This is a genomic window from Xylophilus sp. GW821-FHT01B05, assembly GCA_038961845.1.
Classification (GTDB): domain Bacteria; phylum Pseudomonadota; class Gammaproteobacteria; order Burkholderiales; family Burkholderiaceae_C; genus Xylophilus.
Genome location: CP152408.1, coordinates 5,675,859 through 5,732,143, shown reverse-complemented (window position 1 = coordinate 5,732,143; position 56,285 = coordinate 5,675,859). Strand labels below are relative to the sequence as shown.

The 56,285-nt window shown below is 68.9% G+C and carries 48 protein-coding genes (1 of these 48 only partly in view); 23 read left to right on the top strand and 25 right to left on the bottom strand.

The annotated features are described in order from the left end of the window. Window positions 1-16: 16 nt before the first annotated feature. Entirely contained in the window at window positions 17-406 is a 390-nt protein-coding gene (locus AAFF27_26705) for an S-adenosylmethionine decarboxylase (GenBank protein ID XAH23519.1), read from the bottom strand. 99 nt (window positions 407-505) lie between these two features. Here AAFF27_26705 and tkt point away from each other — a divergent pair, with 99 nt between their 5' ends. Together tkt and gap are read left to right on the top strand one after the other, a co-directional pair. Further along, window positions 506-2,593, top strand: a complete 2,088-nt coding sequence (tkt, locus tag AAFF27_26700) for a transketolase (protein XAH23518.1) — start codon at window positions 506-508, stop codon at window positions 2,591-2,593. A 66-nt stretch (window positions 2,594-2,659) separates the two neighbouring features. After that, window positions 2,660-3,661: a type I glyceraldehyde-3-phosphate dehydrogenase gene (gene gap / locus AAFF27_26695; protein ID XAH23517.1), complete on the top strand. Its 1,002-nt coding sequence runs from the start codon at window positions 2,660-2,662 to the stop codon at window positions 3,659-3,661. A 67-nt stretch (window positions 3,662-3,728) separates the two neighbouring features. Here gap and AAFF27_26690 read toward each other — a convergent pair whose 3' ends face one another. The 5 genes from AAFF27_26690 to AAFF27_26670 all read right to left on the bottom strand — a co-directional run bounded on the left by AAFF27_26690 (window position 3,729) and on the right by AAFF27_26670 (window position 7,828). After that, window positions 3,729-4,037 carry a putative quinol monooxygenase gene (locus AAFF27_26690; GenBank protein XAH23516.1) on the bottom strand — a complete coding sequence of 103 codons (309 nt, stop codon included), beginning with the start codon at window positions 4,035-4,037 and terminating at the stop codon, window positions 3,729-3,731. Window positions 4,038-4,117: 80 nt separating this feature from the next. Further along, window positions 4,118-4,435 (bottom strand): hypothetical protein, encoded by a 318-nt coding sequence (locus AAFF27_26685; protein ID XAH23515.1) that lies wholly within the window; start codon window positions 4,433-4,435, stop codon window positions 4,118-4,120. A 433-nt stretch (window positions 4,436-4,868) separates the two neighbouring features. Continuing rightward, window positions 4,869-5,585 (bottom strand): DUF2076 family protein, encoded by a 717-nt coding sequence (locus tag AAFF27_26680; GenBank protein ID XAH23514.1) that lies wholly within the window; start codon window positions 5,583-5,585, stop codon window positions 4,869-4,871. Window positions 5,586-5,723: 138 nt separating this feature from the next. Beyond that, complete coding sequence (locus AAFF27_26675; GenBank protein ID XAH23513.1) at window positions 5,724-6,953, bottom strand: MFS transporter; 1,230 nt, start codon at window positions 6,951-6,953, stop codon at window positions 5,724-5,726. A gap of 125 nt (window positions 6,954-7,078) precedes the next feature. After that, window positions 7,079-7,828, bottom strand: coding sequence for a sulfite exporter TauE/SafE family protein (locus AAFF27_26670; GenBank protein ID XAH23512.1), 750 nt, complete (start codon window positions 7,826-7,828; stop codon window positions 7,079-7,081). A gap of 301 nt (window positions 7,829-8,129) precedes the next feature. On the opposite strand from AAFF27_26670, the gene AAFF27_26665 reads away from it, so the two are divergent. Beyond that, window positions 8,130-9,020, top strand: a complete 891-nt coding sequence (locus tag AAFF27_26665; protein XAH23511.1) for a LysR family transcriptional regulator — start codon at window positions 8,130-8,132, stop codon at window positions 9,018-9,020. A gap of 10 nt (window positions 9,021-9,030) precedes the next feature. Here the strand turns inward: AAFF27_26665 and AAFF27_26660 are convergent, their stop codons facing one another. Continuing rightward, the gene (locus AAFF27_26660; GenBank protein ID XAH23510.1) at window positions 9,031-9,939 is read right to left on the bottom strand and encodes a LysR family transcriptional regulator; all 909 of its coding nucleotides are present in this window, start codon (window positions 9,937-9,939) and stop codon (window positions 9,031-9,033) included. 111 nt (window positions 9,940-10,050) lie between these two features. Here AAFF27_26660 and AAFF27_26655 point away from each other — a divergent pair, with 111 nt between their 5' ends. Beyond that, window positions 10,051-11,232 carry an MFS transporter gene (locus tag AAFF27_26655; GenBank protein ID XAH23509.1) on the top strand — a complete coding sequence of 394 codons (1,182 nt, stop codon included), beginning with the start codon at window positions 10,051-10,053 and terminating at the stop codon, window positions 11,230-11,232. A gap of 9 nt (window positions 11,233-11,241) precedes the next feature. Here the strand turns inward: AAFF27_26655 and AAFF27_26650 are convergent, their stop codons facing one another. From AAFF27_26650 to AAFF27_26640, 3 genes are read right to left on the bottom strand one after another with little or no spacing between them, the layout of a single operon-like run. After that, on the bottom strand, window positions 11,242-11,688 hold the full coding sequence (locus AAFF27_26650) for a GNAT family N-acetyltransferase (GenBank protein ID XAH23508.1): 447 nt from the start codon (window positions 11,686-11,688) through the stop codon (window positions 11,242-11,244). Beyond that, the gene (locus tag AAFF27_26645) at window positions 11,685-12,248 is read right to left on the bottom strand and encodes a GrpB family protein (GenBank protein ID XAH23507.1); all 564 of its coding nucleotides are present in this window, start codon (window positions 12,246-12,248) and stop codon (window positions 11,685-11,687) included. Before AAFF27_26645 ends, AAFF27_26650 begins: the two co-directional genes overlap by 4 nt. A gap of 13 nt (window positions 12,249-12,261) precedes the next feature. Continuing rightward, complete coding sequence (locus AAFF27_26640) at window positions 12,262-13,050, bottom strand: DUF6683 family protein (protein XAH23506.1); 789 nt, start codon at window positions 13,048-13,050, stop codon at window positions 12,262-12,264. Between the two features lie 564 nt (window positions 13,051-13,614). Here AAFF27_26640 and AAFF27_26635 point away from each other — a divergent pair. After that, window positions 13,615-15,270 carry an AAA family ATPase gene (locus AAFF27_26635; GenBank protein XAH23505.1) on the top strand — a complete coding sequence of 552 codons (1,656 nt, stop codon included), beginning with the start codon at window positions 13,615-13,617 and terminating at the stop codon, window positions 15,268-15,270. 5 nt (window positions 15,271-15,275) lie between these two features. Next, window positions 15,276-15,965, top strand: coding sequence for a general secretion pathway protein GspB (locus tag AAFF27_26630; protein XAH23504.1), 690 nt, complete (start codon window positions 15,276-15,278; stop codon window positions 15,963-15,965). Here the strand turns inward: AAFF27_26630 and AAFF27_26625 are convergent. Further along, window positions 15,947-16,873 (bottom strand): LysR substrate-binding domain-containing protein, encoded by a 927-nt coding sequence (locus AAFF27_26625; protein XAH23503.1) that lies wholly within the window; start codon window positions 16,871-16,873, stop codon window positions 15,947-15,949. The genes AAFF27_26630 and AAFF27_26625 overlap by 19 nt on opposite strands. A 113-nt stretch (window positions 16,874-16,986) precedes the next feature. On the opposite strand from AAFF27_26625, the gene AAFF27_26620 reads away from it, so the two are divergent. Further along, on the top strand, window positions 16,987-18,075 hold the full coding sequence (locus AAFF27_26620) for a tartrate dehydrogenase (GenBank protein ID XAH23502.1): 1,089 nt from the start codon (window positions 16,987-16,989) through the stop codon (window positions 18,073-18,075). A 64-nt stretch (window positions 18,076-18,139) separates the two neighbouring features. After that, complete coding sequence (locus AAFF27_26615; protein XAH23501.1) at window positions 18,140-19,141, top strand: tripartite tricarboxylate transporter substrate binding protein; 1,002 nt, start codon at window positions 18,140-18,142, stop codon at window positions 19,139-19,141. A gap of 110 nt (window positions 19,142-19,251) precedes the next feature. Here AAFF27_26615 and AAFF27_26610 read toward each other — a convergent pair whose 3' ends face one another. Further along, window positions 19,252-20,127, bottom strand: a complete 876-nt coding sequence (locus AAFF27_26610) for a LysR family transcriptional regulator (protein ID XAH23500.1) — start codon at window positions 20,125-20,127, stop codon at window positions 19,252-19,254. A 117-nt stretch (window positions 20,128-20,244) separates the two neighbouring features. Here AAFF27_26610 and AAFF27_26605 point away from each other — a divergent pair, with 117 nt between their 5' ends. Both AAFF27_26605 and AAFF27_26600 read left to right on the top strand, forming a co-directional pair. Beyond that, complete coding sequence (locus AAFF27_26605) at window positions 20,245-21,315, top strand: threonine/serine dehydratase (protein ID XAH23499.1); 1,071 nt, start codon at window positions 20,245-20,247, stop codon at window positions 21,313-21,315. Window positions 21,316-21,393: 78 nt separating this feature from the next. Beyond that, entirely contained in the window at window positions 21,394-21,807 is a 414-nt protein-coding gene (locus tag AAFF27_26600) for a VOC family protein (GenBank protein XAH23498.1), read from the top strand. Window positions 21,808-22,487: 680 nt separating this feature from the next. Here AAFF27_26600 and AAFF27_26595 read toward each other — a convergent pair. The 3 genes from AAFF27_26595 to AAFF27_26585 all read right to left on the bottom strand — a co-directional run bounded on the left by AAFF27_26595 (window position 22,488) and on the right by AAFF27_26585 (window position 23,755). Further along, complete coding sequence (locus AAFF27_26595; protein ID XAH23497.1) at window positions 22,488-22,718, bottom strand: DUF3820 family protein; 231 nt, start codon at window positions 22,716-22,718, stop codon at window positions 22,488-22,490. A gap of 11 nt (window positions 22,719-22,729) precedes the next feature. Next, window positions 22,730-23,092, bottom strand: a complete 363-nt coding sequence (locus AAFF27_26590; protein ID XAH23496.1) for a translation initiation factor Sui1 — start codon at window positions 23,090-23,092, stop codon at window positions 22,730-22,732. Between the two features lie 186 nt (window positions 23,093-23,278). Next, window positions 23,279-23,755 (bottom strand): peptidylprolyl isomerase, encoded by a 477-nt coding sequence (locus AAFF27_26585; GenBank protein XAH23495.1) that lies wholly within the window; start codon window positions 23,753-23,755, stop codon window positions 23,279-23,281. A 126-nt stretch (window positions 23,756-23,881) separates the two neighbouring features. On the opposite strand from AAFF27_26585, the gene AAFF27_26580 reads away from it, so the two are divergent. From AAFF27_26580 to yjjJ, 3 genes are all read left to right on the top strand, one after another. After that, entirely contained in the window at window positions 23,882-24,349 is a 468-nt protein-coding gene (locus AAFF27_26580; protein ID XAH23494.1) for an Rrf2 family transcriptional regulator, read from the top strand. Next, window positions 24,339-25,253, top strand: coding sequence for an NAD(P)/FAD-dependent oxidoreductase (locus tag AAFF27_26575; protein ID XAH23493.1), 915 nt, complete (start codon window positions 24,339-24,341; stop codon window positions 25,251-25,253). Before AAFF27_26580 ends, AAFF27_26575 begins: the two co-directional genes overlap by 11 nt. Window positions 25,254-25,338: 85 nt before the next feature. Further along, a complete protein-coding gene (gene yjjJ / locus AAFF27_26570) occupies window positions 25,339-26,643 on the top strand; it encodes a type II toxin-antitoxin system HipA family toxin YjjJ (GenBank protein XAH23492.1) in 1,305 nt (434 codons plus the stop codon). 58 nt (window positions 26,644-26,701) lie between these two features. On the opposite strand, the gene uvrA is transcribed toward yjjJ, so the two are convergent. Further along, window positions 26,702-29,734, bottom strand: coding sequence for an excinuclease ABC subunit UvrA (uvrA, locus tag AAFF27_26565; GenBank protein ID XAH26338.1), 3,033 nt, complete (start codon window positions 29,732-29,734; stop codon window positions 26,702-26,704). A gap of 244 nt (window positions 29,735-29,978) precedes the next feature. Here uvrA and AAFF27_26560 point away from each other — a divergent pair, with 244 nt between their 5' ends. Both AAFF27_26560 and AAFF27_26555 read left to right on the top strand, forming a co-directional pair. After that, a complete protein-coding gene (locus AAFF27_26560; protein ID XAH23491.1) occupies window positions 29,979-33,296 on the top strand; it encodes an IPTL-CTERM sorting domain-containing protein in 3,318 nt (1,105 codons plus the stop codon). A 62-nt stretch (window positions 33,297-33,358) separates the two neighbouring features. Beyond that, complete coding sequence (locus AAFF27_26555; protein ID XAH23490.1) at window positions 33,359-35,362, top strand: IPTL-CTERM sorting domain-containing protein; 2,004 nt, start codon at window positions 33,359-33,361, stop codon at window positions 35,360-35,362. A 108-nt stretch (window positions 35,363-35,470) separates the two neighbouring features. Here the strand turns inward: AAFF27_26555 and AAFF27_26550 are convergent, their stop codons facing one another. After that, the gene (locus tag AAFF27_26550) at window positions 35,471-37,444 is read right to left on the bottom strand and encodes an ATP-binding protein (GenBank protein XAH23489.1); all 1,974 of its coding nucleotides are present in this window, start codon (window positions 37,442-37,444) and stop codon (window positions 35,471-35,473) included. Between the two features lie 8 nt (window positions 37,445-37,452). Continuing rightward, window positions 37,453-39,033 carry a diguanylate cyclase gene (locus AAFF27_26545; GenBank protein ID XAH23488.1) on the bottom strand — a complete coding sequence of 527 codons (1,581 nt, stop codon included), beginning with the start codon at window positions 39,031-39,033 and terminating at the stop codon, window positions 37,453-37,455. A gap of 228 nt (window positions 39,034-39,261) precedes the next feature. On the opposite strand from AAFF27_26545, the gene AAFF27_26540 reads away from it, so the two are divergent. Further along, window positions 39,262-40,446 carry an MFS transporter gene (locus tag AAFF27_26540; GenBank protein ID XAH26337.1) on the top strand — a complete coding sequence of 395 codons (1,185 nt, stop codon included), beginning with the start codon at window positions 39,262-39,264 and terminating at the stop codon, window positions 40,444-40,446. Here the strand turns inward: AAFF27_26540 and AAFF27_26535 are convergent. Further along, window positions 40,429-41,766: a chloride channel protein gene (locus AAFF27_26535; protein XAH23487.1), complete on the bottom strand. Its 1,338-nt coding sequence runs from the start codon at window positions 41,764-41,766 to the stop codon at window positions 40,429-40,431. The genes AAFF27_26540 and AAFF27_26535 overlap by 18 nt on opposite strands. Before the next feature lie 115 nt (window positions 41,767-41,881). On the opposite strand from AAFF27_26535, the gene ssb reads away from it, so the two are divergent. After that, a complete protein-coding gene (ssb, locus tag AAFF27_26530; GenBank protein ID XAH23486.1) occupies window positions 41,882-42,430 on the top strand; it encodes a single-stranded DNA-binding protein in 549 nt (182 codons plus the stop codon). Window positions 42,431-42,501: 71 nt separating this feature from the next. Here ssb and AAFF27_26525 read toward each other — a convergent pair whose 3' ends face one another. Further along, window positions 42,502-43,911: a PLP-dependent aminotransferase family protein gene (locus tag AAFF27_26525; protein ID XAH23485.1), complete on the bottom strand. Its 1,410-nt coding sequence runs from the start codon at window positions 43,909-43,911 to the stop codon at window positions 42,502-42,504. 162 nt (window positions 43,912-44,073) lie between these two features. Between AAFF27_26525 and gabT the strand changes: the two genes are divergently transcribed. From gabT to AAFF27_26500, 5 genes are all read left to right on the top strand, one after another. Next, window positions 44,074-45,366 (top strand): 4-aminobutyrate--2-oxoglutarate transaminase, encoded by a 1,293-nt coding sequence (gabT, locus tag AAFF27_26520; protein ID XAH23484.1) that lies wholly within the window; start codon window positions 44,074-44,076, stop codon window positions 45,364-45,366. A 23-nt stretch (window positions 45,367-45,389) separates the two neighbouring features. Further along, window positions 45,390-46,484, top strand: coding sequence for an ABC transporter ATP-binding protein (locus tag AAFF27_26515; GenBank protein ID XAH23483.1), 1,095 nt, complete (start codon window positions 45,390-45,392; stop codon window positions 46,482-46,484). Between the two features lie 49 nt (window positions 46,485-46,533). Beyond that, the gene (locus tag AAFF27_26510) at window positions 46,534-47,562 is read left to right on the top strand and encodes an ABC transporter substrate-binding protein (GenBank protein XAH23482.1); all 1,029 of its coding nucleotides are present in this window, start codon (window positions 46,534-46,536) and stop codon (window positions 47,560-47,562) included. 23 nt (window positions 47,563-47,585) lie between these two features. Continuing rightward, on the top strand, window positions 47,586-48,842 hold the full coding sequence (locus AAFF27_26505; protein ID XAH23481.1) for an ABC transporter permease: 1,257 nt from the start codon (window positions 47,586-47,588) through the stop codon (window positions 48,840-48,842). Between the two features lie 167 nt (window positions 48,843-49,009). Next, window positions 49,010-49,831, top strand: coding sequence for an ABC transporter permease (locus AAFF27_26500; protein XAH23480.1), 822 nt, complete (start codon window positions 49,010-49,012; stop codon window positions 49,829-49,831). An 83-nt stretch (window positions 49,832-49,914) separates the two neighbouring features. On the opposite strand, the gene mnmA is transcribed toward AAFF27_26500, so the two are convergent. From mnmA to AAFF27_26475, 5 genes are all read right to left on the bottom strand, one after another. Beyond that, window positions 49,915-51,042 (bottom strand): tRNA 2-thiouridine(34) synthase MnmA, encoded by a 1,128-nt coding sequence (mnmA, locus tag AAFF27_26495; GenBank protein XAH23479.1) that lies wholly within the window; start codon window positions 51,040-51,042, stop codon window positions 49,915-49,917. A 509-nt stretch (window positions 51,043-51,551) separates the two neighbouring features. After that, the gene (locus tag AAFF27_26490; protein XAH23478.1) at window positions 51,552-52,373 is read right to left on the bottom strand and encodes an SDR family NAD(P)-dependent oxidoreductase; all 822 of its coding nucleotides are present in this window, start codon (window positions 52,371-52,373) and stop codon (window positions 51,552-51,554) included. Beyond that, complete coding sequence (locus tag AAFF27_26485) at window positions 52,370-53,143, bottom strand: citryl-CoA lyase (GenBank protein ID XAH23477.1); 774 nt, start codon at window positions 53,141-53,143, stop codon at window positions 52,370-52,372. Before AAFF27_26485 ends, AAFF27_26490 begins: the two co-directional genes overlap by 4 nt. A gap of 14 nt (window positions 53,144-53,157) precedes the next feature. Further along, entirely contained in the window at window positions 53,158-54,666 is a 1,509-nt protein-coding gene (locus tag AAFF27_26480; GenBank protein ID XAH23476.1) for an AMP-binding protein, read from the bottom strand. 16 nt (window positions 54,667-54,682) lie between these two features. Further along, window positions 54,683-55,675 carry a tripartite tricarboxylate transporter substrate binding protein gene (locus AAFF27_26475; protein ID XAH23475.1) on the bottom strand — a complete coding sequence of 331 codons (993 nt, stop codon included), beginning with the start codon at window positions 55,673-55,675 and terminating at the stop codon, window positions 54,683-54,685. Window positions 55,676-55,761: 86 nt separating this feature from the next. On the opposite strand from AAFF27_26475, the gene AAFF27_26470 reads away from it, so the two are divergent. After that, window positions 55,762-56,285, top strand: partial view of an IclR family transcriptional regulator C-terminal domain-containing protein gene (locus tag AAFF27_26470; protein ID XAH23474.1) — the 5' portion only. It continues 316 nt past the right edge of the window; the window shows 524 of its 840 coding nt (coding positions 1-524); it begins with the start codon at window positions 55,762-55,764; the stop codon falls past the right edge of the window.

Below are 56,285 nucleotides of genomic sequence, written 5' to 3'. Positions count from 1 at the left end.
CCGCCTGGGCTTGTAGCTATAAATTTAATACCGGTGCTGCCCCGCGCTGCAACGCATGCCGCTGTACCTGCGCCGCGTCAAACAGCGCCAGCAGCGCGGCTTCCAGCGCGTGGGCCTTGGCCGCGTGGTCGCCGCTGAAATTGCAGACGTAGACATCCAGCGTCACCGCGCGCCGCTCGGGCCAGGTGTGCACGCACAGGTGCGATTCGGCCAGCAGCACGGTGGCGGTGACGCCGCCCGGGCCTTCTGCCGTGGCCGGGAAGGCGTGGGCCAATTGGGCCACTGGCTGCAGGCCGGCGGCACGCACCCGCTGCTCGCAGGCGGCCAGCAAGGCGTCGGCGTTGGTCAGCCAGTGCGGGGCGCAGCGGCAGTCGTGAAGGTCAGCGGTGAGGTGCAGGCCGTGCATGGCGGCGACTGTAGTGGAAGCGGCCGGCGCAGGCCGCCCGGTAAAATGCCGGGTTCCCCCGCACCTCCCACCCTCTTTCCCCTTCCGGAGCCGCCGCAGATGGCCACCACCGACACCCTGGCGCACGCCGCATCCCCCACCGAGCCGACCGCCGCCATGGCCAACGCCATTCGCGCGCTGGCGATGGACGCCGTCCAGCAGGCCAATTCCGGCCATCCCGGCGCGCCCATGGGCATGGCCGACATGGCGGTTGCGCTGTGGGGCAGCCACCTCAAGCACAACCCGACCAACCCGCAATGGGCCGACCGCGACCGCTTTGTGCTGTCCAACGGCCACGGCTCCATGCTGCTGTACGCGGTGCTGCACCTGACCGGCTACGACCTGCCGATTGGCGAGCTGAAGAACTTCCGCCAGCTGCACAGCAAGACCCCGGGCCACCCGGAAGTCGGCTACACCGCAGGCGTGGAAACCACCACCGGCCCGCTGGGCCAGGGCATCACCAATGCCGTGGGCTTTGCGCTGGCCGAGAAGCTGCTGGCCAAGGAATTCAACCGCGCCGATCACGCCATCGTCGACCACCACACCTACGTGTTCCTGGGCGACGGCTGCCTGATGGAAGGCATCAGCCACGAGGCCGTGGCCCTGGCCGGCGCCTGGAAGCTGGGCAAGCTGATCGCGCTGTACGACGACAACGGCATCTCCATCGACGGCCAGGTAGCGCCCTGGTTCGTGGACGACACGCCGGCCCGCTTCCGCGCCTGCGGCTGGAACGTGATCGGCCCGGTCGACGGCCATGACGCCGCCGCCGTGGCCGCTGCGCTGACCAGCGCCAAGACCTCGCATGACAAGCCCACGCTGGTCGTCTGCAAGACGGCCATCGGCAAGGGTTCGCCCAACCGCGCCGGCACCTCGAAGGCGCACGGCGAGCCGCTGGGCGCAGAAGAAATCGCGCTGACCCGCAACGTGCTCGACTGGCCGCATGCGCCGTTTGAAGTCCCGGCCGATGTCTACGCCGCCTGGGACGCCAAGGACGCCGGTGCCAAGGCCGAAGCCGCCTGGAACGAGCGCTTTGCCGCCTACACCAGCGCCTTCCCAGAACTGGCCGCCGAGTTCACCCGCCGCATGCGTGGCGAGCTGCCCAAGCACTTTGCGCAGACCGCCGTCGACGCCGTGATCGCCGCCCACACCAAGGCCGAAACCGTGGCCAGCCGCAAGGCCAGCCAGATCGCGCTCGAAGCCTTCACCGCCGCGCTGCCCGAGCTGCTCGGCGGCAGCGCCGACCTGACCGGCTCCAACCTCACCAACACCAAGAGCACGCCCGCGCTGCGCTTTGATGCGCAAGGCGACGTGGTGCAGACGGAATCGGCCGTGGGCACCCTGGTGGGCGGCCGCCACATCAACTACGGCGTGCGCGAGTTCGGCATGGCCGCCATCATGAATGGCGTGGCCCTGCACGGCGGCTTCATCCCCTACGGCGGCACCTTCCTGACCTTCAGCGACTACAGCCGCAACGCCATCCGCATGGCCGCGCTGATGAAGCTGCGCGTGGTGCATGTGTTCACCCACGACTCCATCGGCCTGGGCGAAGACGGCCCGACGCACCAGTCGATCGAGCACGCCGCCAGCCTGCGCCTGATCCCCAACCTCGATGTCTGGCGCCCCGCCGACACGGCCGAAACCGCCGTGGCCTGGGCCGTTGCGCTGGAGAACAAGAACCGCCCAAGCGCCCTGCTGTTGTCGCGCCAGAACCTGCCCTACGCCGCCAAGAGCGACCTGGGCGAGATCAGCCGCGGTGCCTACGTGCTGAGCGAGCCGACCGCCGTCGGCTTCAAGACCAAGAAGGCCAAGGCTGTGATTCTGGCCACCGGCTCGGAAGTGCAGTTGGCGTTGAAGGCGCAAGAGCTGCTGGCGCGCGACAAGATCGCCGTGCGCGTGGTCTCGGTGCCCAGCACTACCGTTTTCGACCGCCAGGACGTGGCCTACAAGAAGTCCGTGCTGCCCGCCGGCACGCCGCGCGTGGCGGTGGAAATGGGCGTCACCGACGGCTGGTGGAAGTACGGCGTGGATGCCGTGGTTGGCATCGACCACTACGGCGAATCGGCACCGGCCAACGTGCTGTTCAAGGAGTTTGGCTTCACGCCCGAGAACGTGGCCGACACCGTGCGCAAGGTACTCGGCAAGAAATAAGCAGAGGCGCTGCCGCAGCCGCGGCAGGGTTCCCGACAGGTTTCACATCATCCAGGAGCAAATGACATGACGATCAAGATCGGTATCAACGGCTTCGGCCGTATTGGGCGCAATGTGCTGCGTTCGGCTGTGCAGAACTTCAGCGACATCGAAGTCGTGGGCATCAACGACCTGCTGGAGCCCGACTACCTTGCCTACATGCTGCAGTACGACAGCGTGCACGGCCGCTTCAAGGGCGAAATCGCGGTCGAGGGCAACACCCTGATCGTCAACGGCAAGAAGATCCGCCTGACGCAAGAGCGCGACCCGGCCAACCTGAAGTGGAACGAGGTCGGTGCCGACGTCGTCATCGAATCCACCGGCCTGTTCCTCGACAAGGCCACGGCCGCCAAGCACATTGCCGCCGGCGCCAAGAAGGTCATCATCTCTGCGCCGTCCAAGGACGACACGCCGATGTTCGTCTTTGGCGTCAACGACAAGACCTACGCCGGCCAGGAAGTGATCTCCAACGCCAGCTGCACCACCAACTGCCTGGCGCCGCTGGCCAAGGTGCTGAACGACAAGTGGGGCATCAAGCGCGGCCTGATGACCACCGTGCACGCTGCCACCGCCACGCAAAAAACCGTGGACGGCCCGAGCAACAAGGACTGGCGCGGCGGCCGCGGCATTCTGGAAAACATCATTCCCAGCAGCACTGGCGCGGCCAAGGCCGTGGGCGTGGTGATCCCCGAGCTGAACAAGAAGCTCACGGGCATGAGCTTTCGCGTGCCGACCTCTGACGTGTCGGTGGTCGATCTGACGGTGGAGCTCAACAGCGAAGCCAGCTTCGACGAGATCAAGGCCGAGCTCAAGGCCCAGTCCGAAGGCGCGCTGAAGGGCGTGCTGGGCTACACGGAAGACAAGGTGGTGGCCACCGACTTCCGCGGTGACACCCGCACCTCGATCTTCGACGCCGACGCCAGCATTGCCTTGGACAAGACCTTCGTCAAACTGGTGTCCTGGTACGACAACGAATGGGGCTACTCCAACAAGTGCCTGGAGATGGTGCGCGTGGTGGCCGCGAAGTAATTCGCGACTGCGCCCAGCAAGAAAAAACGCGCCTGAGGGCGCGTTTTTTGTTGGGCGTGCGATGAGCTCAGATGGGTGATAGCACGTGGATCACACGGTTCTCTGTCAGCTCGCGCGTCTTGGCGCCGTAGGCCGCCATGTGCGGCGCCACTGCATGGGCCTTGAGCGCGTCCAGCGTCTCCCACTTCTCGATCACCACGAAGGTGTCGCCACCAAAGGTGCCTTTGGAGGCCGGCATGCCCTCGGCGTCCACCGTGGCGGTGTATTCGATGCAGCCGGCTTCGGCCAGCACGGCGGCACGGTTGGCGTGGAAGGCTTCGAGGATTTGGGCGCGCTGGCCGGGCTTGGCGGTGATGACGGCGACGACGTGAATCATGGGGCTGTGTCTCCAGGGGCATGAGGAAGCCTGCATTCTCGCGGCGCAGCACCCCAGGTGCATGGCGCATGGGCGACGGCTTAGGCCGCGTTGGCCGCCTCGTCCGGCCAGCCCAGCAGCTCGGCCAGGCGGCGCACGACCCAGTGCGGCTCGGCCTGCGTCAGTCCGGCCTCGGGTGCGGCCAGGGCCTGCTGGTAGCGCTGCAGGATCTCGCGCTGCTCGCGCAGGCTGTCCTGGTGCAGGCCCTGGGTTTGCTCCACCAGGTGCTGGGCCAGGTCTTCGCACAGCTCGTAGCGCGCCTGCACCTGCAATAGCGGCGCGGTCAGGCGCTGGCGCGCGTCGGTGTACAGGGCGTGGAAGGAGGGCGGCAGCGGCAGCTGGTTTTCGTCGTAGGACATGCGGGCGGGGCTTTCGTGGGCCCCACGATGGTAGGCCGCTCTGGTCTTGGCGCCATCCCTTTCAAGGTTTTGTGATCTGTTCGGTCGTTCGTGTGTCTTGCTGACGGCGGGCGCCGGGCCGAGCGCAGCGATGGCCCGTGTGGCTGTCCCGGGTCCCCTCGGGATGCGCCGAGGAGCGCAGTGGCAGGCGGATAAGAGATCGCTCCTGTCTGAGCGAAGCGAGTTTGAGCGAGACCCCGCCTGCCGCGAGCACCACAGGTTGCCCCGCAGCGAAGCGAAGGGGACGCAGCACGTGGGGTCGCCTTCTCTTTGGTGACTTTCTCTTGGCGACCACAAGAGAAAGTTACTCGCCCGCCGGGGCGAACTCCCGGCACCCGCCGCCCGCAAGGCACACAGCGCAGGGGTATCTCAAAGACCTTGAAAGAGATGGTTCTTAGATGAAATCGTCGCTGTCGTCGTCCGGCAGGTCGCTGGCGTCGCCGTCGGCTTCGCGCCTCTCGTCGCGGCCGTTGCTGCCGTCGTCGTCCAGGAAGAAGCTGTCGTTGGTGGTGATGTTCTGCACCACCGTCTCTTGCGGCAGCAAGGCACCGCCAAACATGTTGGCGTTGCTGTCGCCGAGCAAGCCGCTGCTGCTGCTGTTGCCGTGGCGGCCCAGCAGGTTCTCCAGCCCGTTGAACAGGAACATGCCGCCGGCCACGCCAGCGGCGGTGCTGGCGGCCTGGCCGAGGAAGCTTGGGGCTGCGGCAGGTGCCGCTGCCGCCGGTGGCGCCCCAAACAGCCGGTCACGCCAACTGGCGGGTGCCGGCGGCGCGGCGGGCACGGCGGCCTCGGGCGGGTAGCTGGAGGGCGGCGGCGTATAGGCCTGCGAAGGCGCGCGGCCAAAGCCTGGCGCTGCGCCCGGGCTCAGGAAGCTCGGGCTGCCGGCGTCGGCGTGCGGTGGGTTCTGCTGCAACTGGGCGATCTGCCGCTGTGCGGCCTCCAGCGCCTGCTCCAGCAGCAGGGTGCGCTGCACCAGCAGATAGGGGGCGTCGGGCAGCGGGGCCAGGCGTTGGTAGATCAGGGCATCGGCTTCCGGGTCTTTGGCGGTCTTGTCGACGGCGGCCAGGCGACCCAGGAAGTCGCTGAGCAGCTGGTGTTCTTGGGGAGTCATGGCGGATGCTTTTTCAGGGAGGGTGTGCGTGTCGGATTCGACAGCCTATCCCTGTGTTCCCCCGCTGCGCGGCTTCTTAAGCCCCGGCTAAGAATGTGTTGCGCACTCTTACCTGCAGATATGAACGCGCAGCGAACCTCAGCGCGGCGGCGCCGGCAGCCAGGCAAAGGCTGCCGCGCCCGCCGCCAGCAGCGCGCCTATCAGCCCCAGCACCACGGTAAACGGCTCCCAGCCCTGCGCCTGCGCGGCCGAGGCCACCGCGCCGGTGAACCACTGCATCAATGCCACGCCCAGGAACATGGCCATGGTGAACACCGCCATGGCGCGGCCGGTGAGGGCGGCCGGGTAGGCGGCGCGTACCTCGGCGTACTGCAGCACGATGTAGCCCGACAGCAGTGCGATCAGCAGCGGCGCGGCCACGTCCAGCCAGGCGCTGTGCACCAGCGCCATGGCCGCGAACACCAGCGCCAGCAAGAGCGAGAAGCCGACGATCCAGCGGCGCCGCCTGGCCGGCCCCGGGTCGAGCCGGCCGAACAGCGGCGCGCCGAAGATGCCGGCCAGCGACACCGCCAGTGCCACGTTGCCGCTGTCCACCAGCGAGAAGCCGTGCCGCTCGATCAGCAGCGGCCCCAGCCACAGCCCGCGCAGCGTGATGAAGCTGGCATAGGCCACCACGCCCAGCGCCACGATGCCCCAGGTATGGCGCACCAGGAACAGCGCCGCAAAGCCGCGCACCGCCGCGCCCACCGATTCGCGCGGCGCCGTGGGCGCGCCCGCAGCGGGCGCGGGCTCGCGCACCATGGCAAAGATGGCGCACCAGGCCAGCACGCAGGCAGCGGCCAGCACCGCAAAGCCGGCGCGCCAGGAAAAGGCCTGCACCAGCCACGCCAGCGGCGTGCCGGTGGCCAGCATGCCCACGCCCGACAGCCCCAGCACCGCCCCGGACACCGCCGCAAAGCGCGATGCCGGGAAATGCCGCGCAATGAACACCGTACACACCAGGAACGCAGGCGCGCAGCCCACGCCGATCAGCAGTTGCCCCAGCACCAGCACGCCATAGCTCGGCGCCAGCGCCGCCAGCAGCGCCCCCGCCGCCGCCAGCGGAAACGCGGTGAGCACGGTGCGCCGCACGCCGTACAGGTCGATGCCAATGCCCATGAACAGCTGCATGCCGCCAAACGCGAAGTGGAAGGCCCCGGCGAACACCCCCAGCGCCTGCGCCGACAGCGCGAACTCCGCCTGCAGCGGCGTCGCCATGATGGCCGCCACGGTGCGAAAGGCCTGGCTCAGCGCAAAGCCGGCGGACAGCGCCAGCAGCATGGTCCAGAGCGTGCGGGGGGAAGGGGGCGCGGCCGGTGGCGTTGTCATGCAGTGTCTCCTGCACCGAGCGTAGCCGCTGCCGTGGCCGGCCGCAGCGCCCGCGCCATAAATTTTAAAGAAAAGTGCCTCTAGCCCAGGTGGCACCTGGGCTATTAGCTATAAAAAGAGAAGCGTCATCCCAGCCACTGCCGCCCCAGCATGTAAGCCCCCAGCAGCGCCAGCCCGACAAAGAAGCAGCGCCGGAACACCGCCGCCGACAGCCGCTGCCGCGCCCATTGCCCCAGCGCCATGCCGGCCAGCGCCGGCAGCAGCATGGCCAGCGAGCCGCCCAGCGCCGCGTGGGAAAAGCCGCCTTCGCCCGCCAGCGCCACCGCCAGCACCACGGTCGAGGTGGTGAAGGACAAGCCCATGGCCTGCACCAGCCCATCGCGCTGCAGGCCCAGCGCCTGCAGATAGGGCACGGCCGGCACCACGAACACGCCGGTGACGGCCGTCACCCCGCCCGTGGCCGCGCCCACCAGCGGGCCCAGCCAGCGCTCGTGGCGCGGCGCCAGGTGCAGCGTGCGCCCGGCCAGGCCCCAGCCCGCATAGGCCAGCAGCGCCACGCCCAGCAGCGTCGTGGCCCAGGCACCGGCCGGCGCGCCAAAGGCCCAGGCGCCCGCCAGCGTGCCCACGCAGATGCCCAGCTGCATGCCGCCCAGCCGGCGCAGCAGCGGCCAGGCCGTGGCCCAGGGCCGGATCTGCCAGACATTGGTCAGCAGCGAAGGCAGGATCAGCAGCGCCGCCGCCTGCGCCGGCGGCATCCACAGCGCCAGCAGCGCCATCGACAGCGTTGGCAGGCCCAGGCCGATCACGCCCTTGACCACGCCGGCCAGCAGGAACACGGCGGCCACTGCGCTCCAGAGCCCCAGGTTTGCATCCATTCAGAACATCTCCATTCGCCCCATGGGCGGTACCTCCAGTCTGCTGCCGCCGGCCACCGCTGCCTATGTGGAATGCACAGAGCCCGTCTCAGCCAGGGCCGTAGGCCTGCCGTGTGGAATGAAACACCCCCAGGCTTCGCACTTCGTGTCTTCGCCAACCCCCTTGCAGGGGGCACATCCAGCGGCCTGGCAAAGCCAGTTCCGCGGATGTCTGCGCGTGGCCTGCTCCGCGGCCTTCGGCGCCGGTCGGTTTCATGCGCTGCGGGTGGTGCGCAGCACTGTGGATAACTAACATCGCGGCATGCGATTCGACCTGACCGATCTGCGCCTCTTCCTGCACGTGGTGGAGGCCGGCAGCCTTACCGCCGGCGCCGCGCGCAGCCACATGACGCTGGCCAGTGCCAGCCAGCGTGTGCGCGGCATGGAGGACCTGCTGGGCGCGCCGCTGCTGCTGCGCAGCGCGCAGGGCGTGCAGCCCACCGAGGCTGGCCGCACGCTGCAGCACCACGCGCGCCTGGTGCTGCAGCAGATGGAGCGCCTGCGCGGCGAGCTGGGCGACTACGGCGCCGGCCTGCATGGCCATGTGCGCCTGCTGTGCAACACCTCGGCCATGACCGAGCACCTGCCCGAGCTGCTGAGCCGCTTCCTGGCGCAGCACCCGCGCCTGGCGGTGGACCTGGAAGAGCAGCCCAGCCAGGACATCGTCGATGCGCTGCGTGCCGGCCTGTGCGACATCGGCATCGTCTCGGATGCGGTCGATACGCAAGGCCTGCAGTGCCAGCTGTTCCGGCCCGACCCGCTGGTGCTGGTGCTGCCGCGCGGACACGCGCTGGCCGGCCGCCGCCGCATTGCGCTGGCCGATGCGGCTGGCCAGGACTTTGTCGGCCTGGCCGCTGGCAGCCCGCTGCAAGAGCACGTCGCCCAGCATGCCCGGCAACTGGGCATGCGCCTGCGCTACCGCGTGCGGGTGCGCAGCTTCGAGGCGCTGTGCCGCATGGTGGAGCAGGGCATAGGCGTGGGCGTGGTGCCCCGGGCTGCGGCGCTGCGCTGCGGGCGCTCGATGAAGATCGCGCGCGTGGCGCTCAGTGACGCCTGGGCCGCGCGGCAACTGCTGGCCTGCGTACGGCCGGCGGAGGCGCTGCCGCAGCATGCGCAGCGCATGCTGGCGCACCTGTTGGCGCCAACCGCCTGATCGCCCGCTGTCAGCCGCCCAGCGAGCCCGGCATCGCCGTGCGCAGCACCTCGACAAAGCGGCGCAGCTTGGCCGGGTAGAAGCGCGCGTACGGGTACATCAGGTACACCGGCAGCGAGGGCGCATGCCACTCTGGCGCCAGGTGCAGCAAGCGGCCGTGCGCCACCTCGTCGGCCACCGACCAGGCCGATGCAACGCCCGCGCCCAGGCCCAGCAGGGCTGCGCTGCGCATGGCCAGCAGGCTGTCGGTGCTCATGCGCGGGCGGATCGGGAACTGGTGGCGCTCGCCGCTGGCATGCACCAGCGTCACCTCGTTGCGGTAGTAGGTGCGCAGCGCCAGCCAGGGCAGGCCGGCCAGCTCCGCCGCATGCACCGGCAGCGGCGCGCCGGCCACCACCGAGGGCGCGGCAACGACGATGCGCGGCACCTCGGCCAGCTTCAGCGCCACCAGGGACTGGTCGTCCACCGCGCCGACATGGATGGCGCAGTCGATGCCGTCGGCGACGAAGTCCGGCGTGCCGTCGTGCAGCAGCCACTCCACCGCCACCTGGCCGTGGCGGCGCAGGTAGTCGGCCAGCGGCTCCACCAGTTGCTGTTGGCCAAAGGCGTGCGGTACTACCACGCGCAGCGTGCCCTCGGGCACGTTGTCGGTGCCGCGCAGGTCGGTCTCGAAGGCGTCCCAGCTGGCCAGCAGCAGCTTGGCGCGCTCGAAGCAGCGCTCGCCGTCTTCGGTCAGCTTCATGGCGTGGGTGGAGCGGTGCAGCAGGCGCAGGCCGAGCGAGCGCTCCAGCGCCTGCAGGCGCCGGCTTACCGTGGGCTGGGTGGCGCCCATCTGCGCCGCCGCGGCCGACAGGCTGCCCGCCTCCACAATGCGCACAAAGGTCTGCATCAGCTCGATCCGGTCGGGGGCTGTCTTCATACGTGCAGCGTATAACAATTGTGCGCAGCAAGGGGCTTCCCGGGGCTGGATGGCTGCAGCACACTCGGCCCCCTGCAGAATCCCAGGGTTTTCCCGATGACTTCCGTTCCCATGACGCATGACCAAACCCGGCCGGCGCTGCCCCATTCATTGGTGCTGCTGCTGGCCATAGGTGCCGGCCTGTCCGCCGCCTCGCTCTACTACAGCCAGCCGATGCTGGGCGTACTGGCGGACGAGCTGCACGCCACGCCCGAGGCCATCGGCCTGGTGCCCACGCTGACCCAGCTCGGCTATGCGCTGGGCATTCTGTTGCTGGCGCCGCTGGGCGACCGCTTTGACCGGCGCCGCATCATCCTGGTCAAGGCCGTGGCGCTGTGCGCGGCGCTGCTGCTGGGCGCGGCGTCGCCCTCATTGGGCTTTTTGCTGGTGTCCAGCCTGGTCGTGGGCCTGGCGGCCACGCTGGCGCAAGACCTGGTGCCCGCTGCCGCCACGCTGGCGCCCGAGGCGCGGCGCGGCAAGACCGTGGGCACGGTGATGACCGGCCTGCTGCTGGGCGTGCTGCTGTCGCGCGTGGCAAGCGGCCTGATCGCCGAGCAGTTCGGCTGGCGCGCGGTGTTTGTCGTGGCCGCGCTCAGCATTGCGCTGCTGGGCGTGGCGCTGTGGCGCGGCCTGCCGCGCTTTGTGCCGACCTCGCAATTGCCCTATGGCGCGCTGCTGCGCTCGCTGGGCACGCTATGGCTGCGCTACGGCAAGCTGCGCCGCGCGGCGCTGGCGCAGGCCCTGCTGAGCCTGGGCTTCAGCGCCTTCTGGTCCACCCTGGCGGTGATGCTGCACGGCGCGCCCTTCCATTTGGGCAGTGCCGCGGCCGGTGCCTTTGGCCTGGCGGGCGCGGCCGGCGCATTGGCCGCGCCGCTGGCCGGCCGCCTGGCCGACCGCAAGGGCCCGGAGCTGGTCACGCGCCTGGGCGCGGGCCTGGCAACTGTGTCTTTCCTGGCCATGGCGCTGGGCCCGGGCCAGCTGTGGCTGATCGTGGTCTGCGCCGTGCTGTTCGACCTGGGCATGCAGGCCACGCTGGTGGCGCACCAGACCATCGTCTTCGGCATCGAACCTGCAGCGCGCAGTCGGCTCAACGCCGTGTTGTTCACCTCCATGTTCATCGGCATGGCCAGCGGCGCGGCCTTGGGCAGCCTGGTGCTGGCCCGCGCTGGCTGGCAGGGCGTGTGCCTGTTGGCTACGCTGACGGCTGCGGCGGCGCTGGTGGTGCGCTTGTGGCCGGTGCGGCGGGTAGCCTGAGGACAGGATTTAAACGGGCGGCTTGGCGACAAAGGCTTGCTTGCCATGTCGATCAAACCCCGCCGCCTCGTAGAAACCCAGCGTGGCCTCGTCCTTGCGGCCGGTGAGCAGCATCACCTTGTAGCAGCCCGCCTCCCAGGCGCGGGCCAGGGCCGCATGCAGCAGCGCCTTGCCATGCCCACGGCCGCGATGCTTCGCATGCGTCACCACGTTCTCGATCAGGGCATAGGGCCGGCAGCCGCGCGTGAGGTTGGGGATGATGGTCAGCGTGCAGGCGCACATCAACACCTCGTCGATATAGCCGCCTAGGCAGGTATGGCGCGGGCCCGCCATCAACTCCGCCCAGGCCGCCTGCACTACTTCCGGTGCCGGCAGCGGGTCGTCCGCAGCATGCAGGTGGTGGTAGAGCGCCAGCAGCTCGGCAAGTTCGGGTGGGGTGATGGGGCGGATGTTCATGGGGAATGGGCCGTGTTTGTGGCGCCTGGGCCAGCCAGCACCGCGCGCACAAATGCCGACTTCGCTTCTGTGTAGGCCTCGCGGTCGGTCTGGTGTTGCTGCGCGAGTGCGGCCTTGAGCCGGGCGTAGCGCTGCGCCAGTGCCGCATCGGCGCGCAGCGCATCCCTGAAGCGCAGCCGCTGCTGCCACTCCAGGCTGTCCAGCACCACGAGGTGCAGGTGGTGCGTGCGGTGGCCATTGGCCCAGCGCATCCACCAGCGCCGGTCTGCAAGCGTGGCGTTGAAGGCTGGTGACGTGGTGTAGTTCGCTTCGAACAGCGGCGCGGCCAACGCATCGGCCGCCGCCATCGTCTCCACGCCGGCCAGGATGTCGATGACGGGTTTGGCCGGCATGCCCGCGATGGCGGTGCTGCCTATGTGCTCGATGGCGCGCAACTGCGACGGAAACAGGCGCGCCAGGCGTGCGCGCTCTGCCTCGAACAGGGCGGGCCAGCACGGGTCATGTGGCAGCAGGGCCACGTCCTCGTGGATGGCGCGCTGCAGCGATTCGCGCTCGGTCATGTGCAGAACGTAGCTAGGGCGTGCGCCGCGCGCCAAAGCCGATGCTGTCAAAGCGCACGCCCTTCAGGTCGACCTGGGTCAGCTTGAGGGCGGTGCTGCGCACCCGCTCGCGCAGCTCGGCCAGGCCGGCGGCGTTGCCGCTGCGCTGCAGCGTGCTGCGCGAGGCGACGGCGATCATCGCCAGGTAGACCATGGTCTCGGCGATGTGCTGCTTGGCGGCGTCCGACAAGGTCTGCAGCCGGGTGTTCTGCGCGAAGGCATGGCGCACCTGGGTGTTCAGCGCGCGTATGCCCGCCGCGTTCTCGCGTGCGTCGCCGTTGTTGATGAGCTCCCAGGACATCACCAGGTAGATCGTGTAGACGTCGGCCAGGTCGCTGCCGTTCAGGCCGAAGGGCCGCACCAGGCCGTCGAAGCGGCCGATGGCGTCGTCCTGCGACAGGCTCTGCACCAGGCGCTCGCGCTGGGCGGTATTTCCCTGGGCCAGGTAATCGGCCATGGCGTGCACGACGGTTTGGTGCACCTCCGGCGAGCGCTTGAAAACGCTGCTGCCGGAGCCGGGGCCTGCGTTGGGGCCGCGCGGCGCCCCCGTGGGCAGCCGGTCCTGCAGGCCATCCAGGCCCTGCATGCCCATCGGCCCCGAGAACGATGCCACCAGGGCCGGCGCCAAGTAGTCAGACGCGGGCAAGGCATGGCCCGCACCGTCGAACAGCGCCTGCGCCAGGGCCGGCGCGCAGGCCACCAGCAGCAGCACCAGCCATACGGCGTGGCCGGTCAGGGGAAGGCGAGTCGTCGTGGCATGCATGGGCACCTCCTTGCGAGGTGGTCATCCTAGCGGCAGTGGTGTGAAAACCGGTAACGGGATGGTCTGCGCGGATGAGGTCTTGGGTTTGTGGGGGGGGGCGGCTGTATGGCGACTGCTTTGGTGCACGCCCAGGGGGCACACGACTTCCGCGGCGGGGGACGGCGCTGTGTGCCGCCAGCCTTAATCTGGCCTTCGGGTTCAGAACCAACCCTTTCGAGGTCTTCGAGATATCCGGGCTGGCGTGCCTTGCAGGCGGCGGGTGCCGGGATGTGCGCCCGGCGGCGCAGTAACTTTCTCTTGTGTTCGCCAAGAGAAAGTCACCAAAGAGAAGGCGACCCCACTGTGGCGGTCTGCTGCGCAGACTGCTCTGCGGTACTCGGAATCGGCAGGCGGCTGCGGAACTCGCTGCGCTCAAACAGTCCTCGCCGTCCCTTCGCTGCGCTACGGGTAACCTGCCGACTCCTCCGTTCCTCGACGCCACAGAGGGGACCCCGGGACTGCCAATCGGGCCATCGCTGCGCTCGGCCCCGAGCAGTCCCACGCTCTGCCGTATTCTCCAGGCCCATGTACGCCTCCTTCTTCGGACTGCAGCACGAGCCGTTCTCCATCGCGCCTGACCCCCGCTACCTGTTCATGAGCGAGCGGCACCGCGAGGCGCTGGCGCATTTTCTCTATGGGCTGGGCGGCGGGGGCGGCTTTGTGCTGCTGACGGGGGAGATCGGCACCGGCAAGACCACGGTCTGCCGCTGCTTCCTGGAGCAGATGCCGGCCGACTGCAACGTGGCCTACATCTTCAACCCGAAGCTCACCGTGGCCGAGCTGCTGCGCTCGATCTGCGACGAGTTCGGCGTGGCGCATGCGCCGGCCGTGCCGGGTGCGGAGACGGTGAAAGACTGCCTTGACCCGCTCAACGCCTTCTTGCTGCAGGCGCACGCGGCCGGGCGCAACAACGTGCTGATCATCGACGAGGCGCAGAACCTCTCGGCCGACGTGCTGGAGCAGCTGCGCCTGCTCACCAACCTGGAAACCAACGAGCGCAAGCTGCTGCAGATCGTGCTGATCGGCCAGCCCGAGCTGCGCACGCTGCTGGCGCAGCCGGCGCTGGAGCAACTGGCGCAGCGGGTGATTGCGCGCTTTCACCTCGATGCGCTGTCGGCCGACGAAACGCAGCACTACATCGCCCACCGGCTGGATGTGGCCGGGCTGGCCGGGCCGCTGCCCTTTGACCGCCGTGCGCTGCGGCGCATCCATGCCATGGCGCGCGGCGTGCCGCGCCGTATCAACCTGCTGTGCGACCGGGCACTGCTGGGCGCCTATGCCGGCGGCGTGCGCACGGTGGATGACCGCACCGTGGAGCGCGCTGCGCGCGAAGTGTTTGGCGGCACGGTAGCCGAAGGCACACGCGCGCCGCGCCGCTGGGCGCTGGCCGGTGGCGGCGTGCTGGCGGCGGCTGTGCTGGCCGGGGCGGTGGGCTGGTCGGCCGGGCGCGCCAGGCCGCCCGCGCCCCTGCCCGTGGCCCTGCCGGCCGCGCCGGTGGCGCCCGTTGTGCCCGTCGCTGCGCCGCAGGTATCGCCGGTGGCTGCAGAAGCACCCTTTGACCTGAGCGCCGTGCTGGCTTCGCTGCCGCACGACGAAGGCGATGCCTGGCGCACGCTGGCCAAGTCATGGAAGGTGGCGCTGGAGGCCGACGCGGCGGCTACCGACCTTTGTGCCCAGGCCCTGCCGCAGCAAGGCCTGCAGTGCTTCCGCAGCAGCCGCACCAGCCTGGGCCTGATCCGTCAGCTCGACCGGCCCGGCATCCTGGCGCTGGTCGGCGAAGACGGTCGGCCGGTGCAGGCCCTGCTCACCGGGCTGGACGGGCAGCGCGCCACGCTCAGCATTGGCGGTGTGCCGCGCCGCGTCGCCCTGACCGAACTGGCGCGCTGGTGGCGCGGCGACTTCGCCACGCTGTGGCGCATGCCGCCCGGGGCCGAAGGCGCGCCCTCGGCCGACGTTGCCGCGCGGCGCGCCGGCGAATGGTTCGACACGCAGCTGGCGGCGGCGCAGCCGGCCTTGCCCTCAGAGGCCACCGACAAGCCGGCCGCCACGCGCAAGGCACGCATCTACCGCTTCCAGCTGGCCCACGGCCTGACGCCTGATGGCCGCACCGGCCCCTTGACCTTCATGCTGCTCAACCGCGCCGCCGCGGTCGATGAGCCGCGCCTGCACAGCGGAGCCTGACGCCCATGTCCTACATCCTCGACGCCCTGCGTCGCGCCGACGCCGAACGCGGGCGCGGCGCCGTGCCCGGCCTGCACACCGCGCAAGCCCTGCCGGCCGGTGCCGCCCCCACGCCCCCGGCACGCCGTGGCGCATTGGCGGCTGGCGCCATCGGCGCACTGGCCGTGGCGGCCTTGGCCGCCGCTGCCTGGTGGCTCTGGCTACGGCCCGCGCCGCCGCCCGCCGTGGTGCTGGCCACGCGCCCGGCCGAGGCGCCGGCGGCACTGCCGGCCCCGGCTCCAGCAGCGCCGCCGGTGCTGCCCGCACCGGCTCCTGCCCCGGCCGCCGAGCCCAGCGCGCCCGCCGCAGCCAAGGCGCCCCCGCCGCCGCTGCAACAGCGCCCGGCCGCCACGCGGGAAGAGAAACGGCCCGCTGCCGTCGCGCCTGCCGCCCCTGCGCCGGCCCCTGCGCCCGCCCCGGCGCAGCCACGCGTGCTGGCCCTGCGCGAGCTGCCCGACGCCGTGCGCCAGCAGCTGCCCGCGTTGGCCTTCAGCGGCGCGACTTACTCGGCCAACCCGCTCTACCGCATGGTGATCGTCAACGGCCAGGTGCTGCACGAGGGCGACACCGCCGCGCCCGGCGTGGTGCTGGAGAAGATCGAGGCGCAGCAGGCGGTGCTGCGCTTCAGGGGTTACCGCTACGCGGTGGGGTACTGACCGCGCGACAGCGCCGCCGCCAAAAAATCCACAAAGGCCCGCACCCGCGCCGACATCTGGTGACGCTGCGGGTAGACGGCGTAGATGTCTGCATCCGGCGTGCGGTACTGCGGCAGCACCTGCACCAGCCGGCCGCTTTTCAGGTGGCGGGCAATGTCCCACTCAGCCCGCATCAAGATGCCGTGGCCTTCGAGCGCCCAGTGCACTGCGATCTCGCCGTCGTTGGTGGCCAGCATGCCGCGTGTCTTGACGGCTTCGGTGTGCTGCGCAGTGCCGCGGCCGTGGGTCAGGCGCCAGACGCCATAGGCCTCGTCGCCCTGGCGGATGCCGATGCAGGCATGCCGCACCAGGTCGTGCGGCGTCTTGGGCGTGCCGGCGCGCGCCAGGTAGGCGGGTGCGGCGCATAGCAGGCGCCGGTTCGACGCAATGCGCCGGGCGATCACGCGCGCCTCGGGTGGCGCGCCAAAGCGTATGCAGACATCAAAGGCATCGTCGGTCAGCGCCGGCGGGTTGACCGACAGCTGCAGCTGCACCTCTACCTGCGGATGGCGGCGCGCAAACTTCGAGATCACCGCGCCCACGTGGCTGCGGCCAAAGCCCAGCGTGGCGTTGACCCGCAGCAGGCCTTGCGGCTCTGAATGCGCATTACCCAGCAACTGGGCCAGGTCGTCGATCTCGCCCAGGATGCGGCGCGCGTACTCCAGGTACAGCTCGCCCTCGGGCGTCAGGCCCATGCGGCGCGTGCTGCGGTTGACCAGCGCAATGCCCAGCCGCGCCTCCATCTGCGCCAGGCGCTTGCTCACGGCCGGCGTGGTCACGCCCAGCTCGCGCGCCGCTGCGCTCAGGCTGCCAGCGCCCGCCAGCGCGGCAAAAAAGCCCAGATCGGCGGCCTGGATGGGGTCGGTCATGGTGGTGCGGATTGTTGAATTGAAGTTAAGGATGGATTCACTTCTGCCATGAATCAAATCGCCGTGCCGATCCTACAGTGCAGCTTTCGACAGCCATATCCACAGAGGACAGCATGAAGACCTACCGCATAGCGACCATCCCGGGCGACGGCATTGGCAAGGAGGTGGTGCCCGCCGGCCGCCAGGTGCTGGAGGCGCTGGCGGCGGCCGATGGCCGGCTGCGCTTCGAGTTCGAGGACTTCGGCTGGGGCGGCGACTGGTTCCGCGCGCATGGCGAGATGATGCCGGCCGACGGCCTGGATGCGCTGCGCAACAAGGACGCGATCCTGTTCGGCTCCGCCGGCGACCCGCACATCCCCGACCACATCACGCTGTGGGGCCTGCGCCTGAAGATCTGCCAGGGCTTTGACCAGTACGCCAACGTGCGGCCCACGCGCATCCTGCCCGGCATCGACGGCCCGCTCAAGCGCTGCGGCCCGCAGGACCTGGACTGGGTCATCGTGCGCGAGAACTCCGAGGGCGAGTACGCCGGCGTGGGCGGCCGCGTGCACCAGGGCCACCCGATCGAGGCCGCGACCGACGTCAGCATGATGACCCGCGCCGGCGTGGAACGCATCATGCGTTTCGCCTTCAAGCTGGCGCAGTCGCGGCCGCGCAAGCTGCTGACCGTGATCACCAAGAGCAACGCCCAGCGCCATGCCATGGTGATGTGGGACGAGATCGCCGTGCAGATCAGCAAAGAGTTCCCGGATGTGGCCTGGGACAAGGAACTGGTCGACGCCGCCACCGCGCGCTTGGTCAACCGCCCGGCCACGCTCGACACCATAGTTGCCACCAACCTGCACGCTGACATCCTGAGCGACCTGGCCGCCGCGCTGGCTGGCAGCCTGGGCATTGCGCCCACCGGCAACATCGACCCCGAGCGCCGCTACCCCAGCATGTTCGAGCCCATCCACGGCTCGGCCTTCGACATCATGGGCAAGGGCCTGGCGAACCCGGTCGGCACCTTCTGGTCGGTGGTGATGATGCTGGAGCACCTGGGCGAGCCCGCCGCCGCGCAGCGCCTGATGCAGGCCGTGGAGCAGGTCACCGCCAACCCCGCGCTGCACACCCGGGACCTGGGCGGCAGCGCCACCACCGAGCAGGTCACGCGCGCCGTGTGTGCGCACCTGGCCGCACTGCCGCAGCGCATGGCGGCTTAGGTTTCCCCCGCGCGGTATGCCGGCCGCGTATTCCCGGCAATACAACAAGGACAGGAGACAAACCATGCCCATCCATTCATCCCATGGAAACCCCTTGCGCCGCAGTGTGCTGCGCGCCGCCGTGCTGGCGCTGGGGCTTTCTTCCACGCTGGCCATGGCGCAGGCCGGCTGGCCGAGCCGGCCGATCAGCCTGGTCGTGCCCTTCCCATCGGGCGGCACCACCGACGTGCTGGCCCGTGCGCTGGCCGACGCGCTGACCAAGAGCATCGGCCAGCCGGTCATCGTCGAGAGCAAGCCCGGCGCCGGCGCCACGCTGGGCGCCGACTATGTCGCCAAGGCCAAGCCAGACGGCTACACGCTGCTGATGGGCGCGGTGCACCACACGATAGCCACCAGCGTCTACAAGAAGCTGCCCTACGACTTCCAGAAAGACCTGGCGCCCATCACCACGGTGGCCATGGTGCCCAACGTGCTGGTCGTCAACGCTGCGCTCACGCCGGCGCGCAATGTGAAGGAGCTGCTGGCCTTTGCCAAGGATTCACCGAAGGAGCTGGCCTATGGCTCCAACGGCAACGGCACGGCGCAGCACCTGATTGGCACGCAGTTCCAGGCCAGCACCGGCGTGCAACTGCTGCACGTGCCCTACAAGGGCAGCGGCCCGCTCACGGTCGATTTGCTGGGCGGCCAGGTGGCGATGTCCTTCGACACCATCACGCCGGTGCTGCAGCACATCAAGAGCGGCAAGCTGCGCGCGCTGGCGGTCACCACCGCCAAGCGTTCTTCGGTGCTGCCGGATGTGCCCACGCTGGAAGAAGCGGGGCTCAAGGGCTTTGACATCGGCACCTGGTTTGGCGTGCTGGCGCCGGCCGCCACGCCGCCCGACGTTGTGGCGCGGCTGAACGCCGAGATGGTGAAGATCATCCATTCGCCCGACTTTGCGCAGCGCATGCAGGCCATAGGTGCCGAGCCGCTGGGCAATACGCAGGCGCAGATGGCGCAGCAGATTGCGGAGGAGACCGCCAAGTTCGCCGCGCTGGTGCGGGATGGCAAGGTGGTGATCGACTAGTGTCGCCGCGTCAAGCGTGAGGTGACGGATGGGTGCGAAGGCATCGGCGTGCAACGCAGCGATGCGCGGCGAGGGCAAGCGCACACCGGCAGATCATGCTTGACGCGACACTAGGGCACGCCCGCCGTCTTCTCCGTCAACGCCCGCCAAAAATCCCCATTCAAATGCGCACGCGGATTGTCCGCGCGCTCCACTAGGCCGATCTCGCGGTAGAAGGTGTCCGCGCCCAGCTCAATCTGGCGCAGCTTGAGCCCCAGCACCTTCAGCGCCGGCGTGCGGGGGGTGATGGCAATGCCTATGCCGCGCGCCACCAGCAGGCCTATGGCCTCGACCGAGTCGGTTTCCATGGCTTCTTTCAGCGCGTATTTCTTGCGCTTCAAGAAGCGCTCGACCAGGCTGCCGCCGTGTGAGTGGCGCTCGTAGCGGATGAAGGGGCGGTTGGCCAGCAGCCAGGGCACGTCGCTGGATTTCTCGCCCTGTGCCGTGATCAGCACAAAGGGCTCTTGCCGCAGGGGCCGCCAGTGCAGCGGGCCTTCGAGCGGGTAGGCCGGCTTGACGATCAACGCGCAGTCGAGCAACTGCTTTTCCACCATGGCGATCAGGTCCACCGATGCGCCCGGCGTCAGGTGCACCTCCACGTTGGGGAACTGCTTGCGGAAGGCGGCCATGGCGCCGACCACATCGCCCAGCAGCTCGGTGGTGATGGCGCCCGCGCGCAGGGTGCCGGTCAGCTCGGCGTCGGCCACGCCCTGGGACATCTGGCCGAACAGCAGCACGATCTGCTCGGCATGCACCAGCGCGCGGCGCCCGGCCTCGTTCAGCACGGCGCTGCGCCCGCTGCGGTCAAACAGCTCTATGCCCAGCGCCTCTTCCAGCCGGCGCATCTGGATGCTGACGGCTGACTGCGTCAGGCCCACGCGGTCGCCGGCCGCAGCAAAGGTGCCGTAGCGGGCCACGGCGGCCAGCGTGTTGAGGTAGCGGATCATGGCGAAATTACATAAGAGAATTTCATGCATTGTCCGAGAAAGTTTTGTATTTACATAAAAAATGCACCATAAGATTTGACGGCATTTGCCATCGATCGCGCCCCCACGAACCGCCCCATGCCTGCCCTCCAGAACACCCCGGCCCCCGCCCCTGTCCGCACCCGGCCCGCGGAATCCATCCAGCATGAAATGCTGGGCCTGATGCGGGTCCCGAGCTTTGCGGACGTGGAGCTCGCCGCTGCCGCCATCGCGCCGCATGTGCGCCGCACGCCGCTGCTGCGCTCGCCCCGGCTCGACGCCATCGCCGGCGCGCCGGTCTGGCTCAAGGCCGAGAGCCTGCAGGTCACCGGCTCGTTCAAGGCGCGTGGCGCCTTCAATGCGCTGCTGGCCTTGTCGCCTGAAGAGCGCGCGCGCGGCGTCGTGGCCTATTCCACCGGCAACCACGGCCAGGCCGTGGCCTGGGCCGCCAAGCAACTGGGCGTGGCGGCGACCATCGTCATGCCGGTTGATGCGCCCAAGAACAAGGTGCAGCGCGCGGCCAGCCAGGGCGCGCGCGTGGTGCAGTACGACCGCACCCGCGAGAGCCGCGAAACCATTGGCATGCGCCTGCTGGCCGAGACCGGCGGCACGCTGGTGCCCCCGGGCGACCACCCGGCCGTGTTGGCGGCGCAGGGCACGGTGGCCCTGGAGGCGCTGCGCGATCTGCCGCAAGAGGCCTTCAACAACCTGGGCACCTTTGCTGCGCCCTGCGGTGGTGGCGGCCTGATCGCCGGCTGCGGCCTGGTGATCGATGCGCTGCGGCCCGGCACGCGCCTGGTGGCGGCAGAGCCGGCCGGCTTTGACGACACGGTGCGCTCGCTGCACAGCGGGCAGCGCGAGACCAATGCTGCTGGCGCCACCACTCTGTGCGACGCGCTGCAAGCCGTCACGCCGGCCGAGCTGCCGTTCGAGATCAACCGGCGCTTCCTGAGCCAGGCCGTGGCCGTCACCGACGACGAAGTGGCCGCCGCGCTGCGCTTTGCGCTGGAAGAGCTGCACCTGGTGGTCGAGCCCGGCGGCGCCGTGGCCCTGGCCGCGCTGCTGGCCGGCCACCTGCGCCTGGACGGGCGCGATGCGGTGCTGGTGCTCTCGGGCGGCAACATCGATCTGCCACTGCTCGGCCAGATCATCCAGGGCGACGCACGCTGAAGCATCAGCATGCGCCAGAACACCACTTCGCTGGACCACGGACCCTTCCAAAAAACCCACACATCCAGAACCCGCCCCATGCCCTCCATCTTCCACTTCGCCTTCAACGTCACCGACCTGGACCGCGCCCGGCATTTCTACGGGAGCCTGCTCGGCTGCCGCGAAGGCCGCAGCACCGACACCTGGGTCGACTTCGACTTCTTCGGCCACCAGATATCCCTGCACCTGGGCCAGCCCTTCAGCACCGCGCCCACCGGGCACGTGGGCGACAAGCTGGTGCCCATGCCGCACTTTGGCCTGATCCTGGCGCTGCCCGAATGGAAGGCCATGGCCGATCGGCTGACGGCCGCCGGCGCCGAATTCGTGCTGCCGCCGCAGTCGCGCTTCGAAGGCCAGCCGGGCGAGCAATGGACCATGTTCTTTCTTGATCCGTTTGGCAATCCGATCGAGATCAAGGGCTTCCGGGATTTGGAGGCGGTGTACGCGACTTGATTGCGTGGCTGGCTTAACTACTCACGCCCGTTGGCCCGGGGGCGATCGTTGGGTTTGGGCTGGATGGGAGGTCCCGCGGGATTCGTCGGGTCTGAGAACCATCCCTTTCTCAAGGTCTTTGAGATATCCCTGCGCTGTGTGCCTTGCGGGCGGCGGGTGCCGGGAGTTCGCCCCGGCGGGCGAGTAACTTTCTCTTGTGGTCGCCAAGAGAAAGTCACCAAAGAGAAGGCGACCCCACTGTGGCGGTCCGGCTTTGCCGGACTGCTTTGCGGTGCTCGGAATCGGCAGGCGGCTGCGGAACTCGCTGCGCTCAAACAGTCCTCGCCGTCCCTTCGCTTCGCTGCGGGCAACCTGCCGACTCCTGCGCTCCTCAACGCCACAGAGGGGACCCGGGACTGCCAGTCGGGCCGTCGCTTCGCTCGGCCTTTGCATTACTCCCTCCCCCGCTGGGGGAGGGCTGGGGTGGGGGCCGGCTGTTGGCTGTTCGGCTGTCCGCCTGCGCCGTTGGCAGGAAGCCCGCAAGGCGCATGCCGAGCAGGCATCCGCCGGCCGCAAGCAGGCCCAGGCGGCACACCCGGCCGGCAGCGCCGCACGCAAGGCCGCGCGTGCGCAATGCGAGGCCGCCTTCAAGGCACAGAAGGCGACTTGGTACGACCCGGCGCAGCAGGCGCGTTAGTGCGCTAGCGCGGCGGCCGTCGGGCGCCCGCGCGCAGCGGCTTCAGCAAGTCCATCAGCCCGTTGTGGTCGATCTCGAACATCAGCGCCAGCAACCGGCCGATCTCGCCGGGCGGGAAGCCTTCGCGTGCAAACCAGTGCAGGTAGTTGGCCGGCAGGTCGGCGATGACGCAGCCCTTGTGCTTGCCAAAGGGCATCTCGCGGGTGACGAGTTTTTCGAGGTCTTCGGGCTGCATGTTCAGCCTATCTACCCGCCCGCGCGCTTGACGGTGTAGCCCTGCTTTTGCAGCGCGGCGATCACCGTGTCGCGGTGGTCGCCCTGGACCTCGACCGTGCCGTCTTTTACCGTGCCGCCGGCGCCGCAGGCGCTGCGCAGTTGCTTGCCCAGCGCGGCCAGCGCGTCGGCCGCCAGCGGTATGCCGCGCGCCAGGGTCACGCCCTTGCCGCCACGGCCCTTGGTCTCGTAAGACACGCGCACCGTGCCGTCGCCACGCGGCACCGCCGCCTGCGCCTTGCACACGCATTGCGCCACCGGCTGGCGGCAGTCCGGGCACATGCGGCCCGCATCGGTGGAGTAAACCAGGCCGCCAGGGCCGTCACGGTGTCGCATGGTGCGCAGAACAGAAATATGAACGAAATATGCCTTTAGCCCAGACTGCACCTGGGCTTCTAGTTATCAAAAAAGAACCGGGCGCGGGGCGCAGAAGGCCGCGGAGCAGGCCATACGCAGACATCTGCGGAACTGGCTTTGCCAGGCCGCTGGATGTGCCCCCTTCGCGCAGCCTGGGGGAATCCCTCAATGATGATGTCCGTGCTCGCCGTGCACATGGCCGTGGGCGATCTCTTCGGCCGATGCCGCACGCACATCCGTCACCGTGATGCCAAAACGCAGCGACTTGCCCGCCAGCGGGTGGTTGCCGTCCAGGTGCACCACGGGGCCCTTGATCTTCATCACGTGGAAGATGTGCGGTTCGCCGCCATCGGTCACGCCCTGCAGCTGGCCGCCCACCTTCACGCCGGGCGGGAACTCGCTCTTGGGGATGGTGCGCACCAGCGACTCGTCGCGCACGCCAAAGGCATCTTCGGGCTCCAGCGCCAGCGTCACGGCGTAGCCGGCTTCCTTGCCTTCCAGCGCTTCTTCGATCTTGGGCAGGGTGTTGTCGTAGCCGCCGTGCAGGTAGACGGTGGGCTCCGAGCTTTGCTCGATCAGCTTGCCCTGGGCGTCCGCGACCTTGAAGCGGAGGGTGACGGCGGTGTCCTTGGTGATTTTCATGGCGGCGCGGCTTTCGGATGACAGAAGCAAAACCGCCATTTTCGCTTGCGCGCGATCTGGCCCATGGCCGCAGGCGCGGCAGGGTTTTGCCCACGGTGCCTAAAATCACGCAACATGAGAAGTTACTTGAAACACCAAGGCCGCCTGTCCAATGTGCTGCACGCCCTGCTGCACATGGCCGAGCAGGGCGGGCCCATGACCTCCGAGGCGCTGGCGGTCTGCCTGCACACCAACCCGGTGGTGGTGCGGCGCACCATGGCCGGCCTGCGCGAGGCGGGCTTTGTCGTGTCCGAGCGCGGCCATGGCGGCGGCTGGGTGCTGGCGCGGGACCTGGCCTCGGTCACGCTGCTGGACGTGCAGATGGCGGTGGAGGAAGACGCCGCAGCAGAAGCGCCCCCGCCCGAATGCCTGGTGGAGCAGGCCGTGCAGCGGGCGCTGCAGGGCAGCCTGCAGGCCGCCGACGCGCTGCTGAGCACGCGGCTGGCGCAGATCACGCTGGCCGACCTGTCGGCTGATTTCCACCAGCGCATGCAGTTGCATGGCGCGCACCACCACCACCACGATCACCCACAAGGGAAACCCCATGACCTATGACGCCATCATCGTGGGCGGCAGCTTTGCCGGCCTGACCGCGGCCCTGCAGCTTGGGCGTGCCCGGCGCCGGGTACTGGTGCTGGATGCCGGGCGGCCGCGCAACCGCTTTGCCGCGCATGCCCACGGCGTGCTGGCGCAAGACGGCCGCCCCGGCGCCGACATCCTGGTCACGGCGGCGCAGCAGTTGCGGGCCTACCCAAGCGTGTCCCTGCAGCAGGCCACGGTCAGTTCTGCCGAGCCCGGTGGTGCTGGTTTCAGTGTGCAGACCGAGGCCGGCGCGCGCTTTGAGGGCCGGCGCCTGTTGCTGGCCACCGGCGTGGCCGATGTGCTGCCCGAGCTGCCCGGCCTGCGCGAGCGTTGGGGCCGCAGCGTGCTGCACTGCCCTTATTGCCATGGCTACGAGATTGGCGGCGGCGCCATCGGCGTGCTGGCTGCCGGGCCTATGTCGGCGCACCAGGCATCGCTGGTGGCCGAATGGGGCGAGGTGACCCTGTTCACCCAGGGCTTGGTCGAGCTGGACGAAGAGGCCCGCGCACTGCTGGCCCGGCGCCGCGTCACGGTGGAGGCCAGCCCGGTGCTGGCACTGGAAGGGGCGGCGCCGGCGCTGGATGGCGTGCGCCTGCAGGACGGGCGCCTGGTGGCCCTGCGTGCGCTGTTTGTGGGCATGGGCGTGCGCATCACCAGCCCGCTGGCCGGGCAACTGGGCTGCGCGCTGAACGACACGCCCCTTGGCCCCGTGCTGCGCACCGACGCCTGGAAGCTCACCTCCGTGCCCGGCGTCTACGCCGCAGGCGACCTGGCCCGCGCCCCGCACAGCATCAGCTTTGCCTGCGCCGACGGCGCGGCGGCGGGCATTGGGCTGCACCAGAACCTGGTCGCAGAGGATGCCCAGCACGGCGGATGATTGCTGCGGTATCCATTCGCCAGTGCTTGCAAACTATTGATTTGATGGTATTTTTAAAAGAAATATCTATTCATCTATCAATTCAATGACCATTCCTGCCCTGGCCCCCAAGCTCTTGCAGGCCCTGCGCCGCAGCGGCGGCGTGCTGTCCAGCGCCGAGCTGCAAGAGCTGCTGGGCGTAAGCCAGCCCACGGTGTCGCGCGCGCTGGCGCCGCTGCTGCGCTCGGGCGAGGTGCAAAAGGCCGGCGCGGCGCGCTCGCAGCGCTACCTGCTGCCGCGCAGCATCGCCGGCCTGGGGCGAGAGGTGCCGGTGATGCGCATAGACGCCCAAGGCCAAGCCAGCCCCTTCGCGCGCATGGTGCCGCTGCAGGGCGGCGGCATCTGGGTCGACGAGGCCGACGGCCTGAGCCAGCGCCACGACGGCCTGCCCTGGTTCCTGAACGACATGCGGCCGCAGGGCTTCATGGGCCGCACCTTTGCCCATGCGCACCCCGAGCTGCAACTGGGCGCCGACCCGCGCCACTGGAGCGACGACGACGTGCTGCGCGCCCTGGCCCTGTTTGGCGACGACCTGCCCGGCAACCTGGTGGTGGGCGAGGCCGCGTTCCAGCGCTTTCACACGCTGCCGGCGCGCGCCTCGCGCGTGGCCTCGGCGGCAGACTACCCGCGCCTGGCCGAGCAGGCCATGCAGGGCACGCTGTCGGGCTCCTCGGCCGGCGGCGAGCAGCCCAAGTTCTGCACCATCGTCGATGGCCGCCATGTCATCGTGAAGTTCTCGCCCGCCGGCCAGAGCCCGGTCGAGCAGCGCCTGCGCGACCTGCTGGTGTGCGAGCACCTGGCGCTGCAAACCCTGGCCCACGCCGGCCTGCCCGCCGCGCGCACGCAAATCAGCAGCAGCGCCGGCCGCGTGTTCTTGCAGGCCGACCGCTTCGACCGCACGGCGCAGGGCCGCATCGGCATGGTGTCGCTGCTGGTCTATGACTCTGAATACATCGGCGAGATGGACAACTGGGCCGCCACCGCCGGCCGCATGGAGGCGCGCCGCCTGCTCACCCCGGCCGACGCCGCGCACCTGCGCCTGCTGGAGGCCTACGGCATCCTCATCGCCAACACCGACCGGCACTACGGCAACATCTCGCTGCTGCTGGACGACGACGACTGGGCCTTGTCCCCCACCTACGACATGCTGCCCATGCTCTATGCGCCCGTGGGTGGCGAGCTGGTGCCGCGCGACTTTGCCGCGCGCGGCCTGCAGCCCACGGCGGCCACGCTGCCGGCCTGGGAGCAGGCACGCGCGCTGGCGGCGCTGTTCTGGCAGGCAGCGGCGGCAGACGCGCGCATCTCTGACGGCTTTCGCGCCATTGCGGCGGGCAACCTGCAAAAAATATGAGCCAAATAGGCCTCTAGCCCAGGTACAGCCTGGGCTAGTAGCTATGATTTTTGAATAATCAAAGCAGGCGCTGCAGATAGCGCCCGGTATGGCTGGCCGGGTTGGCGGCGATGTCTTCTGGCGTGCCCTGGCCCACCACGGTGCCGCCGCCGGCGCCGCCTTCGGGGCCCATGTCTATCACCCAGTCGGCGGTCTTGATCACGTCCAGGTTGTGCTCGATCACGACGATGGTGTTGCCCGCGTCGCGCAGCTGGTGCAGCACGCGCAAAAGCAGGTCGATGTCGGCAAAGTGCAGGCCGGTGGTGGGCTCGTCCAGGATGTAGAGCGTGCGGCCGGTGTCGCGCTTGGATAGCTCCAGCGCCAGCTTTACGCGCTGCGCCTCGCCGCCCGACAGCGTGGTGGCAGATTGGCCCAGCTTGATATAGCTCAGGCCCACGTCCAGCAGCGTCTGCAGCTTGCGCGCAATGGTGGGCACGGCCTGCAGAAAATCGTGCGCGGCCTCTACCGTCATGTCCAGGATCTGGGCGATGTTGCGGCCCTTCCACTGCACCTCCAGCGTCTCGCGGTTGTAGCGCTGGCCGTGGCACACGTCGCAGGGCACGTACACATCTGGCAGAAAGTGCATCTCTACCTTCACCACGCCGTCGCCCTGGCAGGCCTCGCAGCGCCCGCCCGCCACGTTGAAGCTGAAGCGCCCCGGGCCGTAGCCGCGCTCCTTGGCCATATTGGTCTCTGCCATCAGCTCGCGGATCGGCGTGAACAGGCCGGTGTAGGTCGCGGGGTTGCTGCGCGGCGTGCGGCCGATGGGGCTTTGGTCGACGTTGATGACCTTGTCGAAGTGCTCCATGCCTTCGATCGCCTCGTGCTCCGCCGCCTCTTCATGGGCACGGTAGAGCTGGCGCGCCACCGCCGCATACAGCGTGTCGTTCACCAGCGTGGATTTGCCCGAGCCCGACACGCCGGTAACGCAGGTCAGCAGCCCCACCGGGAACTCGACCGTCACGCCGCGCAGGTTGTGCCCGGTGGCGTTGACCACGCGCAGCGCCTGCAGGTCGCCCTGCGTGGCCTGGTGCGCGGCCTGGCGCTCGGCCCAGGCCAGTGCGGCGGCGCTGGGCTTGCCGGTTTTCTTCGATGCCTTGGTCTCAGGTGGGGCGGCTTCGCGCAGCACTGGCAGCCAGGGCGTGCGGCGCGTGGGCACGGCGATCTTCTTCACGCCGGACATGTACTGGCCGGTGAGGGAATGGGGGTTGGCCTCGACCTCGGCGCAGGTGCCCTGCGCCATCACGCGCCCGCCGTGCACGCCGGCGCCCGGGCCCATGTCGATCACGTGGTCGGCGGCGCGGATCATGTCTTCGTCATGCTCGACCACGATCACGCTGTTGCCCAGGTCGCGCAGGTGCTTCAGGGTGTCGATCAGGCGGTCGTTGTCGCGCTGGTGCAGGCCAATGCTGGGCTCGTCCAGCACGTACATCACGCCGGTCAGGCCCGAGCCGATCTGGCTCGCCAGGCGAATGCGCTGGGCCTCGCCGCCAGACAAGGTTTCTGCGCTGCGGTCCAGGCTCAGGTAGTTCAGGCCCACGTCGTTCAAAAACTTCAGCCGCAGCCCGATCTCGCGCACGATCTTGCTGGCGATCTCGGCCTTGGCGCCCGACATGCGCAGCGCGGCAAACCAGGCCTGGCCGTCGCGCAGCGTCATGTGGCTCACGTCCTGGATCGGGCGGGCCTGTTCGCCCTCGCCGATCTTCACGTGCCGCGCCTCTACCCGCAGCCGCGCGCCGTGGCACACCGGGCAGGCCTGGGTGCTGCGGTAGCGCGTGAGTTCCTCGCGCACCACGGCCGAGTCGGTCTCGCGGTAGCGCCGCTGCATGTTGGGGATGATGCCCTCGAAGGGGTGCTTCTTGCTCACCTTCTTGCCGCTCTGCGGGCCGGACTCCAGCGTGTAGCTGAACTTGATCTCTTCCGTGCCCGAGCCATGCAGCAGCACCTGCTGGAAGTTGGGCGCCAGGTCTTCATAGGCCGTGTCCAGGCCAAAGCCGTAGTGCGCGGCCAGGCTCTCCAGCATCGAGAAGTAGAAGGCGTTGCGCCGGTCCCAGCCCTTGACCGCGCCCGAAGCCATGCTGAGCGACGGGAAGGCCACCACCCGCTGCGGGTCAAACACCTCTTGCACGCCCAGGCCGTCGCAGGCCGGGCAGGCGCCAGCGGGCGAGTTGAACGAGAACAGGCGCGGCTCCAGCTCGGCAATCGACCAACTGCAGATCGGGCAGGCAAAGCGCGCGTTGAACAGGTGCTCGGCGCCGCCATCCATCTCCAGCGCAATCACGCGGCCCGCGCCATCGGCGCCGCCCACGCGCAGGGCGGCCTCAAAGCTCTCGGCCAGGCGTTGGCGGAACTCGGCGCGCGCCTGCGGCTCGCTCTCTGCGCGCACCTTGACGCGGTCTATCACCACGTCGATGTCGTGCTTCTCGGTCTTCTTGAGCGCCGGCAGATTCTCGTGCTCGTAGATCACGCCATCCACCCGAAAGCGCACATAGCCCTGCGCCTGCATGCCGGCAAACAGATCGGCAAATTCGCCCTTGCGCCCGCGCGCCATCGGGCACAGCACCATCAGCCGCGTCTCGGCCGGCAGCGCCAGCACCGCATCCACCATCTGCGACACGGTCTGCGACTGCAGCGGCACATGGTGGTCGGGGCAGTAGGGCGTGCCGGCGCGGGCGTAGAGCAGGCGCAGGTAGTCGTGGATCTCGGTCACCGTGCCCACGGTAGAGCGCGGGTTGTGGCTGGTGGCCTTCTGCTCGATGCTGATGGCGGGCGACAGGCCCTCGATCACATCCACATCGGGCTTGTCCATCAGCTGCAGAAACTGCCGCGCGTAGGCCGACAGGCTCTCCACATAGCGCCGCTGGCCCTCGGCATACAGCGTGTCAAAGGCCAGGCTCGACTTGCCCGAGCCCGACAGCCCGGTAATCACCACCAGCTCGTGCCGCGGAATGTCCAGGTCGATGTTCTTCAGGTTGTGCGTGCGCGCCCCCCGGATGCTGATGCGCTGCTCGCGCAGCGCGCGGGCCAGGTAGGCCCCTTCCCTGGCAGACATGCCGTCAGCCGGGCGTGGGGCGTCGTCGTCGGTGAAGGAGTTCAAGAGCGGGGCGCGTGGGGGCGTGTGCAGGACAACCCACCATGATAGTCAAGCGCCCGCGCAGCGGGGGCGTGGCGCCGCCCGGGTGGCCGCTGAAGAAGCACAGGCCGACCTGTGCCGGGGCACAAATTACCTAGTTTCAGGGATGTTGCTAAACGCAACGAATCCCTAGAGTGGCGGGGCAATTGAAAGAGATGCCCTGATGCACTGCGCCCCTTATGCCCTTCTGGCACGCCGCTGGCTTGCTGTCGCCCTGGTCCTGCTGGCCTGGCTGGGGGCCTGCCTGCCGGGGCAGGCGCTGGCGCAACCCGCTTGGGCGGCGGCCAGCAACCTGGCCACGGCGCGCGACTCTCACACCGCCACGCTGCTGCCCGGCGGCAAGGTGCTGGTCGTGGGGGGGTCCAACAACAACGGCAGCCCCCTCGCCGGCGCCGAGTTGTACGACCCGGCCACTAATACCTGGAGCGCTGCGGGCAACTTGGCCACGGCGCGCTACCGCCACAGCGCCACGCTGCTGCCCAGCGGCCAGGTGCTGGTCGTGGGTGGATACAACGGCAGCTACCTCGACAGCGCCGAGCTGTATGACCCGGCCAACAATACCTGGAGTGCCGCGGCCAACCTGGTCACGGCGCGCCGCGACCACAGCGCCACGCTGCTGCGCAACGGCAAGGTGCTGGTCGCCGGTGGACGCAATAGCAGCGACAGACTCGTCAGCGCGGAGCTGTATGACCCGGCCAACAATACCTGGAGTGCCGCGGGCCCCCTGGCCACGGCACGCCAGGCGCACAGCGCCACGCTGCTGCCCAGCGGCAAGGTTCTGGTTGCGGGCGGATTCGACGGCAGCAGTCCCCTTACCAGCGCCGAGTTGTACGACCCGGACCCGGACAGCAATAGCTGGAGTGCTGCGGGCAATCTGGCCACGGCGCGCTACTGGCACAGCGCCACGCTGCTGCCCAGCGGCAAGGTGCTGGTCGCGGGTGGAAACAACGGCAGCAACGCCCTCGCTAGCGCCGAGCTATATGACCCTGACTCGGACAGCAATAGCTGGAGTGCTGCGGGCCCCCTGGCCACGGCGCGCCATCTCCACAGCGCCACGCTGCTGCCCAGCGGTAAGGTGCTGGTCGCCGGCGGAATCGACAGCGGCGGTGGCTACCTCACCAGCGCCGAGCTGTACGACCCAGACCCGGCCAGCAATAGCTGGAGTTCTGCGGGCACCCTGGCCACGGCGCGCTACAACCACAGCGCCACGTTGCTGCCTAGCGGCAAGGTGCTGGTCGCCGGCGGATTCAACAGCAACAGCAGCTACCTCGCCGGCGCCGAGCTATACGACCCGGCCACCAGTGCCTGGAGCGCGGCGGCCCCCCTGGCCACGGTGCGCTACTACCACAGCGCCACGCTGCTGCCCAGCGGCAAGGTGCTGGTCGCCGGCGGACGCATCGGCAGCGTCGGCAGCGCCGGCTATCTGGCCAGTGCCGAGTTGTACGACCCGGCCACCAATACCTGGAGTGTTGCGGGCCCCTTGGCCACGGCGCGCTACCGCCACAGCGCCACGCTGCTGCCCAGCGGCAAGGTGCTGGTCGCCGGCGGATACAACAACACCAGCGGCCTCCTCGCCAGCGCCGAGCTGTACGACCCGGGCACCAATAGCTGGAGCGCTGCGGGCAACCTGATCACTGCGCGCTCCAACCACGGCACCACGCTGCTGCCCAGCGGCCAGGTGCTGGTCGCTGGCGGAGCCAGCAACGGCAGCACCCTCGCCAGCGCCGAGCTATACGACCCGGCCACCAATACCTGGAGGTCTGCGGCCCCCCTGGCCACGGCGCGCTACTACCACAGCGCCACGCTGCTACCCAGCGGCCAGGTGCTGGTCGCTGGCGGAAACAATGGCGGCACCTTCGCCAGCGCCGAGCTGTACGACCCAGGCACCAATAGCTGGAGCGCAGCGGGCAACCTGATCACTGCGCGCCAGGCGCACAGCGCCACGCTGCTGCCCAGCGGCAAGGTGCTGGTCGCCGGCGGATCCGGCAGCGGCCTCCTCGCCAGCGCCGAGCTGTACGACCCGGGCACCAATAGCTGGAGCGCTGCGGGCAACCTGGCCACGGCGCGCTACGACCACAGCGCCACGCTGCTGCCCAGTGGCAAGCTGCTGGTCGCCGGCGGAGCCAACGGCGGCGGCGCCCTCGCCAGCGCAGAGCTGTACGACCCGGCCAGCAAGACCTGGAGTGCTGCGGGCACCCCGGCCGCGGCGCGCTACGACCACAGCGCCACGCTGCTGCCCAGCGGCAAGGTGCTGGTCGCGGGTGGATACAACAGCGGCAGTTCCCTCGCCAGTGCCGAGCTGTACCAGGAAGACCAGGGCGTGGCCGATGACCGCAGGCCGATCCTGACCAGCCTCGCCAGCCCGGTGTTGCAACCGGGCACCGCCATCGCCCTCACCGGCACCCGGCTGCACGGCGACAGCGAGGCCGGCGGCGGCACGCGCGGCGAGGCGCACAACCTGCCGTTGCTGCAGTTGCAGCGGCTGGACAACAGTGCAATCGCCTGGCTGGCGCCTGCCAGCTCCACTGACACCAGCTACAGCTCGCAGCCGCTGCTCACACCGCTGCCCGCAGGCTGGTATGCGCTGCGCGCGGTGGTCAATGGCATTGGCTCGAAGCCGCTGTTTGCCAAGGCGGCCCAGGCACCGAGCGTGCCCACCAGCGTCACCGTCCCCCCCGGCGACAGCGTCGTACGTGTAGGCTGGGCGCCCCCCGCCGACGATGGCGGCAGCCCAGTGACGGGCTACACCGCCACGGCCTATGCAGCGCCCTACGTGCAAGGCGCGGCTGCGCTGGGCACCTGCACGGCCACAGCGCCAGCGCTGGCCTGCATCGTGGGCAACCTGACCAATGGAACGACCTACGCCTTTACCGCGCAGGCCAGCAATGCCGTGGGCACAGGCGATGCCTCGGCCCCGGTGCAGGCGACACCGCAGGCGCTGGGCAACCCCAGCGTGCCGCTGCCGGGCAATGGTGCGGGCAATGCCAGCGTGGTGATCAGTGGCGGGCCTCCGGGCTGCACGCTGGGTGCGCTGACCATAGACAGCACCATCCCGGCCGGCGCGCCCGCAGGTGCCAGCGCCCCGCTGGGCGTGCTGCGCTTTACCGCCACCGGCTGCGCCGGGGCCACGCTCAGCGTCAGCGTCACCTACCCGCAAAGCCTGGCCGGTCTCAGCTTGCAGAAGTACGGCCCGCGGAGCCAGGGGGCCGCAGCCAGCTGGTTCACCCCCAGCAGCCTGCAGCTAAGCAACAACAGCCAGACGGTGACTTACACGGTGGTGGACAACGGCGAGGGCGACAGCGACACCACCACGCCCGGCACCATCACCGACCCGTTCATCCCGCTGCTGCTGGCCGCGCCCGGCGCGAGCGTGACCAGCATCCCCACGCTGTCGCAATGGGGCGTGATGCTGCTGGCGCTGCTGTTGGGCGGCATGGCCTGGCGGCAAGGGGTGCCGCGCCGTGTGAAGGCAGGCCTATGAGCCGGGCCTGCGTGTTTTCTGGCCTTTCTCCTGCCCGCCCGTCTGACGGAAACCTGCCTGCCATGACGCATCCCCCTATCGCCCTTGTCGCACCGGGCCACCGGGCGGCTCCGTTGCCGGCCGTCTTGGCCTGGATCACCCTTGCCAGGGCACTGCGCGCCCTGCTGGCCTGCCTGCTGCTGGCTACCGGCATGGCGGCGCAAGCGGAAGCCTGGGAGCCCTGGCAGGCCGGGGGCAAAGAGGGGGTCTCGGTAGGCGACGCGATGTACCCCTCGCTGGCCGTCAGTCCGGACGGCAGGCCCTATGTGGCGTACCAGGACGGGCCTAACGGCAGCAAGGTCACGGTGATGCGGCTGAACACGGCGGGCACGGGCTGGGAGGTGGTGGGAACGGCGGGGTTCTCCGACAGCAGGGCGGCCTACCTCTCGCTGGCCTTCAGCCCGAATGGCGTGCCCTATGTGGCGTATCAGGACGGCGATGCCACCAGCGTCCTCCCCAGGGCTACGGTGATGCGCTGGGACGAGGCTTCCCAGAGCTGGGGGCCGGTGGGGTCACCAAGGTTCTCTGAGGAAGGCTTGGCGCTCTACACCTCGCTGGGCTTTGGCCCGGACGGCACGCCCTATCTGGCGTATCGGGACAACGGCGGCAACGCCAGGGCCATGCGCTGGAACGGCTCCGACGCTTGGGAGGCAGCAGAGACTGGGCTGTCGGCGAAGGCGTTCGTCATCTCCCTCGCTGTCTCTCCGGGTCCAAGCGGCAGGCCCTATGTGGTGTACATGGAAAGCCTCAGGATCAAGGTGATGCGCCTGAGGGACGATGACACGTGGGAGGTGGTGGGCGGGACGGGGTTCTCTGCAGGCTTCGCGGATTCCGTCTCGCTGGCCTTCGACCCGAACGGCAAGCCCTACGTGGCGTACGGGGACGACAACGGCGGCGGCAAGGCCACGGTGATGCGCTTGAACGCGGCTGGCACGGGCTGGGAGGCGGTGGGCAATACGAGGTTCTCGGCGGGGACGGCGTCCTACCTCTCGCTGGCCTTTGGCCCGGACGGCAAGCCCTATGTGGCGTACCAGGACGCTGGCAACAGCTACAAGGCCACGGTGATGCGCTTGAATGACGCCAACAACCTTTGGCAACCGGTAGGCGCAGCAAGCGCCTCGGTGAATGCAGTGCTCTACAACTCGCTGGCATTCGCAGGCGGGCGCCCCATCCTGGCCTTCCGGGACGGTAGCACCGGCCTTGCCACCGTCCTGCATCTGGTGGACGCCCCCGGCCCGCCCCCGGCCATCAGCGCCACGGCGGGCAACCTGCAGGCCATGGTGCAGTGGAGCGCGCCGGACAACAGCGGTGGCAGCCTGAGGCTGGTCTACACCGCCACGGCCAGCCCTGGCGGGGCTGCGTGCACCGCGACGGCGCCGGCGCTCAGCTGTAGCGTCACGGGCCTGACGGCGGGGCAGTTCTACAACTTCACGGTGACTGCGCGCAATGCGGCGGGCATCAGCGCGGCCTCGGCCTCCGCCACGGCTACGCCCTTCAGCAGCGCCACCACCACAGTGCCCGGCATGGCCGGCAATGCCACGGCTGTGCTCACCGGCGGCGGCGTGGGCTGCACGCTGGCGCCGGGCGCAGGCTTTGGCGCGGCCAGCAGCGTGCCTGAAGGCCGGCAGTTGCCCTACGGCCAGTTCAGCTTCCAGGCCACGGGCTGCAACGCCGGCTCGACGCTGACGCTGAACCTGACTTACCCCACGCCGCTGCCGGCCAGCGTGCAGTTCTGGAAGTACGGCCCGGCGGCTGCCGGGGCGGCTGAATCGACCTGGTTCGAATGGACCGGCGCCACGCTCAGCGGCGACCGCATGACGGTGAGCTACACCATCAACGACAACGGCGTGGGCGACAGCGACGCCACTGTCGGCCAGATCAGCGACCCCTTCGCCCCGGCCCTGGCCGCCGCCGTGCCCGGCGCGGGCGTGACCAGCATCCCCACGCTATCGCAATGGGGGCTGATGCTGCTGGCGCTGTTGCTGGGCGGCATGGCCTGGCGGCAGGGGGTGCCGCGCCGCCGGTAGCGGGGCTGCCGCTAAGGTGGTGCTATTGAATGTGTAGCTATTAGCCCAGGTGAGTACTGGGCTGGAGGCACTTTTTGGCAAGATTCACGGCTTGCCGTCGCCACAAGCTCAGCCTGCCGGTATGGCGCCCCGCGCCGGCAGGCGCAACTCGAACAGGTTGCCGCCTTCTTCCACGCTCCAGCTGCAGTGCGCGCCCAGTGCCTGGGCGCGGTTGCGGACGTTGGCCAGGCCCTTGCTGTAGCCGGGCGGGGCGGGTTCGATGGCGTGGTGCGGCACGCCGTTGTCGTGCACCCAGACCAGCACGTCGCCTTCGGCCGTGCTGCCGGTGGCGATCTCTATGCGCTGCGCGCCGCTGTGCTTGAGGATGTTGGCCAGCACCTCTTGCAGGATGCGCAGGATGTGCCTTGCGCTCTGCGGGTCGAGCCAGGTGAGCGGGGGCACGTCCACCACGCGCCAGCGCAGCGCCAGGCCGGCGGCTTCCAGGCGCGGCGCCAGCCGAAAGCGCAGGGCCGCCAGCACGCTGAGCAGGTCGGTGCCCGAGTGTTCCAGCGAGTCGATGGAGAGCTTCAGGTCGTCGATGCACTCCTTGAGCAGGCGCGTCATGTCGGCCTCGTGCAGCCGCCCGCCTTCGGCCAGGTGCAGCGCGCTGATGAGCGAGGAGCCTATGCCGTCGTGCATCTCTTGCATCAGGCGCTGGCGCTCGGCGTCCAGCGTGCGCTGGTGCTCCAGCGCCTGCAGCTGGGCGTAGCTGGCGGCCAGTTCGCGCTCGCGCTCGGCCAGGCGCACGCCCAACTGCGCGTTGGCGGCTTGCACCGAGCGCAGGGCGCCTATGTAGCGCTGGTACAGGATCACCAGGAAGATGCTGAACAGGCCAATCGACACATAGGGCGCAAGGTACAGCCGCTCGATCGGCAGGCGGTAGTTGGCCAGCTGTATGTCGTGGATGCCGGCCGGCACGGCAAGCGCGAACCAGATGCTCAGCACCAGCCCGGCGCGCGAGCCACTGCGCCGCGATACCCACAGGCCCGTCAGCGCCACGGTCACCGCCAGTGCCGCATTCATCAGGTAGAGCAGGGGCAACATGGTCTCGGGCCGCAGCCCCAGCCCCGGCAGCGTGGCCAGGGACACGGCGGCCACTGTGGTGACGAGGCCGCGCTCCACCCAGGGCAGTGTCTTGCCGTGCACGCGCATGGTGAACAGGTAGACGCAGCTGATCCACCAGTTCACCGCATTCGCTGTCACCCAGCCGAAGAGGGCGTCGGGCAGCAGCGGCGCCTCGTTGCCGATGATGAATTGCTGCGTGCGCAGCGCCTGGGCGACTGCGGTGGTAAAGAACAGCAGGTAGAGGGTTTCGCGCCGCCGCACGCACCACACGGCAAAAGAGAACAGGCCTATGGTCGCGAAGGTGCCCGAGGCAACCGTGATCAGGTCGGTCTGCAGCAGGGAGCGCACGCGGTAGCGCCATTGCAGCGCCTGCTCGCTGCCCACCCAGGCGCTGGACAGCGCGCCGCCGACGCCGGGCAGGTTGGCCATGCGCACCAGCACCGTGCGGGGCGTGGGGCTTTGTGCGGCCTCGGTCAGTGGCAGCCACAGCGGGCGGTTGAAGCCGTTCCACAAGAGGCTGCCGCGCGAGCGGTAGACCATCCGCTCGTCGGCATAGATGGCGATGTTGCCCATGGTCTGCCAGCGCGGCAGGTAGAAGAACGGCCCGGGCCCGGCAGCGCCCGCCGGCAGTTCAAGCCGGTACCAGACGACTTCGGGCGGCTCGTTCAGCGTGGTGTTGGCCTTGGCCAGGCTGCGCGGGCGGGCGTGCGGCAGGGCCACGCTCTCCCAGGCGGCGCCATCGGGGGCCAGCAGCGCGGCCGGGGGCGTGGCCGGCGCGTCCCAGCCGGCGCCGGGCTCTGCCACCAGGCGGGCCTGCTGCAGGTGCAGGGGGGCCGGGTCGCTGCCGTTTGTGCCGTCTGCGGCAAGGGCGGGCAGGCACAGCACGGGCAGCAGGCACAAGGCTGCTGCGCACCACCACGCGCCGATGCGCCGGGGTCTCAGCGGCGATGGGGGGGCGGCGGTGTCTTGCAGGGCCATGGGTTTTGTCAGTCTGCCGTATCGGCCATCAGTACCTGGTTACGGCCTGCGCGCTTGGCGGCGTAGAGCGCGGCGTCGGCGGCGGCCATGAGCCCGGTCATGGAGCCGCAGGCCGGGTAGTGGGCAATGCCGGCGCTGAAGGTGCTGACGAAGATGCCGTCGTCATAGGCGTGGTAGAGCTGGCCAAAGCTCTCGCGCAGGGCGTCGAGCCGCCGCTGGGCCTGCTCGGGCGTGCAGCCGCGCAGCACCACCACGAACTCCTCGCCGCCATAGCGGCCGACGATGTCTGCGTCGCGCAGGTGCTGGCGCAGGTGCCGCGCCAGGGCCTTGATGACCTTGTCGCCGATGGCGTGGCCGTAGCCGTCGTTGACGCGCTTGAAGTGGTCTATGTCCAGGATGGCGTAGCACAGCGGCACGCGCTGGCGCTCGGCCTGCGCCAGGCTCTGCTGCAGCAGCGACTTGGTCTTTACGTGGTTGTAGAGGCCGGTCAGGCTGTCTTCCACCATGAGTTTGCGCAGGCCACGGTAGCGCCGTGCCTTGTGCAGCACGGTGTGGAAGAGCTGCTCCCGGCCCACCGGCTTGATCAGGAAGTCGTCGCCGCCGTGGCGCATGGCCTCTTGCTGCATGGCCTCGCGGGTTTCGCTGGTGAGGTAGACGATGGGAATGGATTCAAAGGCCTTGTGCTGGCGGATGATGCGCGCCACCTCCAGCCCGGTGCAGTCGCGCAGGTGGAAGTCCAGCAGCAGCACGTCGGGCCAGTAGTAGTTGAGCACGTCCAGCACGCGCTCGGGCCGGCTGAGCACGCCCAGGTGCAGTTGCGGATAGGGCCGCAGCGCCTGGCGCACGCTGGCCAGCACGGTGCGCGAGTCGTCCAGCACCAGCACGCGGTAGGGGGCTTCCTGCTGCGGGTAGGCGAGCGGGTCCAGCACTTCCACCAGGGTGTCGATGGACAGCGGCGCCAGGAAGAAGAACAGCGCGCCCTGCCGCACCGCCTGCAGCCGCAGCGCGTAGTCGCCCTGGCGTGCCAGGGCGCACCAGGGCAGGCCCAGGCGGGTTAGCTCGGCGACGATGGGCGCGGCGGGCTCGAAGCCCTGCGTCAGGTCGACGATCACGGCCAGTGGCCGCTGCGCTGCGGCGGTGGCCAGGCCGCGCTGCGCATCGGGCTCGCGCAGCACGCGGTAGCCGTAGTGCTCCATTTGCAGCAGCAGGTCTTCGGTGGCGGCCTCGTCGCGGCTCAGCACCAGCACGGTCGGGGTGGCGTGGGCCGCGCGCTCGGAGGCGCTGCCCGCGCGCAGCTGGCCGCTGCCGTCATAGACGCCGTGCACGGCCTCGGCGATGGCCGGCACCAGCCGGTGGGCCGGGGCATAGGCCGCGTCTGCGGGCTCGGCGATGTTGCCCAGCAGTTGCAGCAGCGGCGCCAGCGCGTGTTCGACCTCGGCCATGCCGTGCTCTTGCGCCAGGTTGTGCAGCCGGTCGCAGTGCAGCATGAAGGCGGCCCAGCGCTCCAGCTCGGCCGGGGCCTCGCCCACGCTCGCCCAGGCCTGGACCGCATCCTTCCAGGCGCCTTGGAGTCTTCGGGCTGCGCTCATGGGCGCGATTACAGCACGCTCGCTACGAAACGTAACTATTGTGAAAGGGTGCCGCGCGTGGCGCGCCGGTGATCGGAGACAATGCCCGGCGCCGATCCGCGGCGCCGCGGGCCGGTCTTCGCTTTCGTCCCGATTGCCTTGCCGCCATCGCCTGCCGTGTCCAGCCCCCCGCCTTTGCCATCCTCCACCGTGCCCCCGCGCGCCGCCGCGCGCAGCCCTGCTTCTGCCATGACGCCGCTGGAGCGCCGCGCCAGTGCTGCGCTGGCGGCCATCTTCGCGTTGCGCATGCTGGGCCTGTTCCTGGTGCTGCCGGTGTTTGCACTGGAGGCGCGCAAGTACCCGGGCGGCGACGACCCGGCGCTGGTCGGGCTGGCCATGGGCATCTACGGGCTGACCCAGGCTTTTTTGCAGATGCCCTTTGGCATCGCCTCTGACCGGCTGGGCCGCAAGCGGGTGATCGTGGCTGGCCTGCTGGTGTTTGCGCTGGGCAGCTTTGTCGCGGCCTTCGCGCCCAGCCTGCCCTGGCTGGTGGCCGGCCGCGCGCTGCAGGGCGCCGGCGCGGTATCGGCTGCGGTGACGGCGCTGCTGGCCGACCAGACGCGCGAGGTGGTGCGCACCAAGGCCATGGCGCTGATCGGCGGCAGCATCGGCCTGATGTTTGCCGTGGCGCTGGTGGCGGCACCGCCGCTGGCGGCCTGGGCCGGGCTGCCGGGCCTGTTTGGCCTGACGGGGGGGCTGGCGCTGGCCGGCGTGGCCGTGGTGCTCTGGTGGGTGCCGCCCGAGCCGGCCCTGCACCGCAGCGCAGAGCGCGCGCCGCTGGCCGCGTTGCTGCGCCATGGCGACCTGCTGCGGCTCAATGCCGGCGTGTTTGCGCTGCACACCATCCAGCTGGCCATGTGGGTGGCAGTGCCTGGCCTGCTGGTGCAGGCCGGCCTGGACAAGATGCACCACTGGTGGGTCTACCTGCCGGCGGTGCTGGCGTCTTTTCTGGTGATGGGCCTGGGCCTGTTCCGGCTGGAGCGGCGCGGCCACCTGCGCGCGGCGCTGCGTGGCGCGGTCGTCCTGGTGGCGCTGGTGCAACTGGGCCTGCTGCTGGCGGCATGGGGCGGCGAGGGCGGCCCGGGCATTGCCTGGCTGGGGCTGCTGATGTTTGTGTTCTTTTGCGGCTTCAATGTGCTGGAGGCGAGCCAGCCCAGCCTGGTGTCGCGCATGGCGCCAGCGGCGCTGCGCGGCACGGCGCTGGGCGCCTACAACACGCTGCAGTCGCTGGGCCTGTTCGCGGGCGGTGCCTTGGGCGGGGTGCTGGTGAAGTTCGCCGGCCCCACGGGCCTGTTCGCGGCCACGCTGCTGCTGTCCCTGCTCTGGCTGGCCGTCACCTGGGGCCTGCGGCCGGTGTCAGTGCCGAGGCCCTGAAGGCGGCTGCCCCCCCGCTGCTGCCAGCATGTGCTCCGACAGCGCGCTGTACAGCGGCTGGCTCAGCATGCGCGACACCAGGCTGGCCAGCATGGCGGCGGCCATCAGGCTCAGCACCATGGCGTGGCCGTCGACCATCTCCATCACGATGATGAAGGCCGTAAGCGGCGCCTGCGTCACCGCCGCCAGGAAGGCCGCCATGCCCATGGCGATCAGCGCCGGCGCCAGGTGGGCATCGGTCAGCAGTGCCACGTTCTGGCCCACGCCGGCACCAATCGACAGCGAGGGCGCAAAGATGCCGCCCGGTACGCCGCACCAGGCGGTGAGCCAGGTGGCGATGAACTTCAGCGTGACGAAGAAGGCCGGCGCATGGGCGTCGCCCGCCAGCATCTGCTTGACCTCTTCCGAGCCCGCGCCAAAGGTGCCACCGCCGGTGACGCAGCCGATGATGGCAATCACCAGCCCGCCTGCCGCCGCAAAGCGCACCGGGTAGCGCGCCCGCCAGCGGCTGAAGCGGTCGGGCGAGCGGCCAATGATGGAGTTGGCCAGCAGGCGCGAGAACAGGCCGCCCAGCACCGCCGCCACCAGGGTCACCAGCAGGCCCGGCAGCAGTGCATTCCAGCCCAGGTGCGGCACGCGGATCACGCCGAAGTAGGTCAGGTTGCCAAAGGCCGACACCGCCATCAGCCCCGACAGCACGATGGCCGCGATGATCAGGCCGCTGTTGCGCGACTCCAGCTTGCGCGACAGCTCCTCGATGGCAAACACCACGCCGGCCAGCGGCGCATTGAAGGCCGCCGCAATGCCGGCCGCGCCGCCGGCCACCAGCAGTGCATGCTGGTCTATGCCCGAGCCCTTGCGCAACCAGCGCCGCGCATGCTGCATCACGCCTGCGGCCACCTGCACGGAAGGCCCCTCGCGGCCCACCGACAGCCCGGCCATCAGCGCGGCGGAAGACAGCACGATCTTGGCCACGGTCAGGCGCAGGCTGACGAAGCGGCCGCGCTGCGCCTCGGGCAGGGACGGCTCCAGCGCCGTCATCACCTGCGGGATGCCGGAGCCCGCCGCGCCGGGGAAATGGCGCCGCGTGAGCCAGACCAGCGCCGCCGTCCAGGCTGGTGTCCACAGCAGCACGGCCCACCAGTTCCAGTGGTAGACCCGCTGGAACAGGCCAAAAGCCACCTCGCTCAGCATGGTGAAGGCCACCACCAGCAGGCCTGCGGCGATGGCATAGGCCAGCACCACGCTGCGGTCCAGCCACAGGCGCCAGCTGGAGAATTCAGCCTGGACGCTCTGCCAGAAGTTCGGGTGCTCGCGCATGGTTGCCCGGGATTCTCGCAGCCCCGTGCCGGCCCGGGCTGCGGCACAATGGCGGTCCTTCGCTGGCCCCAGTGCTGCTTTCCCCCTCTACCTCATTCTCTGTAGGCCCCCCACCATGGCATCCGTCAACAAAGTCATCGTCGTTGGCAATCTCGGTCGCGATCCCGAGATGCGCTCTTTCCCCAACGGCGATCAGGTCGCCAACGTCACCGTAGCCACCACCGACCGCTGGCGCGACAAGACCAGCGGCGAAATGCGCGAGGCCACCGAGTGGCACCGCATCGTCTTCAACGGCAAGCTCGCCGAAATCGCCGGCCAGTACCTGCGCAAGGGCTCGCAGGTCTATGTCGAAGGCAGCCTGCGCACCCGTAAGTGGACCGACCAGGCCGGCATCGAAAAGTACACCACCGAAATCCGCGCTGACCAGATGCAGATGCTCGGCAGCCGTCAGGGCGCCGGCGGCCCGCAAGGCGGTGGTGATGGCGGCTATGAAGGCGGCGGCGACAGCGGCGGCTACGACAGCGCCCCGCCGCAACGCCGCGCCGCGCCCGCCGCAGCACCGCGCCCGGCCCCAGCGCCCGCCCCACGCGCCGCCCCGGCACCCGCCCCGAGCAGCCGCGCGCCCTCGGGCTTTGACGACATGGATGACGACATCCCGTTCTGATCCAGAACGCCCCCGTTCCGCCCACCAAGGCTCGCAGCTGCAAGGCTGCGGGCCTTTTTCTTTGCCGTCAGTCAGTCGCCCTTGCGTTCCTCAACGCTGCGCGCCAGGAAGCGCCACAGCCGCTCGTCCTCGCTGAAGGCCACGTTGAAGCGCAGCCAGCCGGTGGGGCGCGGGTTGACCAGGAACAGCTGGCCTGGGCCGAGCAGGATGCCTTCGGCGGCGGCCAGTCGCGACAGCTCGGCGGTGTCGGTGATGTCGGGGTGGCGTGCCCACAGGTACAGGCCCGCGGCAGGCTCATGGAACAGCTCGAAGCCCTGCGCCTCCAGCTGCCGTGCGACATTGGCGTGTGCCTGCGCCAGCCGGTCGCGCAGCGATTTCAGGTGCTTGCGCCAGCGGCCGTCGGTCACGGCGCCAAAGGCCAGGCGCTCGGTGATGTCTGAAGAGGTAAGGCCTGAAACCATCTTCAGCTGGGCCAGATCCTCCATCAGCTCCGGCTCTGCCGCCACATAGCCAACCCGGATGTTGGGCGAAATGGTCTTGGAGAAGCTGCTGACGTAGATCACCTGGCGCAGTTGGCTCAGGCTGGCCAGCGAGGGCCGTGAAGACGCATCCATGTCGGCATAGATGTCGTTCTCTACCAGCACAAAGCGGTGCTCTTGCGCCAGTTGCAGCAGCCGTACCAGTTGCGGCAGTGATGCCAGCGAGCAGGTCGGGCTTTGCAGCCGGGGTTGGGTGAAGAAGGCCTTGGGCCGGTGCACGGCCAGCAGCGCTTCCAGCGCGGGCAGGTCGTAGCCGGTGGGCGTGCGCGGCACGCCGATCAGGTTCACGCCCAGAAAACGCAGCATGAACATCAGGTTGGGATAGCCGGGGTCATCCACCAGCACCTCGTCGCCCGGTTTGAGCAACTGGCGCGCCACCAGGTCCAGCGCCTGGCTGGAGCCTTGGGTGAGCAGCACCTGATCGGCCTCGACCACGATCTGCCGTTCGGACAGCGACTCGGCCACCACCATGCGCAGCGCCATATGGCCAAAGGGCAGGCCGTAGCCGCCGATGTCGGTGCCGCCGGCGGCCAGCGTGCGCAGGCTGCGGCGTATGCCGTCTTCGAACAGCCAGTCGTGCGGCAGCCAGCCGCAGCCGGGCTTGAGCGGCAGGTTGCGGTTCTCGAAGATCTGCCGCAGGTACCAGCGCGCATCGAAGCGCGGGTCGGCCTGCGTTGCCACGGTGCCGCCTGCACTGCTGTCCTCGCTGCGCCGCTTGACGAAAAAGCCCGCATTGGCGCGCGACACCAGCAGGCCTTGCGCCACCAGCCGGTCGTAGGCCTCGACCACCGTGAACACGCTCACGCCGTGGGCGGCGGCGAAGGCGCGGATCGAGGGCAGCTTGCTGTCGGCCTTGAGCCTCTGCGTGCCGATCAGACCACGCAGCCCTTCCACGATCTGGCTTACCAGGGAGGTTGGTTGTTCGGGGCGAAGAATAAGCATCGAAGGCATCCTGGCAGGGCGATCTGCACCAGGTTGGGGAAAGTATGTACAGGGTACAGGACCTGCACAGTCTGCCAGACCGGCCCTTGCGGTGTACATGGCCGGGCCGGGGCGCAAAACCTAAAGTGCCTGCTTCTTACCCTTCAGGCACAGATCGTATCCATGCAGCGCGAACCCCATCTCAGCAATGCCGCCCTTATGGCCCGCCGTGGCGCGGCCGTGGCCCGTGGTGTTGGCCAGGCCCATGAAATCTTCGTCAGCCGCGCCGCCAATGCCGAGGTCTGGGATGTCGAGGGGCGCCGCTATATCGACTTTGCTGGTGGCATCGCGGTGCTCAACACCGGCCACTGCCACCCCGAGATCAGCGCCGCCGTGAAGGCGCAGGTTGATCTTTACTCGCACACCTGCTTCCAGGTGCTGGCCTATGAGTCTTATGTGGAGCTGGCCGAGCGCCTGAATGCGCTGGCGCCGGGCAATTTCGCCAAGAAGTCGATCTTCCTGAGCACCGGCGCCGAGGCGGTCGAGAACGCCGTCAAGATCGCCCGCGCCTATACCAAGCGCCCCGGTGTCATCGCCTTTACCGGCGGCTACCACGGCCGCACCATGATGACGCTGGGCCTGACCGGCAAGGTGGCGCCCTACAAGATCGGCTTTGGCCCGTTCCCCGGCGAGGTGTTCCATGCGCTGTACCCCAACGCCCTGCACGGCGTGAGCGTGGACGATGCGCTGCACTCGGTCGAGCTGCTGTTCAAAAACGACATCGAACCCGAGCGCGTGGCCGCTTTCATCCTGGAGCCGGTGCAGGGCGAGGGCGGCTTCTACGTGGCGCCCAACGACTTTATTGAAGGCCTGCGCGCGCTGGCCGACCGCTACGGCATCCTGATCATTGCCGACGAGGTGCAGACCGGCGCCGGCCGCACCGGCACCTGGTTTGCCAGCGAGCAATGGCCCGTGGCACCGGACCTGATCACCACCGCCAAGTCGATGGCGGGCGGCTTCCCGATCTCGGGCGTGGTCGGCCGCGCCGAGGTGATGGACGCCCCCACGCCCGGCGGCCTGGGCGGCACCTATGCCGGCAGCCCCATTGGCTGCGCGGCGGCGCTGGCGGTGCTGAAAGTGTTTGACGACGAGCAACTGCTGGCGCGCAGCCGGGCGCTGGGCGAGCGGCTCACGGCCGGCCTGCGCCGCATTGCGACCAATGAGCCGGCCATTGGCGACGTGCGGGGCCTGGGCGCCATGGTGGCGATCGAGCTGTTCGAGCAAGGCGACACCGCGCGGCCCGACGCCGCACTGACGCGCCAGGTGGTGGCCGAGGCAGCGCGGCGCGGGCTGATCCTGCTGTCCTGCGGCAGCCATGGCAACGTCATTCGCGTGCTGGTGCCCTTGACGGCATCGGACTTGCTTGTGGACGAAGGCCTGGCGCTGCTGGCGGACAGTTTCGCCGCGTTGCGCTGATCGACACTTTCTTGAAGCCCTCCATGACAGCAGAACCACTGGTGCGCTTCCAGCGCGTCCAGAAAACCTATGACGGCGACCACCTGGTGGTGCGCCAGCTTGATCTGGACATCCACCGTGGCGAATTCTTGAGCCTGCTCGGGCCTTCGGGCTCGGGCAAGACCACCACGCTGATGATGCTGGCGGGCTTCGAGTCGCCCACTGCGGGCGACATCCTGCTCGATGGCAAGCAGATCACCAAGACGCCGCCGCACAAGCGCAACTTTGGCATGGTGTTTCAGAACTACGCGCTGTTCCCGCACCTGAGCGTGGGCCAGAACGTGGCCTATCCGCTGACCGTGCGCAAGGTGCCCAAGGACGAGCAGCAGCGCCGCGTGCAGCGCGCGCTTGACATGGTGCAGCTGCGCGGCATGACGGATCGCCTGCCCGGCCAGCTCTCCGGCGGCCAGCAGCAGCGCGTGGCACTGGCGCGCGCGCTGGTGTTCGAGCCGCAACTGGTGCTGATGGACGAGCCGCTGGGCGCGCTCGACAAGCAACTGCGCGAGCACATGCAGATCGAGCTGAAAGACCTGCACCGCCAACTGGGCGTGACCTTTGTGTATGTCACACATGACCAGGGCGAGGCGCTCACCATGAGCGACCGCGTGGCGGTGTTCAACGAAGGCGTGATCCAGCAGTTGGATACGGTGGACCGCCTCTATGAGATGCCGGCCAACCGCTTCGTGGCCGGCTTTGTCGGTGACAACACCGTGCTCAAGGGCCAGCTGAGCCACGGCGGCGAGCAGGCTGCCATGACGCTGCCCGATGGCCGCGTGCTGCAGGGCTTGAACGTCAGCGGCGCGGCCGTGGGCACGGCGGTAGAGGCCTGCATTCGCCCCGAGCGCGTGGTGCTGCACCGCCAGCCCGAGGCGCAAGGCGCCAACATGCTCGCCGCCGAAGTGGCGCGCGTCATCTACTTTGGCGACCACCTGCGGCTGCTGTGCAAGCTCGGTGGCGACCAGGCCGAAGCCACGGTGAAGCTGCCGCTGACCGGCCTTGACGGCACTGCCGCGCCGCAGGCCGGCGAAGCCGTGGTGCTCGAAATTCCAATGGCGCATACGCGCCTCTATAAGCCCTGAAGTCCGTCCGTTCCCTCATCCTCGTCTATCGCCCAGGAAGGCACTCAGCATGAAAAAGACACTTCTCGCCTGCACCCTTGCCGCCAGCTTTGCGCTGCCGGCCTTTGCCCAGCAGCAGCTCACCGTGGTCAACTTTGGCGGCGCCAATGCCAACGCCCAGAAGAAGGCCTACTACGAGCCCTACGAGAAGACCGGCACCAAGATCATCCCGGTTGAGTACAACGGCGAGCAGGCCAAGATCAAGGCCATGGTCGAGACCAAGAAAGTCACCTGGGACGTGGTCGAGGTCGAGTCGCCCGATGCGGTGCGCGGCTGTGACGAGGGCCTGTTCGAGACACTCGACTACGCCAAGATCGGCAACAAGGCCGACTTCCTGCCGGCGGCGGTGACCGATTGCGGCGTAGGCCTGTTCGTGTGGTCGACCGTGATGGCCTACAACGGCGACAAGCTCAAGGCTGCGCCCACCAGCTGGGCCGATTTCTGGGACGTGAAGAAGATCCCGGGCAAGCGCGGCATGCGCAAGGGCGCGCGCTACAACCTCGAGTTCGCGCTCATGGCCGACGGCGTGAAGCCAGCCGACATCTACAAGGTGCTGGCCACCAAGGAAGGCGCAGACCGCGCCTTCAAGAAGCTGACCGAGCTCAAGCCCAACATCCAGTGGTGGGAAGCCGGCGCGCAACCGCCGCAGTTCCTGGTGGCTGGCGATGTGGTGCTGACCACAGTGTTCAACGGCCGCATCGACGCCGCCAACCGCGAGGGCCGCAACCTCAGGATCTTCTGGCCGGGCGGCATCTATGACCTGGACTACCTGGTGATCCCCAAAGGCGCGCCGAACAAGGAGGCATCGCTCAAGTACATCCAGTTTGCGCTGCAGTCGGCCAACCAGGCGGTCTACGCACAGAACATCGCCTACGGCCCGACCAACACCAAGGCGCTGGCCTCGCTCAGCAGCAAGGTGCTGGGTGACCTGCCGACTTCTGCGGCCAACGCCAAGGAAGCGCTGCAGATCAACGTCGCCTTCTGGGCCGACCAGGGTGAGGCGCTGGAGAAGCGCTTTGCGTCCTGGGCCACGCAGTAAGCAACACGACCGTGAAAGAGGCCATGCAAGCGGCAAGCACTGTTCCCCAGGTTGCGGCACAGGCGCCGCCCGGCTCGCTCAAGCATGCGCTGGCGCGTGCCGAGTCGCGCCGCAAGTGGCGCGCCTTTGTGCTCACGCTGCCGCTGCTGGTCTTCTTGCTGTTGACGCTGCTGGTGCCCATCGTGGCGCTGCTGCAGCGCGCGGTCGAGAACCCCGAGGTGGCCAACGCGCTGCCGCGCACCGTGCGCGCGCTGGACGGCTGGAACCGCAAGGAAGCGCCCGCGCCTGCGGCCTATGCCGCCATCGTGGCTGACCTTGGCAAGCTGCCCGACAGCTCTGATGCCGGCGCGCTGGCGCGCCGCCTCAACACCGAGGTGGCGGGTGCGCGCTCGCTGGTGATGGGCACCTTCCGGGCGCTGCCGATTGCCGGCACACCGGACGAGGTCAAGGCGCGCCTGCTGGCGCTGGACCCGCGCTGGGGCGAGGCACCGTATTGGCTGGCGATTGCCAAGAACGGCTCGCGCTGGACGCCTGACTACCTGCTGGCCTCGGTCGACTTGCGGCGCGATGCGGCGGGCGAAGTAGAGCGCATGCCCGCCGACCAGCGCGCCTTTGCCAGCATCCTGCTGCGCACCTTCCAGATCAGCGCTGTGGTCACCATCTTCTGCCTGCTGCTGGCCTACCCGCTGGCCTGGTGGCTGTCGACGCTGCCGGCGCGCAAGGCCAATGTGCTGATGATCCTGGTGCTGGTGCCGTTCTGGACATCGATCCTGGTGCGCGTGGCGGCCTGGATCGTGCTGCTGCAGTCCGAAGGCCTGGTGAATCGCGGCCTGATGGGCATTGGTTTGATCGACCAACCGCTGGCGCTGCTGTTCAACCGCACCGGCGTGATCATTGCCATGGTGCACATCCTGCTGCCCTTCATGATCCTGCCGCTCTACAGCGTCATGAAGAGCGTGCCGCCCACCTACCTGCGCGCGGCCGTGTCCTTGGGCAGCTCGCCGCTGGCGGCCTTCTTTCGCGTGTATGTGCCGCAGACCTATCCGGGCATTGGCGCGGGCGCGCTGCTGGTCTTCATCCTGGCCATTGGCTACTACGTGACGCCGGCCCTGCTCGGCGGCGCGGGCGACCAGATGCTGAGCTACTACATCGCGCGCTACACCAACGTGGAAATCAACTGGGGCATGGCCTGCGCGCTGGGCGCCGTGCTGCTGGTGGCCACGCTGCTGCTGTATGCCGTGTACCGCCGCATCGGCAAGGCCGAGCTGAGCTTGGGCTAAAAATGAAATCACCCCCAGGCTTCGCGCTTCGCGTCTTCGCCAACCCCCTCAAGGGGGCGCACCCTATGGCCCGGCGAAGCCGGCTCCATGGGTGCCCTGGCATGGCCTGCTCCGCGGCCTTGCGTTTCGTGTGATGTGGGTGGCGCGCAGCGCAATGAAAAACTGAGATGCACATGAAGCTTCCCCAATTCCCGGCCTATGCCACCTTTGCCGACAAGCTCGGCTGGTGGGCGGTGCGCGCCGGCTGCGTCGCAGTGCTGGCCTTTTTGCTGGCACCTATCCTGGTGGTGATCCCGCTGTCTTTCTCTGACAGCTCCTTCCTGGCTTACCCGATCCCCGGCTGGTCGCTGCGCTGGTACCGCGACCTGTTCAGTTCAGCCGAGTGGGCGCGCGCGGCGCGCAACAGCTTCATCGTCGCGCCAGCCGCCACGGTGCTGGCCACCGTGCTGGGCACGCTGGCGGCGGTGGGCTTGTCGCGCAGCAGCTTTGCCTTCAAGGGCCTGCTCATGGCCGTGCTGATCTCGCCCATGGTGGTGCCCATCGTGGTGGTGGGCGTGGCCACCTACCTGTACTTCGCGCCGCTGGGCCTGGCCGACACCTACTTCGGGCTGATCGTGGTGCATGCGGCGCTGGGCGCGCCCTTTGTGCTGACCACCGTGCTCGCCACGCTGGCCGGCTTCAACCACAACCTGGTGCGCGCATCGCTGAGCCTGGGCGAGACACCGTTCCGCACCTTCATGCGCATCACGCTGCCGGTGATTGCGCCGGGCGTGATCTCAGGTGCGCTGTTTGCGTTTGCCACTTCGTTCGACGAGGTTGTGGTGACGCTGTTCCTGGCGGGGCCAGACCAGGTCACGCTGCCACGCCAGATGTTCACCGGCATCCGCGAGAACATCTCGCCCACCATCGCGGCCGTTGCCACGCTGCTGATCATCTTCACCACCGCGCTGCTGCTGGCGCTGGAGTGGCTGCGCGGGCGGCGGCGCTAGGAACGGCAGGGCTTGTTTGCTATCTTGTATATAGCTATAAGCCCAGGCGGGACAAGGGCTAGAGGCATATTTCGCTTGAAAACTCAAACCGCCAAGGTTTCCGCCGACGCAATCACCCCGCCGCCCAGGCATACCTCGCCGTCGTACAGCACGGCCGACTGGCCGGGCGTGACGGCCCACTGGGCATCGGGGAAGGCCAGCGCGAAGCCGTCGCCCGCCGGCGCAAAGCTGCAGGCGGCGTCGACCTGGCGGTAGCGGGTCTTGGCGGCCAGCGTGGTGCTGGTGGGGGCGCTGCCGGCCACCCAGCTGGTGTCATCGGCCGTGAGCCGGTGCGACAGCAGCCAGGGGTGGTCATGGCCTTGCACCACGCGCAGCACGTTCTTCTCCACGTCCTTGTGCGCCACAAACCACGGCGCGTGCTCGCCGCCGCCGCGCTGCGCGCCCTTCTCCTTGATGCCGCCTATGCCCAGCCCCTGGCGCTGGCCCAGGGTGTAGAAGCTCAGGCCCTCGTGCCGGCCCAGCGTGCGGCCGCGCTCGTCCTGGATGGTGCCCGGCTCCTTGCTGATGTAGCGGTTGAGAAATTCTCGAAACGGCCGCTCGCCAATGAAGCAGATGCCGGTCGAGTCCTTCTTCTTGGCATTGGGCAGGCCGATTTCTTCCGCGATGCGGCGCACCTCGGTCTTGTGCAGCTCGCCCACCGGGAACAGGGTCTTGCTGAGCTGCGCCTGGTTCAGCCGGTGCAGAAAGTAGCTCTGGTCCTTGGACGGGTCCAGGCCCTTGAGCAACTGGTAGCGCTGCGAGGCCGCGTCAAAGCGCACGCGGGCGTAGTGCCCGGTGGCGATCTTCTCGGCGCCCAGGCGCATGGCGTGGTCCAGGAAGGCCTTGAACTTGATCTCGGCATTGCACAGCACGTCGGGGTTGGGCGTGCGGCCAGCCTGGTATTCGCGCAGGAACTCGGCAAACACGCGGTCCTTGTAGTCGGCCGCGAAGTTGACGTGCTCGATCTCTATGCCCAGCACGTCGGCCACGGCGGCGGCGTCGACAAAGTCGATGTTGGAGGAGCAGAACTCGCTGTCGTCGTCGTCTTCCCAGTTTTTCATGAAGATGCCGACCACTTCGTGGCCTTGCTGCTTCAGCAAATGGGCGGTGACGGCAGAGTCGACGCCGCCGCTCAGGCCGACGACGACGCGCTGCTTGGGATGTGCATTCATTGCGGGGATTGTATTTTTTGGGGCGAGCCCTGGCTGGTGGCGGGGCAATGGGGTGGGGCTTTGAGATATTCAGGCTTGCTTGCCTTGCGGGCGGCGGGTGCCGGGAGTTCGCCCCGGCGGGCGACCTACTGTTCTTTTGCTTCGCCAAAAGAAAGTAGGCAAAGAAAAGGCGACCCCACTGTGGCGGTCCGGCTTTGCCGGACTGCTTTGCGGTGCTCGGAATCGGCAGGCGGCTGCGGAACTCGCTGCGCTCAAACAGTCCTCGCCGTCCCTTCGCTTCGCTGCGGGCAACCTGCCGATTCCTGCGCTCCTCAACGCCACAGAGGGGACCCCGGGACAGCCACACGGGCCATCGCTGCGCTCGGCCCGCGTGTACTCCCTCCCCCGCTGGGGGAGGGCTGGGGTGGGGACTGGCTGTCCGCTTGCGCCGCCAGCAAGGCGAAACTATCAAATTAATAGCTAATAGCCCAGGCAGAACCTGGGATAGAGGCATATTTCATCAAAATCCATCAAACAAACTTGCCCGTAATCCCGCCATCCACCACCAACTCAGTCCCCGTGACATAAGCCGCCGCATCACTGGCCAGAAAAGCGCAGGCATGCGCCACATCCCAGGCCGTGCCCATGCGGCCCATGGGCACCTGGCGTGCACGGGCGGCGCGGGCCTCGTCCAGGTCGGTGGCAGAGAACATCTTGGCCACCGTGGTGGCGATGCGTGGCGTATCGATCAACCCCGGCACCACGGTGTTGGCGCGCACGCCCTGGGTTGCGTACTGCTGCGCCAACATGCGCGTGAAGTGGGTGACCGCCGCCTTGGTCACGCCGTAGGCCAGGTGTGGGTAGCCTAGATAGCGCATGGCGGCAATGGACGATACGGCGATGATGGCGCCGCGCCCGCGCTCCACCATGCCGGGCAGCACTTGCTGCGATGCCAGCAGCAGGCTGCGCACGTTCACGCTGTGGATGCGGTCAAAGTCCTCGGCGCTGGTCTCCATGGGGCCGCCGGTCTTGCCGATGCCGACGTTGTGGTGCAACACGTCGATGGCACCAAAGCGCTCGCGCGCCTGGGCAAAGAGCCGCAGCACGTCGGCGGGTTCTGCCACATCGCCGATGAAGGTCTGGGCCGTGCCGCCCTCGGTTTGGATCAGCGCGGTGGTCTCGTTGGCCGAGGCCGCGTCACGGTCCACCACGCAGACCTGCGCGCCCAGCCGGGCGTAGGTGAGGCTGGAGGCGCGGCCAATGCTCCAGCCCGGGCCGGCCGAGCCCGCGCCGGCAACGAAGACGACGCGGCCCGACAGGTCCAGCGGCAGCGCCGGCGGCCGCGTGCTCATGCGGCCTGGCCGCCTTCACCCACATAGGGAATGGCGTGCTCGATGGTGTCCCAGATAAAGCGCCCCGACGGGCTTTGCTGCTCTTCGACGATGTGCGCCACCAGGCCCGCCGCGCGTGAGATCACGGCAAAGCCGCGCATCACGTTGGTGGGCACGCCGATCTCGCCCAGCAGGGCGGCCACGGCGCCGGTGGCGTTGAGGGTGATCGGGCGCCCGGCGGCGGCATCCACTGCGCGCGACAGGCACTCCAGCGCGCGGATCTTGTCGCCCGCCAGATCCGGCTCGGCACGCGCCAGGTCCAGCAGCTTGTAAGCGCGTGGGTCTACCGGCTTGTGCAGGTGATGGCCAAAGCCTGGCACCGGGATTTTCAAGGCCTTGTGCTCGCGTGCGATCTCTTGCGCCTCGGCCTCCGGGTCGGCTGCCGCGCCAATGCGGTCCAGCAGGCGCGAGCAGTTCTCCATGGTGCCGACAAAAGAGCTGCCCACCGCCAGCAGCCCGGCCGATACCGCGCCCTGCAGGTTCTCGGGTGCGCTCATGTAGATCAGGCGCGTGGCAATGGCGCTGGGTGTCAGGCCGTGCTCCATCAGCACGATCAGCACCACGTCGGTGATGCGCAGGTCCACGCCGCGCGGGTTGCGGCCCAGGATCTGCATCAGCATCACTTCGGTGAAGCTCTTCTTGCCCATCAGGTCTTCGACCAGGTTGGCATCGCGGTAGTGCAGGCTGGTGAGGGTGTGGGTGCAGAGGCGGGTGGTGGGCGTGTTGGTCATAGAGGGTTCCTTCATCAGGCGATAGAAGCAATGGCGCGGTCGCGCACGGCGGTCTTGAGCACCTTGCCCACGGGCGAGCGCGGCAGGCTGTCATGGAAATGGATGTGCTTAGGCGTTTGCACCGGGCCCAGGCGCTCGCGCACAAAGGCAATCAGCTCGGCCGCGCTGGCCTGCATGCCGGGGCGCAGCTGCACGCCGGCATGCACGGCCTCGCCCCACTTGTCGTCAGGCACGCCAAACACCGCGCATTCGTGCACGGCGGGGTGCTGGCCCAGCGCGTTCTCCACGTCCACCGGGTAGACGTTGAAGCCGCCGGTGATGACCATGTCCTTCAGCCGGTCCTTCAAGTAAAGGTAGCCGCGCGCGTCGATCAGGCCGCGGTCGCCGGTGTGCAGCCAGCCGTTCACCAGGGTCTCTGCCGTCTTCTCGGGCAGGCGCCAGTAGCCGGTCATCAGCAGATCGCCGCGCGCCACGACTTCACCCACCTCGCCGGTGGGCAGCAGCCGGCCATCGGGCGCCATGACGGCGACGTCGTTGAACCAGGTGCTGCGGCCCACGGCGGCCCAGTTGCGCGGGTCTTCGAAATCCTCGGGGCGCATCACGGTGAGGATCTGCGGCGCCTCGGTCTGGCCATAGGTGGTGCCCAGCACCGGGCCGAAGAAGTCGCGCACCTCGCGGATTTTTTCTGGCGGCATCGGCGCGCCGCCGTAGATCAGCCGGCGCAGCTGCGGGAAATCCGCGCGCGATGCACCAGGCAGCGCCATCAGCATGTAGACCAGCGTGGGTGGCATGAAGCACACCGTGCCGCCGCGCTCCTTGAACGCCGAGCGCACCGCCTCGGCACCCGCACCGGCCAGCACCACGTGGCAGCCGCCCTGCGCCAGGATGGGCAGCAGGTAGGTCGAGGTGCCATGGGTGATCGGCGCGGCCACGATGTAGCGCTCGTGTTCGTCAAAACCCCAGGCCTGGATCTGGTTGGCGATATTGGCCATCCAGGCGCGGTAGGGCTGCATCACGCCCTTGGGGGCACCCGTGGTGCCGCCGGTGAACTTGATGGCCTGCGTGGCGTCCAGCGGCAGGTCGAAGACCGGGCGCGGCGCGCCGGCGTGTTGCGCCGTCAGCGCGGCAAGGGTGGGCTCGCCCTGGGGCGCGGCGCCGCTGTAGATGCGCGCGCCGGGGGCATCCAGCAGCAGCTCGGCGCAGGCCGTGTCCAGCACCAGGATGGAGGGCTCGGTCGCATCGATGATGCGGCGTATCTCCGGGCGCGTGCTTTGCGGGTTCAGCGGCACCCAGACCTTGCCGCAGGCCAGCACCGCCAGCAGCACGGCGATGTGCTCGGCGCTGTTCTTGGCGCAGATGCCCACGCGGCTTTGCGGTGTCGGGTCGAGCGCGTTGAGGGCTGCGGCCAGTGCCGACACCTGCGCGGCCAGCGCGTCGTAGCGGATGCCGCCGCCGGGCGTGTCGATGGCGATGTTGCCGGGCCAGCGCTCGGCCGCGCGCCAGAAGAAATCGATGGGAAACATGGTGCCTGGGTACTCCTTATTCGGCCTTGGCGCCGGATTGCTTGACGACCTCGTGCCAGCGCTTGGTCTCGGCCGCGATAAAGCTGCGCAGTTGCTCGGGCGTGCCGGGCTCTGGTGTGGCGGCCAGGTCCATCAGGCGCTGGCGCATCTCGGGGGCGGTCAGCACCTGGTTCAGCGCGGCGTTGACGCGCGCAATCACTGGCTGCGGCGTGCCCGCAGGGGCAGCCAGGCTGAACCACGACTGCACGTCAAAGCCCGGGAAGCCAGACTCGGCCACCGTTGGCACATCGGGCAGCAGTGGCGAGCGCTGGGCGCTGGTGATGGCAATCGCGCGCAGCCGGCCGGCCTTCACGTGCGGCAGCGAGGAGGGCGTGTTGTCGAACATCGACTGCACCTGCCCGCCCAGCAGATCGGTCACGGCCGGCGCGCTGCCGCGATAGGGCACGTGCAGCATGTTGAGCTTGGCGTACATCTTGAACATCTCACCCGACAGGTGGATGGACGAGCCGCTGCCCGAAGATGCAAAGGTGATGCCGTTGGGCGACTCCTTGGCAAAGCGCACGTAGTCGGCCAGGGTCTTGATCGGCAGCTTGGGGTTCACCACCAGAATGTTCGGGATCTTGGCGATCAGCCCGATCGGTTCGAAGTCCTTCTGCGGGTCGTAGCCCAGCTTGTCGTAGAGCGAGGCATTGATGGTGTTGGCGATGGTGAAGACATAGAGCGTGTAGCCATCGGCCGGCGCGTGTGCCACTGCCTCGGCGCCCACATTGCTGTTGGCGCCGCTGCGGTTGTCCACGATCACCGGCTGGCCCAGTTGCTCGCCCAGCTTGACGGCGACCAGGCGCGCCACCACGTCAGTGGCCCCGCCTGCGGCATAGCCCACCACCAGCTTGATCGGCTTGGTCGGCCAGTTGGTGGTTTGGGCCTGGGCCTGCGCAAAGGGCAGGGAAAGCGCCAGGGCGAAGGCGTGCGCCAACAGGCGCCGGCGCGAAGCGGTATGCGATGTCATGGTTTGTCTCCTTATGGTGGATACCTCTTGCCGGCCGCGCTGCGGCACACTGCAAGATGGCTCCGTTGACCAGGAAATTCTTCTCCATGCCTTCCCGCACCGCGAATCGAAACGTCCGGCAGCCGGACGTTTTGAAAAAGACGGCCCCGCCGCCCAAACCTGCGGCAGAGCCGGGCGATGAGCTCGGCAGCCGCACCTTGCGGCGTGGTTTGCAACTGCTGGACGCGGTCGCTGCCAGCGGCCAGGAGGGCCTGCGCGTGGTCGATCTGTGCCGCATCGCGGAGCTGGAGCGCGCCACGGTCTACCGGCTGCTGGCCACGCTGCTGGAGTGCGGCTACGTGGCGCAGCGCGGGCGCTTTCGCTACGTGGCGGGCCTGCGCCTGGCCAGCTCGGTGCCGCCCGCGGGCACATCGAACATGGCGGTGCGCCTGCAGCCCGTGCTGGCGCGTGTCAGCGCCGCGTGCGGCGACGCCGCGTTTGCGGTGGTGCGCGAAGGGCCCTTGTCCCACTGCATCGCACGCCACGTGGGCACGCACCCGCTGCAGATGCTGGTGATCCAGGTCGGCACGCGGCAGCCATTGGGTGTCGGCGCCGCCGGGCTGGCCCTGCT

Excerpts from the sequence above, each read along its gene's own strand:
- AAFF27_26635 (XAH23505.1), top strand. The coding sequence starts at position 13,615 with ATGTACGCCTCCTTCTTCGGACTGCAGCACGAGCCGTTCTCCATCGCG.
- uvrA (XAH26338.1), bottom strand. The coding sequence starts at position 29,734 with ATGTCTGCCAGGGAAGGGGCCTACCTGGCCCGCGCGCTGCGCGAGCAG.
- AAFF27_26630 (XAH23504.1), top strand. The coding sequence starts at position 15,276 with ATGTCCTACATCCTCGACGCCCTGCGTCGCGCCGACGCCGAACGCGGG.
- AAFF27_26685 (XAH23515.1), bottom strand. The coding sequence starts at position 4,435 with ATGTCCTACGACGAAAACCAGCTGCCGCTGCCGCCCTCCTTCCACGCC.
- AAFF27_26625 (XAH23503.1), bottom strand. The coding sequence starts at position 16,873 with ATGACCGACCCCATCCAGGCCGCCGATCTGGGCTTTTTTGCCGCGCTG.
- gap (XAH23517.1), top strand. The coding sequence starts at position 2,660 with ATGACGATCAAGATCGGTATCAACGGCTTCGGCCGTATTGGGCGCAAT.
- AAFF27_26640 (XAH23506.1), bottom strand. The coding sequence starts at position 13,050 with ATGCATGCCACGACGACTCGCCTTCCCCTGACCGGCCACGCCGTATGG.
- AAFF27_26585 (XAH23495.1), bottom strand. The coding sequence starts at position 23,755 with ATGAAAATCACCAAGGACACCGCCGTCACCCTCCGCTTCAAGGTCGCG.
- AAFF27_26560 (XAH23491.1), top strand. The coding sequence starts at position 29,979 with ATGCACTGCGCCCCTTATGCCCTTCTGGCACGCCGCTGGCTTGCTGTC.
- mnmA (XAH23479.1), bottom strand. The coding sequence starts at position 51,042 with ATGAATGCACATCCCAAGCAGCGCGTCGTCGTCGGCCTGAGCGGCGGC.
- yjjJ (XAH23492.1), top strand. The coding sequence starts at position 25,339 with ATGACCATTCCTGCCCTGGCCCCCAAGCTCTTGCAGGCCCTGCGCCGC.
- AAFF27_26505 (XAH23481.1), top strand. The coding sequence starts at position 47,586 with ATGCAAGCGGCAAGCACTGTTCCCCAGGTTGCGGCACAGGCGCCGCCC.
- AAFF27_26550 (XAH23489.1), bottom strand. The coding sequence starts at position 37,444 with ATGGCCCTGCAAGACACCGCCGCCCCCCCATCGCCGCTGAGACCCCGG.
- AAFF27_26610 (XAH23500.1), bottom strand. The coding sequence starts at position 20,127 with ATGATCCGCTACCTCAACACGCTGGCCGCCGTGGCCCGCTACGGCACC.
- AAFF27_26620 (XAH23502.1), top strand. The coding sequence starts at position 16,987 with ATGAAGACCTACCGCATAGCGACCATCCCGGGCGACGGCATTGGCAAG.
- AAFF27_26600 (XAH23498.1), top strand. The coding sequence starts at position 21,394 with ATGCCCTCCATCTTCCACTTCGCCTTCAACGTCACCGACCTGGACCGC.
- tkt (XAH23518.1), top strand. The coding sequence starts at position 506 with ATGGCCACCACCGACACCCTGGCGCACGCCGCATCCCCCACCGAGCCG.
- AAFF27_26535 (XAH23487.1), bottom strand. The coding sequence starts at position 41,766 with ATGCGCGAGCACCCGAACTTCTGGCAGAGCGTCCAGGCTGAATTCTCC.
- AAFF27_26545 (XAH23488.1), bottom strand. The coding sequence starts at position 39,033 with ATGAGCGCAGCCCGAAGACTCCAAGGCGCCTGGAAGGATGCGGTCCAG.
- AAFF27_26665 (XAH23511.1), top strand. The coding sequence starts at position 8,130 with ATGCGATTCGACCTGACCGATCTGCGCCTCTTCCTGCACGTGGTGGAG.
- AAFF27_26480 (XAH23476.1), bottom strand. The coding sequence starts at position 54,666 with ATGTTTCCCATCGATTTCTTCTGGCGCGCGGCCGAGCGCTGGCCCGGC.
- AAFF27_26650 (XAH23508.1), bottom strand. The coding sequence starts at position 11,688 with ATGAACATCCGCCCCATCACCCCACCCGAACTTGCCGAGCTGCTGGCG.
- AAFF27_26540 (XAH26337.1), top strand. The coding sequence starts at position 39,262 with ATGACGCCGCTGGAGCGCCGCGCCAGTGCTGCGCTGGCGGCCATCTTC.
- AAFF27_26690 (XAH23516.1), bottom strand. The coding sequence starts at position 4,037 with ATGATTCACGTCGTCGCCGTCATCACCGCCAAGCCCGGCCAGCGCGCC.
- AAFF27_26605 (XAH23499.1), top strand. The coding sequence starts at position 20,245 with ATGCCTGCCCTCCAGAACACCCCGGCCCCCGCCCCTGTCCGCACCCGG.
- AAFF27_26555 (XAH23490.1), top strand. The coding sequence starts at position 33,359 with ATGACGCATCCCCCTATCGCCCTTGTCGCACCGGGCCACCGGGCGGCT.
- AAFF27_26655 (XAH23509.1), top strand. The coding sequence starts at position 10,051 with ATGACGCATGACCAAACCCGGCCGGCGCTGCCCCATTCATTGGTGCTG.
- AAFF27_26645 (XAH23507.1), bottom strand. The coding sequence starts at position 12,248 with ATGACCGAGCGCGAATCGCTGCAGCGCGCCATCCACGAGGACGTGGCC.
- AAFF27_26485 (XAH23477.1), bottom strand. The coding sequence starts at position 53,143 with ATGACCAACACGCCCACCACCCGCCTCTGCACCCACACCCTCACCAGC.
- AAFF27_26615 (XAH23501.1), top strand. The coding sequence starts at position 18,140 with ATGCCCATCCATTCATCCCATGGAAACCCCTTGCGCCGCAGTGTGCTG.
- AAFF27_26590 (XAH23496.1), bottom strand. The coding sequence starts at position 23,092 with ATGCGACACCGTGACGGCCCTGGCGGCCTGGTTTACTCCACCGATGCG.
- AAFF27_26490 (XAH23478.1), bottom strand. The coding sequence starts at position 52,373 with ATGAGCACGCGGCCGCCGGCGCTGCCGCTGGACCTGTCGGGCCGCGTC.
- AAFF27_26660 (XAH23510.1), bottom strand. The coding sequence starts at position 9,939 with ATGAAGACAGCCCCCGACCGGATCGAGCTGATGCAGACCTTTGTGCGC.
- AAFF27_26475 (XAH23475.1), bottom strand. The coding sequence starts at position 55,675 with ATGACATCGCATACCGCTTCGCGCCGGCGCCTGTTGGCGCACGCCTTC.
- ssb (XAH23486.1), top strand. The coding sequence starts at position 41,882 with ATGGCATCCGTCAACAAAGTCATCGTCGTTGGCAATCTCGGTCGCGAT.
- AAFF27_26675 (XAH23513.1), bottom strand. The coding sequence starts at position 6,953 with ATGACAACGCCACCGGCCGCGCCCCCTTCCCCCCGCACGCTCTGGACC.
- gabT (XAH23484.1), top strand. The coding sequence starts at position 44,074 with ATGCAGCGCGAACCCCATCTCAGCAATGCCGCCCTTATGGCCCGCCGT.
- AAFF27_26670 (XAH23512.1), bottom strand. The coding sequence starts at position 7,828 with ATGGATGCAAACCTGGGGCTCTGGAGCGCAGTGGCCGCCGTGTTCCTG.
- AAFF27_26525 (XAH23485.1), bottom strand. The coding sequence starts at position 43,911 with ATGCTTATTCTTCGCCCCGAACAACCAACCTCCCTGGTAAGCCAGATC.
- AAFF27_26680 (XAH23514.1), bottom strand. The coding sequence starts at position 5,585 with ATGACTCCCCAAGAACACCAGCTGCTCAGCGACTTCCTGGGTCGCCTG.
- AAFF27_26500 (XAH23480.1), top strand. The coding sequence starts at position 49,010 with ATGCACATGAAGCTTCCCCAATTCCCGGCCTATGCCACCTTTGCCGAC.
- AAFF27_26515 (XAH23483.1), top strand. The coding sequence starts at position 45,390 with ATGACAGCAGAACCACTGGTGCGCTTCCAGCGCGTCCAGAAAACCTAT.
- AAFF27_26705 (XAH23519.1), bottom strand. The coding sequence starts at position 406 with ATGCACGGCCTGCACCTCACCGCTGACCTTCACGACTGCCGCTGCGCC.
- AAFF27_26575 (XAH23493.1), top strand. The coding sequence starts at position 24,339 with ATGACCTATGACGCCATCATCGTGGGCGGCAGCTTTGCCGGCCTGACC.
- AAFF27_26595 (XAH23497.1), bottom strand. The coding sequence starts at position 22,718 with ATGCAGCCCGAAGACCTCGAAAAACTCGTCACCCGCGAGATGCCCTTT.
- AAFF27_26510 (XAH23482.1), top strand. The coding sequence starts at position 46,534 with ATGAAAAAGACACTTCTCGCCTGCACCCTTGCCGCCAGCTTTGCGCTG.